50 protein-coding genes (2 of these 50 only partly in view) are annotated in these 57,671 nt (G+C 62.4%); 29 read left to right on the top strand and 21 right to left on the bottom strand.

Annotation, left to right across the window (positions count from 1 at the left end; all coding sequences use genetic code 11):
- Nucleotides 1–6,681, bottom strand: partial view of a transglutaminase domain-containing protein gene (locus tag IGW03_RS09595; protein WP_194722306.1) — the 5' portion only. It extends 117 nt beyond the left edge of the window; 6,681 of the gene's 6,798 nt are visible here — the first part of the coding sequence; the start codon lies at nt 6,679–6,681; its stop codon lies beyond the left edge, outside the window.
- Nucleotides 6,682–6,808: 127 nt separating this feature from the next.
- Between IGW03_RS09595 and IGW03_RS09590 the strand changes: the two genes are divergently transcribed.
- On the top strand, nt 6,809–7,552 hold the full coding sequence (locus IGW03_RS09590; RefSeq protein WP_194722305.1) for a hypothetical protein: 744 nt from the start codon (nt 6,809–6,811) through the stop codon (nt 7,550–7,552).
- 77 nt (nt 7,553–7,629) lie between these two features.
- On the opposite strand, the gene IGW03_RS09585 is transcribed toward IGW03_RS09590, so the two are convergent.
- The 7 genes from IGW03_RS09585 to IGW03_RS09555 all read right to left on the bottom strand — a co-directional run bounded on the left by IGW03_RS09585 (nt 7,630) and on the right by IGW03_RS09555 (nt 15,599).
- Nucleotides 7,630–8,457, bottom strand: a complete 828-nt coding sequence (locus IGW03_RS09585) for an amidohydrolase family protein (protein ID WP_194722304.1) — start codon at nt 8,455–8,457, stop codon at nt 7,630–7,632.
- Nucleotides 8,458–8,492: 35 nt separating this feature from the next.
- Entirely contained in the window at nt 8,493–9,503 is a 1,011-nt protein-coding gene (locus IGW03_RS09580; RefSeq protein ID WP_194722303.1) for a hydroxyacid dehydrogenase, read from the bottom strand.
- A 70-nt stretch (nt 9,504–9,573) separates the two neighbouring features.
- Complete coding sequence (locus IGW03_RS09575) at nt 9,574–10,620, bottom strand: LacI family DNA-binding transcriptional regulator (protein ID WP_228535275.1); 1,047 nt, start codon at nt 10,618–10,620, stop codon at nt 9,574–9,576.
- Between the two features lie 15 nt (nt 10,621–10,635).
- Nucleotides 10,636–12,525, bottom strand: coding sequence for a TRAP transporter large permease (locus tag IGW03_RS09570; RefSeq protein ID WP_194722301.1), 1,890 nt, complete (start codon nt 12,523–12,525; stop codon nt 10,636–10,638).
- 91 nt (nt 12,526–12,616) lie between these two features.
- On the bottom strand, nt 12,617–13,648 hold the full coding sequence (locus tag IGW03_RS09565; RefSeq protein ID WP_194722300.1) for a TRAP transporter substrate-binding protein: 1,032 nt from the start codon (nt 13,646–13,648) through the stop codon (nt 12,617–12,619).
- A 287-nt stretch (nt 13,649–13,935) separates the two neighbouring features.
- Nucleotides 13,936–14,898, bottom strand: a complete 963-nt coding sequence (locus IGW03_RS09560) for a CvpA family protein (RefSeq protein WP_194722299.1) — start codon at nt 14,896–14,898, stop codon at nt 13,936–13,938.
- Between the two features lie 38 nt (nt 14,899–14,936).
- Entirely contained in the window at nt 14,937–15,599 is a 663-nt protein-coding gene (locus IGW03_RS09555; protein WP_194722298.1) for a GntR family transcriptional regulator, read from the bottom strand.
- Between the two features lie 247 nt (nt 15,600–15,846).
- Here IGW03_RS09555 and IGW03_RS09550 point away from each other — a divergent pair, with 247 nt between their 5' ends.
- The 8 genes from IGW03_RS09550 (at nt 15,847) to IGW03_RS09515 (ending at nt 23,188) form a co-directional block, all read left to right on the top strand.
- Entirely contained in the window at nt 15,847–16,821 is a 975-nt protein-coding gene (locus IGW03_RS09550; protein WP_438943632.1) for a Bug family tripartite tricarboxylate transporter substrate binding protein, read from the top strand.
- Between the two features lie 27 nt (nt 16,822–16,848).
- Complete coding sequence (mdcA, locus tag IGW03_RS09545; protein ID WP_194722296.1) at nt 16,849–18,516, top strand: malonate decarboxylase subunit alpha; 1,668 nt, start codon at nt 16,849–16,851, stop codon at nt 18,514–18,516.
- A gap of 229 nt (nt 18,517–18,745) precedes the next feature.
- Entirely contained in the window at nt 18,746–19,060 is a 315-nt protein-coding gene (gene mdcC / locus IGW03_RS09540; RefSeq protein WP_194722295.1) for a malonate decarboxylase acyl carrier protein, read from the top strand.
- Nucleotides 19,057–19,956 (top strand): biotin-independent malonate decarboxylase subunit beta, encoded by a 900-nt coding sequence (locus tag IGW03_RS09535; RefSeq protein WP_194722294.1) that lies wholly within the window; start codon nt 19,057–19,059, stop codon nt 19,954–19,956. Before mdcC ends, IGW03_RS09535 begins: the two co-directional genes overlap by 4 nt.
- Nucleotides 19,953–20,669, top strand: a complete 717-nt coding sequence (gene mdcE, locus IGW03_RS09530; RefSeq protein ID WP_194722293.1) for a biotin-independent malonate decarboxylase subunit gamma — start codon at nt 19,953–19,955, stop codon at nt 20,667–20,669. Before IGW03_RS09535 ends, mdcE begins: the two co-directional genes overlap by 4 nt.
- On the top strand, nt 20,653–21,348 hold the full coding sequence (gene mdcG, locus IGW03_RS09525) for a malonate decarboxylase holo-[acyl-carrier-protein] synthase (protein ID WP_194722292.1): 696 nt from the start codon (nt 20,653–20,655) through the stop codon (nt 21,346–21,348). The genes mdcE and mdcG overlap by 17 nt, the downstream gene beginning before the upstream one ends.
- Nucleotides 21,345–22,256, top strand: a complete 912-nt coding sequence (gene mdcB, locus IGW03_RS09520) for a triphosphoribosyl-dephospho-CoA synthase MdcB (protein WP_228535273.1) — start codon at nt 21,345–21,347, stop codon at nt 22,254–22,256. The genes mdcG and mdcB overlap by 4 nt, the downstream gene beginning before the upstream one ends.
- Nucleotides 22,253–23,188, top strand: a complete 936-nt coding sequence (locus tag IGW03_RS09515) for an ACP S-malonyltransferase (RefSeq protein ID WP_194722291.1) — start codon at nt 22,253–22,255, stop codon at nt 23,186–23,188. Before mdcB ends, IGW03_RS09515 begins: the two co-directional genes overlap by 4 nt.
- A gap of 5 nt (nt 23,189–23,193) precedes the next feature.
- On the opposite strand, the gene IGW03_RS09510 is transcribed toward IGW03_RS09515, so the two are convergent.
- Nucleotides 23,194–24,078: an alpha/beta hydrolase gene (locus IGW03_RS09510; RefSeq protein WP_194722290.1), complete on the bottom strand. Its 885-nt coding sequence runs from the start codon at nt 24,076–24,078 to the stop codon at nt 23,194–23,196.
- A 270-nt stretch (nt 24,079–24,348) separates the two neighbouring features.
- On the opposite strand from IGW03_RS09510, the gene IGW03_RS09505 reads away from it, so the two are divergent.
- From IGW03_RS09505 to IGW03_RS09490, 4 genes are all read left to right on the top strand, one after another.
- Nucleotides 24,349–24,534 (top strand): hypothetical protein, encoded by a 186-nt coding sequence (locus IGW03_RS09505; protein WP_194722289.1) that lies wholly within the window; start codon nt 24,349–24,351, stop codon nt 24,532–24,534.
- Entirely contained in the window at nt 24,531–24,731 is a 201-nt protein-coding gene (locus tag IGW03_RS09500; RefSeq protein ID WP_194722354.1) for a hypothetical protein, read from the top strand. Before IGW03_RS09505 ends, IGW03_RS09500 begins: the two co-directional genes overlap by 4 nt.
- Before the next feature lie 258 nt (nt 24,732–24,989).
- Entirely contained in the window at nt 24,990–25,946 is a 957-nt protein-coding gene (locus tag IGW03_RS09495; protein WP_194722288.1) for a Bug family tripartite tricarboxylate transporter substrate binding protein, read from the top strand.
- Between the two features lie 138 nt (nt 25,947–26,084).
- Complete coding sequence (locus IGW03_RS09490) at nt 26,085–27,158, top strand: tartrate dehydrogenase (protein WP_194722287.1); 1,074 nt, start codon at nt 26,085–26,087, stop codon at nt 27,156–27,158.
- A 48-nt stretch (nt 27,159–27,206) separates the two neighbouring features.
- Here the strand turns inward: IGW03_RS09490 and soxR are convergent, their stop codons facing one another.
- A complete protein-coding gene (gene soxR / locus IGW03_RS09485) occupies nt 27,207–27,731 on the bottom strand; it encodes a redox-sensitive transcriptional activator SoxR (RefSeq protein ID WP_194722286.1) in 525 nt (174 codons plus the stop codon).
- A 103-nt stretch (nt 27,732–27,834) separates the two neighbouring features.
- On the opposite strand from soxR, the gene IGW03_RS09480 reads away from it, so the two are divergent.
- Nucleotides 27,835–28,263 (top strand): RidA family protein, encoded by a 429-nt coding sequence (locus IGW03_RS09480; RefSeq protein ID WP_228535271.1) that lies wholly within the window; start codon nt 27,835–27,837, stop codon nt 28,261–28,263.
- A gap of 305 nt (nt 28,264–28,568) precedes the next feature.
- Here the strand turns inward: IGW03_RS09480 and IGW03_RS09475 are convergent, their stop codons facing one another.
- Both IGW03_RS09475 and IGW03_RS09470 read right to left on the bottom strand, forming a co-directional pair.
- On the bottom strand, nt 28,569–29,246 hold the full coding sequence (locus IGW03_RS09475; RefSeq protein ID WP_194722285.1) for a hypothetical protein: 678 nt from the start codon (nt 29,244–29,246) through the stop codon (nt 28,569–28,571).
- 373 nt (nt 29,247–29,619) lie between these two features.
- A complete protein-coding gene (locus IGW03_RS09470; RefSeq protein WP_194722284.1) occupies nt 29,620–31,038 on the bottom strand; it encodes a hypothetical protein in 1,419 nt (472 codons plus the stop codon).
- Between the two features lie 513 nt (nt 31,039–31,551).
- On the opposite strand from IGW03_RS09470, the gene glgX reads away from it, so the two are divergent.
- Nucleotides 31,552–33,783: a glycogen debranching protein GlgX gene (gene glgX / locus IGW03_RS09465; RefSeq protein ID WP_194722283.1), complete on the top strand. Its 2,232-nt coding sequence runs from the start codon at nt 31,552–31,554 to the stop codon at nt 33,781–33,783.
- Nucleotides 33,784–34,129: 346 nt separating this feature from the next.
- On the opposite strand, the gene IGW03_RS09460 is transcribed toward glgX, so the two are convergent.
- From IGW03_RS09460 to IGW03_RS09445, 4 genes are all read right to left on the bottom strand, one after another.
- Entirely contained in the window at nt 34,130–34,492 is a 363-nt protein-coding gene (locus IGW03_RS09460; protein WP_194722282.1) for a hypothetical protein, read from the bottom strand.
- Nucleotides 34,493–34,530: 38 nt separating this feature from the next.
- Nucleotides 34,531–35,751, bottom strand: coding sequence for a tetratricopeptide repeat protein (locus IGW03_RS09455; protein ID WP_194722281.1), 1,221 nt, complete (start codon nt 35,749–35,751; stop codon nt 34,531–34,533).
- A gap of 124 nt (nt 35,752–35,875) precedes the next feature.
- Nucleotides 35,876–38,713: a sensor domain-containing protein gene (locus IGW03_RS09450; protein ID WP_194722280.1), complete on the bottom strand. Its 2,838-nt coding sequence runs from the start codon at nt 38,711–38,713 to the stop codon at nt 35,876–35,878.
- A 252-nt stretch (nt 38,714–38,965) separates the two neighbouring features.
- Nucleotides 38,966–39,904, bottom strand: a complete 939-nt coding sequence (locus IGW03_RS09445; protein WP_194722279.1) for a 2-hydroxyacid dehydrogenase — start codon at nt 39,902–39,904, stop codon at nt 38,966–38,968.
- A 217-nt stretch (nt 39,905–40,121) separates the two neighbouring features.
- On the opposite strand from IGW03_RS09445, the gene IGW03_RS09440 reads away from it, so the two are divergent.
- Nucleotides 40,122–40,628: an acyl-CoA thioesterase gene (locus tag IGW03_RS09440; RefSeq protein ID WP_194722278.1), complete on the top strand. Its 507-nt coding sequence runs from the start codon at nt 40,122–40,124 to the stop codon at nt 40,626–40,628.
- 2 nt (nt 40,629–40,630) lie between these two features.
- The gene (locus IGW03_RS09435) at nt 40,631–42,127 is read left to right on the top strand and encodes a hypothetical protein (protein ID WP_194722277.1); all 1,497 of its coding nucleotides are present in this window, start codon (nt 40,631–40,633) and stop codon (nt 42,125–42,127) included.
- A gap of 453 nt (nt 42,128–42,580) precedes the next feature.
- Here the strand turns inward: IGW03_RS09435 and IGW03_RS09430 are convergent, their stop codons facing one another.
- Nucleotides 42,581–42,988, bottom strand: coding sequence for a hypothetical protein (locus IGW03_RS09430; RefSeq protein WP_194722276.1), 408 nt, complete (start codon nt 42,986–42,988; stop codon nt 42,581–42,583).
- A gap of 178 nt (nt 42,989–43,166) precedes the next feature.
- Between IGW03_RS09430 and IGW03_RS09425 the strand changes: the two genes are divergently transcribed.
- From IGW03_RS09425 to IGW03_RS09370, 12 genes are all read left to right on the top strand, one after another.
- Nucleotides 43,167–43,811, top strand: a complete 645-nt coding sequence (locus tag IGW03_RS09425) for a hypothetical protein (protein WP_194722275.1) — start codon at nt 43,167–43,169, stop codon at nt 43,809–43,811.
- A gap of 212 nt (nt 43,812–44,023) precedes the next feature.
- Complete coding sequence (locus IGW03_RS09420) at nt 44,024–44,947, top strand: ATP-binding protein (RefSeq protein WP_194722274.1); 924 nt, start codon at nt 44,024–44,026, stop codon at nt 44,945–44,947.
- Nucleotides 44,944–45,450: a siphovirus Gp157 family protein gene (locus tag IGW03_RS09415; protein WP_194722273.1), complete on the top strand. Its 507-nt coding sequence runs from the start codon at nt 44,944–44,946 to the stop codon at nt 45,448–45,450. The genes IGW03_RS09420 and IGW03_RS09415 overlap by 4 nt, the downstream gene beginning before the upstream one ends.
- A gap of 33 nt (nt 45,451–45,483) precedes the next feature.
- The gene (ssb, locus tag IGW03_RS09410) at nt 45,484–45,963 is read left to right on the top strand and encodes a single-stranded DNA-binding protein (protein ID WP_228535269.1); all 480 of its coding nucleotides are present in this window, start codon (nt 45,484–45,486) and stop codon (nt 45,961–45,963) included.
- A gap of 393 nt (nt 45,964–46,356) precedes the next feature.
- On the top strand, nt 46,357–48,633 hold the full coding sequence (locus IGW03_RS09405; protein ID WP_194722272.1) for an AAA family ATPase: 2,277 nt from the start codon (nt 46,357–46,359) through the stop codon (nt 48,631–48,633).
- A 664-nt stretch (nt 48,634–49,297) separates the two neighbouring features.
- Nucleotides 49,298–50,071: a hypothetical protein gene (locus tag IGW03_RS09400; protein WP_194722271.1), complete on the top strand. Its 774-nt coding sequence runs from the start codon at nt 49,298–49,300 to the stop codon at nt 50,069–50,071.
- Between the two features lie 33 nt (nt 50,072–50,104).
- The gene (locus tag IGW03_RS37965; protein WP_228535267.1) at nt 50,105–50,701 is read left to right on the top strand and encodes a hypothetical protein; all 597 of its coding nucleotides are present in this window, start codon (nt 50,105–50,107) and stop codon (nt 50,699–50,701) included.
- Between the two features lie 18 nt (nt 50,702–50,719).
- Entirely contained in the window at nt 50,720–51,148 is a 429-nt protein-coding gene (locus IGW03_RS09390; RefSeq protein ID WP_194722270.1) for a hypothetical protein, read from the top strand.
- An 8-nt stretch (nt 51,149–51,156) separates the two neighbouring features.
- Nucleotides 51,157–51,513, top strand: coding sequence for a murein L,D-transpeptidase (locus tag IGW03_RS09385; protein WP_194722269.1), 357 nt, complete (start codon nt 51,157–51,159; stop codon nt 51,511–51,513).
- A 48-nt stretch (nt 51,514–51,561) separates the two neighbouring features.
- The gene (locus IGW03_RS09380; RefSeq protein ID WP_194722268.1) at nt 51,562–52,128 is read left to right on the top strand and encodes a tetratricopeptide repeat protein; all 567 of its coding nucleotides are present in this window, start codon (nt 51,562–51,564) and stop codon (nt 52,126–52,128) included.
- A 266-nt stretch (nt 52,129–52,394) separates the two neighbouring features.
- Nucleotides 52,395–54,383 carry an ATP-dependent zinc metalloprotease FtsH gene (gene ftsH / locus IGW03_RS09375; protein ID WP_194722267.1) on the top strand — a complete coding sequence of 663 codons (1,989 nt, stop codon included), beginning with the start codon at nt 52,395–52,397 and terminating at the stop codon, nt 54,381–54,383.
- Between the two features lie 145 nt (nt 54,384–54,528).
- Entirely contained in the window at nt 54,529–54,909 is a 381-nt protein-coding gene (locus IGW03_RS09370; protein WP_194722266.1) for a GFA family protein, read from the top strand.
- A 198-nt stretch (nt 54,910–55,107) separates the two neighbouring features.
- Here the strand turns inward: IGW03_RS09370 and IGW03_RS09365 are convergent, their stop codons facing one another.
- The 4 genes from IGW03_RS09365 to nirA all read right to left on the bottom strand — a co-directional run.
- Nucleotides 55,108–56,520, bottom strand: coding sequence for an aminotransferase-like domain-containing protein (locus tag IGW03_RS09365; protein WP_194722265.1), 1,413 nt, complete (start codon nt 56,518–56,520; stop codon nt 55,108–55,110).
- Between the two features lie 89 nt (nt 56,521–56,609).
- Nucleotides 56,610–56,822 carry a DUF2970 domain-containing protein gene (locus tag IGW03_RS09360; protein ID WP_194722264.1) on the bottom strand — a complete coding sequence of 71 codons (213 nt, stop codon included), beginning with the start codon at nt 56,820–56,822 and terminating at the stop codon, nt 56,610–56,612.
- 62 nt (nt 56,823–56,884) lie between these two features.
- Nucleotides 56,885–57,400, bottom strand: coding sequence for a DUF934 domain-containing protein (locus IGW03_RS09355; protein ID WP_194722263.1), 516 nt, complete (start codon nt 57,398–57,400; stop codon nt 56,885–56,887).
- Nucleotides 57,393–57,671, bottom strand: partial view of a nitrite reductase NirA gene (nirA, locus tag IGW03_RS09350; RefSeq protein ID WP_194722262.1) — the 3' portion only. The gene runs 1,407 nt beyond the window's last position; the window shows 279 of its 1,686 coding nt (coding positions 1,408–1,686); the start codon falls outside the window, past its right edge — the gene reads right to left on this strand; its stop codon occupies nt 57,393–57,395. Before nirA ends, IGW03_RS09355 begins: the two co-directional genes overlap by 8 nt.

Below are 57,671 nucleotides of genomic sequence, written 5' to 3'. Positions count from 1 at the left end.
GAAAACTCCACCATCGACTGAGTGAGCAGGAAATTCCTTAAGCAGAGCAATAAAGCGATCCACCTGTTCGCCGTTATCCATCCTGAGATGGCCGTCTTTAAACAACCCTATTAGCTCATTAACGACGGTGACAATCACGCGTCCATTGCCCTCTAATTTACTGAGCTGCATTCCTGTGGCAAGCGCATGCATATGCCTGAATGCCCATGTGCTGAAATCGTGGTCATTAATTTCACGCAATGCGAGTGTGGTGTTATTTATGTAGACCAATCGTTGCCTGCCCGTTAACCCGTCGATATGATGTTTGACCATCTTATTATCCAGCGCATCCATTGCAGCTTTTCTTTTAGTACCGTCTTTTGGGTCAAGATCATTATAGAGTTGATTCGTGGCGGACCGAGTCTGAGCTTTAATTTCCTCGCTTATGGTATCGATGTCAGCCTGCGTGATGAGGTAATCCGACCCATTCAACGTGAGTGTCAACTCCTTGATGCCGGTGGTTCCGGACTGCACCATTAGCGGATAAAGGTCCATGGCCAATGCATTCTTGACGGCGTTGTGGTTGTCACGGTCAATGCCCCTGAAATCGAGCACAGCGTTATAGTATGCGGACATCAGATTGCCAAAGAAGTCGCGTTTTTCATTGTTGGCGATGACGGCCCTTTCGTTACCCGGAAGCGTCATGTCCGTTGATACTTTCTGTGGCAAGAGCAGGAGGGACTGCAACTCGTCGGCGGAATCAATCCGCCTCGGGTTGCCTTTGACGTCATAAATGAAAACTTCGACGTTGCTACGAATAAGCGCTTGAAGCGGACGTAAGAGCTTGCATAAGAATTCGAGCGTTTCTGTTTCTCTTTCGCTGTTTTGTTGCGGAAGACCCTCTATATACACTCGGCGAAAGCGCATTACGGCACTCGTGGCCGCCCTGCGGTATATATTCCTTTCTCCTTGGAAAACGCGTTTGAGAACGAGGTCTCCCGAGTAGGGATTGAATTTCTCCGTATCGTCTTGCATGTCCCAATATTCCAACCCGAGCTTGCCTGGAGAAAAGTGATTATTCAACAGTTCCGGCGGTATGTTCAATTCGGTCCAGGAGTTTAGTTGAATCCAGGGCAATGAGGAAGTTGGATTTCGGCGGCCAGCGGCTATTTTAATGGCACGTTCGTCCGGAACAGCGCCAGGATGACCGGCACGATTGTTAACAGGGGCAGAGGGCGTCGGATCGATGCGATGCCAATGGTTTGCAGCATCGGCATATTCGACCCACTGGTGCTTTTGGGCCGGAATACGATCTGATTGTGTGTAATATCCGGAGCACTGACGCGTGGCGATCCCAAAGACTTGCTCAAGAATGGCGGCATAGGTTCCAGCAAATTCAAAACAGACACCTTTACCGGCACGGAGGAATCGATTGAATCGTGCAGTTAGATCGGGTGCGGCATTCAGAGCTTGCGTATCGTCGTCGGAGTAAAGGAAGAATCGCGGGTTTTTCAAGATGGTTTTCAAAGACTCGGCTATCTCATGCTTTGTCATATTTACTCTCGAAGCTTGTTTCCATAGCCGGCTAATGGCCTCGACTGCGGATTTTGCATTGTCGTTATCAACGTCAAGCTCATCATCGGAAGTCGATAAATTCAGATCAAGCCCATTGAAGAATTTCGCTTTGCTCTTGCCCTTGTCTTTGCGCTCTGATGTCGTTGCGTCCGGGTCCTGATAGCTTGCAAGCGCATAGGTCAGCGCTTTCACCGATGCCTGCGCGGAATCATCGGCATGCACATACCAGCCGCCATGTTCGTCACGATATACCGTGGTGGCAGGAGTACCGTCGATAAGTACGCTAGTAGGGCGAGTCTCGCTTGTGGCAAGCAGATAAATGATGCGTTTGCCGGAAGCCGTATGGTCCACGCGGACATTATTGAGCTCAATACGCGGCAACTTCGCTGTCAATGTCTGACTTGATCTGCTTTCCGCTTCGTTGAACTGTTGCCGCTCAAACGAGCAAGTTTTTTCATCGAGCGTTGCCTTCATCGTATTGAGGTAAATTTCGCCATGGTAGTTATGTATGGTTCCGATATATCCTTCCTTAGGCGGACTGCCGACGCCGGACGTTGGAAGAGGTACATTGGAATTAAAGCTCTGCGGCTGCACCGCTGGTGAATGCTGAGAGGTGTCGTTTTGTATGGGGAGCTGAACGCCGGTTTCCTTTGGTCCCGGCATTTCACGCACAGGGACTTGAAAACTATTCACGGCAAGCTCCAGCAATTCGTTGCATAGCTGGCTGATGGCGCGATCGGCATCAAACTCAAGGCGGTGCATCGTCGGATCGTAACGAACTGCCTGCTCCGAATTTGTCACAGAGGAAAACTCCGGCAGGGATAGCCATGAAGGATAGGTAAGCTTCAGCGCCAGTTGCAGCAGCTGAGTCTTGCGTGCAACCGGATCATCCATGTCCGCCGATGCTACATTGAGAGCAGCGCCTCCGGAGGCGTCGGCAAGCCGCAGGTAATAGGCATAGTTTTCGTTGATCACCGTGCCCGCGGTTTGAAAAGAGTTACGGCTCAACGACTCGATGCTGGCACGCAGTTCGCGGATCGTTGGCTGGTGCTGCTCCGAATAAGCCGCCAGTTCTTTGTTCAGTCCAATATGTCGCTCGACCAGAGCATTTACAGTCTCTTCGGTGAGTCGGGGAAGTGCCATATCCCTGCTGCCCGGCAGACGGAGGCGGGCGGCAAGCTTGGTAAGTCTGTTGCCGGACCGGCGTTGCGCGAGGCCCCGTGCGATTTCCCGCAGTTCCGCCGGTTCGTAAGATGGAATGACGAGCATTTGCATCCGGTTTTGCAATGCCGGCGACATGCTCTTGCGGCCGGCATAGTCGGCCGGGTTGACGGTGGCTATCAGACGGAAATTCGGATGGGCCGGCACGTCGCCGGTCAGCACCGGATTGAGGATTCGTTCAAGCTGCTTGCTGTCGTATAGCGTCATTTCCGAGACCACCAGCACCAACCCTTCCTCGCGTGCTTGCCTGATGTCGTCTTTCAGTTGTTCCGGATTGGTAGGACTGGCATTGACATGAAGGTAGCGGTAGTTGCCGGTTTCAAGCGCCGCCTTCACGATTTCATCCTTGCCGCGCGAAGCCGGGCCTTCGATCAGAAGCGCCTGCTGTCCCAGGGCGTTCGGTTTGTGATTGAATTGACGACGCTTGTTCTGGGTATCGAGCCACCAAAGTATCCTGCTGCCCAATTCCCGAGTGCTGTCGGTGAGAACCAGGCGATCGGATTTCAGTTCGGCGACAGGTAAGCGGGGCAGAACGGTGTGCGCCGGCACATTGAAATGCCGACGGAGCCAGATATCGATGATGGGGCGTTCGTCGAAAGGCAGCCCGCCGGCATAGACATCCAGCGCCAGGCGAACCATCCATGGCGCGAGCTCCGCGGGGGTGGAAGGGGCGGCCCCGCTTTTCAGGGAACAGATCACCTGAGTGACGAACTCTTCCAGGTTGCGAAGCGAAAAACCCTTGTTGGAATAGGCTTGCTGGAAGGCCGCATGAATTTCCACTCCATGCTGGATGATGTATTGCTTGAAGCCGGCCGGCTGCGCATGAAAAAGGGCTTCCAGTCTCCTGACCGTGGGCTTGGCAAACAGCCTGTGCAGAATCCTTTTCGGAAGGGAACGGGCAAGTGCCTTGCCGACAAGCGGCCTTGCATGTCTGTCGCGCAAATCCTCCGCCTGTGTCGGCTTGAAAATGATGGTGGCGAAGGCATCTGCGGCGATGTCATGCCGGGTTCGGCCGGGATAGTCATCTGCGTTTCCGGTAAAGACCACCTGATGCATTTCGCTGAGTTGGTAGCGCTGGCCGTCGATCAGCATGCTGCCTTCGGTCAGCAGGCCGCGGAAGATGTCATGGCTGCCTTCCTTGGCAAGATTGGCTTCGTCGATGATGAGAAGAGGTGGTTCGGTAGCGGTGGCCCATTGTTTCAGGATGGATTCATCGGCTGCCGTGCCGGTGGCGGCAACCAGTGTGTTCCGCCCATCGTTTGCGATCCTGCTTGCGAAATGCGTTTTTCCTGTGCCAGGCGGACCTTTGAAAAAACGGGCCCTGCCGCGGCGCTGATCGTTGTCTCGCCTGCCCGTCTCTTCGATCTTGTCCCGGACCTTTTGCCCTGGTTCCTGCTTGCGCATGCGGCTATGCGGGGTAAGCTTCCCGATGCCGTCGTCAACTCCGGCTGCCGGTGCATCATGCCCATGAAACGAGCCTGGCAGTTCGACCCCGTGTTGGGCAGCGGCCTGGTGTATCAATGCCAGCACCATGGGGGCCAGGCGCTCGGCGTCCTCCGCTCCACGATCTTCCGCCGTCTGCCCGATGATCTTCCGGATCACATCCGGGCTGAAGAGGTTAATGAACTGCCAGACATGTTCACGGACCTGTTTTGGATGGATGACCTGGCTCAGCAGGCTTCGCAGACGGTCGATGTCGAAAGTCTGCGGCGCCATCGGGCTCATCTCCTCGGGGAACGTCACCTTGAGCATTGCCTTGAGATAGGCATAGCGCTCATCGGCGTTCCGGTCGAACTGCCGGTAGTCGCCGAGCAGGATATCCTTGAATACGGCACGCTGGATTTTCCATCGCGGATTGTCACCTCCATCGCGCGTAGCCAAGCTGCTATCGGGAAAATGACGAAACAGCTTTTCTATCATCGAATAGCTGGCAGGGAATGGCGCATCAGTCTGCTTATTAAGGGCGGGCATGTGCTTGAGCAGTCCCAGCAAACTATCCAGCCGCATCTGCAGGCGATTCCCATCTTCCTGGGGAAATGCCGCAGTCAACTTGTCGAGTACCGCACTTTTCCAATGCTCCTGGTTATTAGTGTCAAAACCGTCATGGTAGACAGGGGAGAGCGGATGCGCGTCAAGTACCTCCCGCTTGCTTGTGACGATGATCAGCCTGCCGTTAAGCTTGCCGTTAAGCTTGCCGTCTTTTCCGAAATCCAGATACTCGCCATTGAAGTGCAGTCGGTGAGGAGGATGAATCAGCGGAGCGAGTTCTTCCACGAGTGCCGGGTTCTTGTCCAGGCCATGCAGAAAAACGGTTTCACCATTCACGAGGTCAATCAGCAACTGCTGCGTGTCATTGGAGAATTCCGGCAGCGCCGTGCCCGGCGTCTGCGTCATGTTCAAGCGCGAGATGAGCGTATCGCTGCGGGTATCCGGTGTGATGAATATCTTGCGGGCGTCGGCAGGATAGTCGATCAAAGTCGGGTCCGCGGTGAACAGAAAACCGACCGGCCCATGCGACTCGGATGCTGGTTCGATTGATGCATGGCTTGTGGCCTCAGCGCCTCTATTCACTGTCGTGACGAGATCCTTGTACAGGTATGGCACCGGCACGCCGGCTGCTGCGGCGACGAGAAAGCTCTGGGGATGCAGCATCAGCCGGTCCCAGAACGGCTCGGGCATCAGATGGCTCACGTACACGATTGGCCGTTTTCCAGACGGACCCTTACTTGCCTGCTCCAGTATGGACGGATGCCGTCGCAATTGTCCGCCTTCTGCGCCATAGCTGCCTTCCAGCGTTTCGATCAGGTTGCAGGAATTCACCACGAATACCGGTGCGTCTGGCCGGTGCAAATTGGGTAAGTCCTCTTGCGGAAGAGCTTGCTTGTTGGCAGCAAGCTTCTTGTGCTCCTCGGGCGAGATACCATGTTCCCGCCAGACAGTTCGCCCATTCTCGCGCAAGGCGGCTATCTGATCCATCAGGTCCGCATCGTCCGGCAAGACGCCGCGCAGGCAAAGCGGCGTCGATGCCTGCATATCGACGAGGGGTTCGCGCATGCGCCAGGTCTGGTCCAAGGCAAGCTCCGGACCGCCAAACAACCTGAATCGCCAATTGCTGTCGCCCTGCAGATCAATGACCTGGGTGCCAAGCGGGTAGGTTTCCTGAGCTTCGGTAAAAGCCGGATCACCGGCCTCCGGAAACTCATGTTGACTCATGTCCCGGAAGATCGCACGGGAGACGACGGCTCCGCTGAGCCTGCCCTTTTGCAAGGTGTTGCTGTCGCAGAGATAGATGGTCTTTACCTTGTTCGGCAGCCGCTCTCCCTTCCAGGTCTGCTCCTCTACCAGTGTATTGAAGCCCTCCAGCTCCTGTGGCGAGAAGCGCGCCACGTTCAGTACCAGCGTTCCTCCCCTCTGCAGCATCAGCCGAAACGGACCAGCGCACAGAACCGGCCTGCCGTTCTCGACATGCAACGTCGTGTCGAGATCATCCAGCGATTGCGGATTATCAAGGTAAAGCATGTCTTGCCCGTGCTGATGCAGGATGCTGCGCAGGCGCCGCCGTGCGTTGCGCTGTTGCGCGGGAGCGGTGATCATCAGGTCGGCATTGCGATTGCGCTCCGCAAGCAGCCATTGCAGTTCAGGCTCCACGTCGGCCGCTTGCAAAGATATGCGGTGCCGGGCAGTTGGGCGGCTGATATTGCCGGAGGGCTGAACCGGCCCGGCATACTGACTGGATTGCGCTCCGTGCCCGGTTAATGGTCCATGGGTTCTGTCGGGCGGACGAGCATGTTCCGTATGAATCGATGTAAGACGGGATGGATTGAAACGGGAAAAATTCACCACAATGCGCTCGCGATGGAAGTAATGGATTGTCGGGTTTGTTGCAAACCTGAAAACGGGACGCAATGAGTGCGTTGCTGCGTGAGAAAAGTTCCATCGGTTCCCGCTGCGTTGCAAACCCTTCCGATGAAAGCTGGAACGCTGCGGCAGAATAACGATCCGACAACAGTAAGAAGTCTTTGCCTTTCTGCCCATGAAATCACTCTGGAACCGCATCACGTGTCCGCGCGGTGTCTTGCATGCCGGCCGCTACGCGGCAATTGCCCAGCTGCCGGAAGGACTTGATACCCTGTGGCTGGAACGCATCGCCCGGCTGCATCCGGGATCCGGCATCAACGAAAAAGCCTTGCGGCATGTGGCCGAAGCCCTGCTCACGTATTTCGACTGCCTTGCCCGTACCGACAAGCCGTGCGCATTGCCGTCGCTGGCGGCACAGGTCTTGTGGGATGCCTGGGCGGATCTGGATAGCGCAGGACTCGACCGCCTGCGTGCCCATCATTTCCCCTCATCGGCCGACAGCAATCCGCCGCGCAGCCGCGCACAATGGGAAGAGGCCATTGCCAATTGCCTGCTGCAGGCGAGAGCCGTCGCCGGCATGTCCCCGATGACGCCCGCGCTGCCGGCCCTGTTCCTGCTGGACCAGCAGCTGGCCCTGCCCGGCGGCCACGGCTGGCTGATCAGCGGCGGCCGCATCGGCTACGTGAAACTCGATGGACGCGGCCTGATGTCGGCAGTGCCCAATTTTCCCGAAGTGCTGACGCCGGCGGGCATGCTGCTGGCGGGCCTCGTCTCGGCGGCTGCGTTCAACGACTTCTTTGCCGCCGCGCATGCAGGAAGCGGTTTCGGCGGCGGTGATGGCGGCGGTGGAGACGGTGGAGGGGGAGGCGCGGGAGACGGCTGCGGAGGAGACGGGGGCGGTGACGGAGGAGGGGACTAGAGTTTTTCTCTCCCCGAACCTGCTGCCGCATTCAACGTTGTTCCGCGGCTGCTGCCCGCAGCAGCATCAGGAGGAATTCAGGAGCGCGGGAAGCCGTACACTTCCTCGGGGTTCTCGACCAGAATGCGATGGCGCGCACGTTCGTCGGGCGCCCAGTCAAGGAGCAGATCCAGCAGGCCCGCATCCGACGGCAGCGGATCGCGGTTGGGATGCGGCCAGTTGCTCGCCCACAGGCAGCGCTCCGGATAAGCGGCGGCCAGGGTGCGTGCAAGCAGGCCGACGTCGCCGTAATGCGGCGCGCCGTCGCGCGAAGTCTCATACGGTGCGGAAAGCTTGACCCAGCATTTGCCGCCGTCGAGCAGGCGGCATAGCGCCTTGAAGGCGGGATCATCCGGCGTCACCGGCTCGAGGAATTTTCCGGTGTGGTCGATGACCAGCTTGCCCGGCACGCGCTGCAGCAGCGCGGCGTGATCGGGCAACTCCCGTCCGTCCAGCTGCAGGTTGACGTGCCAGTCGAAGGCTTGCAGGCGCGACGCCATCGGTTCCAGCGCTTCCCAGGGAAGAACGCCGCCCAGCATCATGAAGCGCACGCCGCGCATGCCCCTTGCATGCAGCTTTTCCACTTCGTCGTCTGGCAGGTCGGGCGCAATGACGGCAACGCCGCGCGCCGTATCGCCGAGGGCGGCAAGCGCATCCAGCGTGCAGCTGTTGTCGAAGCCGTAGCCGGTGGGCTGGACGACGATCGTGCGTTCCAGTCCCAAGTCCTGCTGCACCTTTCTGTAGGCATCCACCGGCGCATGCGGCGGCTTGAAGGTGGCCGTCGGTGCAAGAGGATAACGGTCTTCATAAACGTGCATGTGGCAATCGCATGCGCCGGGCGGCGGTTTCAGTCTGGCGGATTCCATGTCTTCTCCTGTTTTATTTTCTCGAACGGATGAGCTCAGCTCGCCACGGCATTGGTGCAGTCGAGGCGTCGAAGGCGTTTCGCATGCGCCGCATTGACCGCGCCTTCCGGCACGCGCCCCTGCAGGATCGCTTCGACCTGCCTGACCGTATCCATGGCCTGGTGCTCGATGGCCTGCGGGGTAAGACCGCCGGTGTGGGGGGTGGCGATTGCGCGCGGATGCCTCGCCAGCTCGGGCGAGGGCATCTGGTCCGGCGCCCGGCCGACATCCATCGCGCAGCCGGCGATGTGCCCCGAGTCCAGCGCGGCCAGCAATGCCGCCTCGTCGACCAGATTGCCGCGCGAGGCATTGATGAAATACGCGCCCGGCCGCATGCGGGCGAAGGCCTCGGCATTCATCAGGTTCTCGGTCTGCTCGTTGGCGACGGCGAGGCAGACCACGAAATCGGACTGCTCCAGCAGCGCCTCCTGGCCGAGCTGCGTGACGGCAGGATCGTCGACGGCGGCGAAAGGATCGCTGACCACCACACGCATGCCGAAGGCCGTGGCCAGCCGGCACAGGTAGCGGCTGATCTGGCCGTAACCGATTACGCCGAGGGTGGAGTGGCGCAGTTCACGTCCCATTGCAGCTGCAGGCACTTCACCCCGGTGGTAGCTTTCGCTGGAGGCGGTGACATGGCGCCCGAGATCGATCATCGTGCCGATGATCCATTCCGACACCGAAGGAATGAAACCTGCGCTGGCCTGCGTCACCAGGATGCCGTGCGCGCTTGCGGCGTTGACATCGATGTTGCGGATATCGATCGCGCAGCGGGAGAACGACACCAGCTTCGGCAGCTGCGCAAACAGTTCCGCGCTGCCGGGCGTGCCGCGGTAGGACACGATGCATACGCAGTCCTTCGCCGCCTCGATCAGTTCGGCCGGGGACAGTTCCCGGTCCAGCGGGTTGAAGCGCACTTCGGCGAGTGCCTGCAGCGCTTCGATCGCCCGCGGACCGTAATAGTTGTGCAACGCATCCTGCGGATGCGTAAGGAATACCGTGGGCATGTGTTTTTCTCTTTGCAAGGTAAATTGATACCAGATCCGATCCCGAGCCATTCCATGACGTGGGATCGGTTCAACGGAAGTCCCGTACGGATTGCCGTGCCACGAATTCGGGCTGAAACAGGAACTCGGACGGCGTCACCGCGGGATCGCCGAGCCGGGCAATGATGCGTTCGACCATGGTGGCCGCCATGTCCTTCACCGGCAGGCGCACCGTGCTCAGGCCAGGGTTCGCCAGCGACGACAGGAACATGTCGTCCATGCCGATGACCGACATGTCGTCGGGCACCTTGAGCCCGGCATCGTGAAAGCCGGCCATCAAGCCGAGCGCCAGCATGTCGTTGATGGCGATCAGGCCGCTCGGCGCGGCGGCATCCCTGGCGTGCGCCATGTGCGCGGCATGCTGGCGTCCCGCATCGGCCATGTCGGAATCGCCGAACACGCTGCCGGTCTTGATTTCGATGACCTGCGCATGCCTGCGCAGTCCGGCTTCGTCGACGGCCGACCAGAAACCTTCCAGCTTCTCGCTTCGGCTCAGGGTCTTGCCGGAAGCCGTCACGAAGCCGAGCCGTTCATGCCCGCACTCGATCAGATGCCGGGTGGCCAGATAACCGGAGCGGAAGTTGTCGACCGAGACATGATCGATCAGCGATGTCGCGCCGGGCGTCGCGCGGCGGTCGTAGCTCACCACCACCATGCCATGCCGCATTGCCGCCTCGATATGCTTCTCGTCGGCCAGCGAGGAAATCACGATGACGGCCCGCACGCCGTAAGCCAGCAGATCGTCGATGAAGCTGGCCTCCTTTTCCTTGTCGCGGTAGGTGTTGCCGAGCATGACGCGATAGCCGTAGCGCTCCTGCGCGATCGATTCGATTTCCCGCGCGATGAAGCCGTACATGGGGTTGGCAATCGACGGCACCAGCAGGCCGAGCATGGCCGTGGTGCCGGTCTTGAGCTGGCGCGCAACCCGGTTCGGGCGGAAATTGAGGGCGGCAATCGCCGCCTCCACCTTGGCCAGCGTGCTTTTTCCCATACGGTCCGACCGGCCGTTCAGCACGTTCGATACGGTGCTGACGGAAACGCCGGCGTGATTGGCCACATCCTGAATGGTGCTGCTCAACTGCATTCTCCTTTGTCAAGACAGGCCGAGATGCGTCGGCAACCACATCGAAAACTGCGGCACCAGAACCAGCAGGATGAGCACGAGAAACAGAACCGCCAGGTATTTCATCATGGGGCGCGCTACATGCTTGACCTCGGTGCCGGTGATCGAGCAGGTTGCAAACAGACCCAGGCCGATCGGCGGTGCGAACAGGCCCAGGCCCATCGCAATCACCATCACTGTTCCGAAGTGTAGCGGATGCACGCCCAGCTGCTGCGCGATCGGCGTCAGAAGCGGACCGAAAATGATCAGCGCGGGCGCGCCTTCGAGGACGGCACCGAACACGATCATGATCAATACCGAGGCCAGCACGAAGAAGATGCTGCCGTATTCGCGGCCGAAGGCCACCATGGCATCGGACACATAGACCGGGATCTGCAGCAGCGTCAGCGCGAACGACAGGCTGGAAGCGGCGGCCACGATGAACAGGATGCCGCCGGCCATCGATGCCGACTTGACGAAGAGCTGCACCACCGATTGCAGCGTCAGTTCCCTGAAGGCAAAGCCGCCGACCACCAGCGCGTAGATCACCGCGAATGCGGAGATTTCCGTCGAGGTGGCCACGCCGGAGGTGACGCCCTTGCCGATCATGGTCACCATGACCAATGCGACCAGCGCGCCGCCGATCAGGGGCAGCAGCGGCGTGCGGATATCGAAGGCCTCGTCGGGATTGATTTTCTTGCCGACATACACGGCCACCGCGGCCAGCGACAGCGCCAGCACCGCGGCCGGTATCAGGCCCGCCATGAACAGCCCGGCGATCGATACGTTGGCGACGAATCCCATGATGATCATGTTGATGCAGGGCGGGATCGTCTCGGCCATCACGGCGGTGCAGGCGAGAAGGCCGGCGGCTTCGTTCGGGTCCTGGCGGGTCTTGCGCACCGCCGGCATGATGATGCCGCCCACCGCCGCGATGTCGGCCAGCTTCGAACCCGACACGCCGGAGAAGAATGCGGTGGCGACGATCATGATCAGATTCAGGCCGCCGCGGACGCGGCCGAAGATGCGCAGCAGCAGTTCGATCAGGCGCGACGACATGCCGTTGGATTCCATCAGCAGGCCGGCAAGAACAAAGAAGGGAATCGCCAGCAGCACGAAATGGTCCATGCCGGCCAGCACCTGCTGCGAATAGATCAGCAGCGGGAGTGTCGGATCGGTGAGGAAGTACAGCAGCGACGACAGCGCCAGCACGAAGGCGATCGGCAAGCCGATGAGGAGGCCGACCAGGAAACCGGCGGTCAGCAGGAACCACGGCTGGACCGGGTGTTCCGGCATCAGCGTGTTCCAGCACCAGACCGCGCCGCACAGCGCCGCGCCTGCCGCAAACGTTCCCCAGACCGTGCGTGCCGGACCGTTGACCGCATTGGCGATGCCGAACAGCGTCATGAAGGCGCTGCCGATGACGACCGGATAAATGTAGATCCATTGCGGCAGCCCGATCGGCGTGGTCTGGCCCTGGGCGTCGAACAGCAGCTGGCAGGAAGAGACGAACAGCGTTCCCGACACCGCAACGATGATCCAGCTGCACAGCTGCATGAGCGCAGGCCGCCATGACGACGGCAGCATGCCGCGGAACACGTCGATGCCCACATGCTGGCTTCGCGCCAGCACGGTGGCCGCGCCGAAAAACACCTGGATCACCATCAGCGCACGGGCGATTTCCTCGGCCCAGTGCCAGGGGTCATGCAGAAAGTAGCGGTAGACGACCGACGCGAACACGATGGCGACATCGACAGCCAGGACGGCGCCGGAAAAATATTCCGTCCCGCGCATCAGGCGCGCCAGCCAGCGCCCGCCGGAATGATCGATGCGAAAGCCGAGCGCGGGCGCGGCATCGCCATGCAGGGCCGGCGCGTTCATGCCGGCAGCGCGGCGGCGCCGCGCTCTCCTTCAGGCAGATCCGGAAAGGCGCTGCCCGGCAAGCCGGCCGGGCTCATCATGAGATAGGTGTTCATGCGCGTGCCTCCGCGATGGACTTGAACATGGGCGCGGTGGCCGGATACTGCTTGGCGAAGGCGGGCCACAGCTTGGCTTCCATTTCCTTGCGCACCGATTCCCGTTCCGCCGGCGCCATCGGGTGGAATGCCATGCCGAGCCGCTTCAGCTCGGCAATCGCCTGTTCGCCTTTTGCGGCGGCCAGTTCGCGCTGCTGTACGGTCGCGTCCTGCGCCGCCTTCAGGAAAGCGGGGCGCAGATCGGCGGGAATCTTGTCGAGGCAGCGCTTGCCGGCCACCACTACCATTGGACTGAACAGGTGCTCGGTGGTCCAGGAATGCTTGACGACTTCGTTGAGCTTGGAGGCCAGTACGGTCGCGGCATCGTGTTCGAAACCGTCGACCACGCCGGTCTGCGCGGCCATGTAGAGCTCGCCGAACGGGATCGGCGTCGGGATGGCGCCCATGGCCTTGAAGGTTTCGATGAAGGCCTGGGTCGGCAGCACGCGCAGCTTGACGTTCTTCACGTCGTTCAGCGAAGCCACCGGCGCCTTGGTATAGACGCTGCGCGGACCGAAATGCGAAGCCCAGGCAATGACGGAACAGCCGGTGCGGCTTTGCAGCATCTTGTTGAGCTGGGTGCCGACGCCGCCGTCCAGCGCCTTGGCCACATGCTTGTAGCTGTCGAACATGTAGCCCAGGTCCAGCATGCCGAATTCCGGCACCAGGGTCGCCCAGATGGAGGAGCCGGTGACCATCATGTCGATCGAACCCACCTTCACCTGCTGCACCACGTCGGCTTCCTTGCCGAGCTGGTTGTTGGGGAAATAGGCCAGCTTGATGCGGTCGCCGACCGCCGCCTTCAGGTTGGCCTCCATGCGCTGATGCCAGATGAAATGGGCGGCATTGTCATCGGCCACCATCGAGGAGGAAAAGCGCAGCGTGACCGGAGTCTGCGCGCGCAGGAGCGGTGTGGCGATGCCCGAAGCCAGGGCGAGCGAGGCGGTTGAAGCGGACTGCAGAAAGCGACGGCGGGAAAGGGATTGCATGATGTCTCCTGACCAATCCAAGGTTGGAATTTGTTATGGGCAAAGCCGGGGCATGCTGCCTCCAGCAATGGAAAACCGTTACTAAAACGATTTACTAAAACGATACACCTGCAATTTATAGGCTGTCAACGCGAATTTTTCAGCGAAGTTGGAGGTGCCCTTCGGCATCACCGCGACTGCAGTTTGCTTGGAAAGCTGAGGGGCAATAACGGGAGCAGGAAATTGGACAGGCACAAGCGGAATGACTGAATCGGCTCAAACGCCAAGCAAAGGCGGACCCGAGGCGCTCAATTGCTGAACTGCTGCGTCACCATGATGCCGCGCCGGCCCCCGTCCATGATGCCGATGCCGACTTTCGCAAATTGCGGCCGCAGGATGTTGGCGCGGTGCCCCGGTGAATTCATCAGGCCCGTATGCGCGAGTTTCAGGGTGGGTGCGAGCGCCAGGTTTTCACCCGCAAGGCGGAAGCTTATCTTCGCTGCCCGCATGCGGTCGAAGGCGTCTTTTCCTTCGGGGGAGTGATGCGAGAAGTAGCCGCGCGCCAGCATGTCCGATGAATGCGCCCGTGCGACTTCGGTGAGGTCGGCATTCATCGTCAGCGGCTTCAATCCGGCGGCGCGCCTTTCCTTGTTCACCATTTCGAGCATCTGCGCTTCCAGCGACGGCAGCGGCCTGGACTCCTTGACCGTGAACGGCAGCTTCACCATCTCGGACGACTGCGGCCGAACGGTCAGCATGTTCAGCGTCTCGCCGAGCGCGTCGTCGAAGACCGGAAGCAGCCTGGCTTCCACCGCGTCGGCATAGCCGGCGAAACGGTTGGCAAGCTCGCTGTCGCGGGCTTCGCGCTGCATGCCTTCCGGCAGGGGCAGGGCCATCAGCAGGGCGGCGGCAACCGTCGCATGGATCAGGCCGTTGGCCAGCCCGGGCAGCACGCCCAGCGCCCGGTTGGCGGGATGCAGGTGGACCTGCCGGGGCAGCCGCGCGAGAAGCAGCGCGGCGAGCAGGCGCACCGCCAGCAGGCCGGCAAAGAAGATTGCGAGGAACGCGCCCGGACGGCTCCACGCCGGGGGCCAGCCTGTCATGCGAGCCAGCCATTGCGCGGCCGGCGCGTAGAAATGCAGGGCCAGCAGCAGCCCGGCGACCCAGGCGGCGAGGTCCACCGCCTCCAGCACGAAGCCGCGGCGCCACGCCACGGCCATGCTCAGAAGAATGAAGGCGCCCAGCAGCAGGTCTATCCAGTTGAGTGCCATGGGGCGCTTCGCTTAGCGGCGACTGCCCGGCGCCCGCATCACGCCGCCTTGTTCGACAGGTGGGCCAGCGAAGCAATCAGGTCGGCGAAGCGCTGCCCCTGGATCATGATGTGATCACGCAGCAGCGCGGCGGTGCGTTCGCCGTCGCCGGCGACGATGGCATCGACGATTTCCTGGTGCTCGGAAAAGGAAGTGGCGACCCGGTCGCGCACGCGCAGCTGCAGCCTGCGGTAGGGCCGCAGGCGGCGGTGCAGGTTGCGCGCCTGTTCGGCAAGAAAGGCATTGTGGCTGCCGGCGTAGATCTGCTCGTGGAAGGCTTCGTTGCGGTAATAGTATTCGTCGGAGTCGCCGGCTTCGTGCGCATCCCGGCAGGCTTCATGCGCCTTCTGAAGCTGCGCATGTTCCTCGGTGAACATGCGGCGCGCGGCCAGGCGGCCGCACATGGCTTCCAGTTCGGCCATCACTTCGAACATTTCCACCAGCTGCTGGGGCGCGATTTCGGCCACCACGGCGCCGCGCCGGGGGCGGATCACCACCAGGCCCATCGATCCAAGCTGGATCAGCGCTTCGCGAATGGGCGTGCGCGAGACGCCGAAGCGGGTGGCGAGTTCGGTTTCGTCCAGATGCTGGCCCGGACGCAGCTCGCCGACTGCGATCTTGTCTTCGATCGCGTCGCGCAGGGAATGGGAGCGGCTTGTCATGTGTTCTTTGCTGTGGTGTGTGTTTCGGCGGCAAACCTGTCTGTTTGGGCTGCCTCAGGGATAACAGTTCCATCGCTTGCCTCCGGGCAGTTTGATGTTGATCAACCGCCTTGTATTTTATTTTCAAATTCTTGTATACATGAGGCGTGCGATAAGTATACGATCAGGCACATAATAAACCGTAAAGCGGTAAATGCCTGCAGCCATTCGCTGCAAACCCAACCTTCCATTGGTGGAGACAACGATGATGCTCAAACGCGCTTTCCTACTCGCGGCCGGTCTGGCCGTTTCCTCGCTCACCGGGCTGTGCGCCGCGGCCGACGCCTGGCCGAGCCGGCCGATCACCGTCATCGTGCCGTTCCCGGCCGGCGGCGGCACCGATGCGTTCGCGCGCCCGCTCGCCGCGCAGCTGACGAAGCAGCTGGGCAAGACGGTCATCATCGACAACCGCGGCGGCGCCGGCGGCAACCTGGGCGCCGGCGTGGCGGCAAAAGCGGCGCCCGACGGCTATACCTTCTTCATGGGCGCGGCCCACCATGCGATCGCGCCGTCCATCTATCCCAAGCTCGACTATGACATCCAGAAAGATTTCATCCCGGTCGCGCTGGTTGCCACGCCGCCGCAAGTGATCGTCGTCAATCCGCAGCGGGTGCCGGTCAAGGACTTGGCTTCCTTCATCGACTATGCGAACAAGAATCCGGGCAAGGTCAATTTCGGCTCGGCAGGCAACGGCACCTCGCACCATCTCGCCGGCGAACTGTTCAAGATCCAGACCAAGACGGCGCTGACCCACATTCCCTACCGCGGCGCCGGCCCGGCATTGCAGGACTTGGTGGCGGGGCAGGTCGACATGATGTTCGACGGGTTGGGTTCGTCGGCTTCGCACATCAAGGCGGGCCGCATCAAGGCGCTGGCAGTGGCTGCGCCCAAGCGCGCGCCCGGTTTCCCGGACGTGCCGACCGCCGCCGAGGCCGGCGTGCCCGACTATGAAGTGTCGACCTGGTACGGCCTGTTCGCAGTCAAGGGCACGCCGCCCGAGGTCGTCGAGCGCATGACGGCCGAAGTGAAGAAGGCGCTCGCGACGCCCGAGCTGCAGGCCAACTGGCAGAACGCCGGCTCGGAAGTGCCGACCATGTCGCAGGCCGAGTTCGGCTCCATGCTCGCGGCCGACATCGCCCGCTGGAGGAAGGTGGTCAAGACCGCCAACGTCAAGCTCGACTGAGTTTTTCCGCCGACAGGAGAATGAGTAATGGGTGCGCGTGAACACGCATGGAACCGGCAGCAATGCAATCGGGCGGACCGCCTGGCGCGCGCGCATTCCGCGCTGGCCGGCGGGCTCTCCGGCAAGGTGTGCGCGGCGGATCGCATTGCCGATCTGCTGCATGCGGTGCTGGAGCCGGGCGACCGGGTCTGCCTGGAAGGCAACAACCAGAAGCAGGCTGATTTTCTCGGCAAGGCGCTCGCCGGCCTCGATCCGGCGCGCGTCAACCGGCTGCACATGCTGCAGTCGGTGATTGCCCTGCCCGAGCATCTCGATGTCTTCGAACGCGGCATCGCCTCGCGCCTGGATTTCTCCTTCTCCGGGCCGCAGGCAGCTCGTCTTGCGCGTTTGGCCGCGGCGGGCCAGCTCAACATCGGCGCCATCCACACCTACCTGGAATTGTTTTCGCGCTATTTCATCGACCTCACGCCGAGGGTGTCGCTGATCGTGGCCGAAGCGGCCGACCGTGCCGGCAACCTGTATACCGGGCCCAATACGGAAGACACGCCGGCCATTGCGGAAGCGACCGCCTTCAAGAGCGGCATCGTCATCGCCCAGGTCAACCGCATCGTCGATGCGCTGCCGCGCGTCGACATTCCGGCCGACTGGGTGGATTTCGTCGTGCAGTCGCCGACGCCGTATTACATCGAACCCCTGTTCACCCGCGATCCTGCGCAGATTTCCGAGATCCAGGTGCTGATGGCGATGATGGCCATCAAGGGCATCTACGCGGAATACCAGGTCGAACGCCTCAACCACGGCATCGGCTTCGATACCGCCGCCATCGAGCTGCTGCTGCCGACCTATGCGCAGTCGCTCGGCCTGAAGGGCAAGATCGCGCGCCACTGGGCGCTGAATCCGCACCCGGCGCTGATACCCGCCATCGAGGCCGGTTTCGTCGAATCGGTGCATTCCTTCGGCTCCGAACTCGGCATGGAAGACTATGTGCGGGCGCGGCCCGACGTCTTCTTCGTCGGACCGGACGGCTCCATGCGCAGCAACCGGGCGCTGTGCCAGGCGGCCGGGCACTATGCCTGCGACATGTTCATCGGCTCGACGCTGCAGATCGATTTGCAGGGCAATTCCTCCACCGCGACGCTCGGCCGCATCGCCGGCTTCGGCGGCGCGCCCAACATGGGTGCCGATGCACGCGGCCGGCGCCATGTCAGCCCGGCATGGCTGAAGGCGGGAAGCCAGGCGCGCCAAGGCAGCAATGCCATGCCGCGCGGACAGAAGCTGGTGGTGCAGATGGTGGAGACCTTCCGCGAACACATGGCGCCGGCCTTCGTCGACAAGCTCGATGCCTGGCAGCTGGCCGAGCAGGCCGGCATGGCGATTCCGCCGGTGATGATCTACGGCGACGACGTGACCCACATCCTTACCGAGGAAGGCATTGCGAACCTGCTGCTGTGCCGCAGCGAGGAGGAGCGCGAGCAGGCGATCCGCGGCGTGGCCGGGTATACGCCGGTGGGGCTGGGGCGCGACAGGCGCATGGTGGAGAATTTGCGCGACCGCGGCATCATCCGCCGGGCTGAAGACCTTGGCATCGACAAGCGGCTGGCGACAAGGGATCTGCTGGCGGCGAAGAACATGAAGGATCTGGTGCGTGCTTCGGGCGGCTTGTATGACCCGCCGAAGCGGTTCAGGAATTGGTGAGAGCAAGTTTTTGGGTTTGACAATTCAACCCTTTGACGAGTGCTGAGTAAGGAAGGCTCCTTCCCTTTCAAGGGCGCCCGGCGTAGGGGGAAGGTTGGGATGGGGATGGGTTTCATTAACTCGCGCTAAACCCATCCCCACCCTAACCCTCCCCTTGAAGGGGAGGAAACAATAGGTCTTGACGGACGCAAGTGGAATTCGCAACCCATCAACCACAACCATCAAACCCATGGAAACCCTCACATTCCGCTACGAAAACGGCAGCCGCAGAAACAGCGCCCAGCCGCAGCTGGTCGGCGTGGTCAGCTCCGGCAACCTGGAAGTGCTGATCGAGCCGGCCGAGCTCGGCGGCGCCTGCGAAATCGAAGTCCATACCGCCGCCGTCGGCTTCGGCGCCATCTGGCAGGCCGTGATGAACGACTTCCATGCGCGCTGGCCGCTGGCCGATGCGCGCATCTCCATCAACGACATGGGCGCCACGCCCGCCGTGGTCAGCCTGCGGCTCGATCAGGCCGCCGAATCGGCACTGGAAGGAAAGCCATGAGCAGCTATCTCGAAGCCAGCGCCCGCGAGCGCATCCGCATGCTGCTCGACGCCGGCAGCTTCACCGAATACCTGCCGCCCGCGGCGCGCTTCACCAGTCCGCACCTGGGGCAGCTCGATGCTCCGGTGGCCTTCGACGACGGCGTGGTCATCGGCTCCGGCAGCCTGCAGGGCCGGCGGGTGATGGCGGCTGCGCAGGAGGGCGGCTTCATGGGCGGCGCGGTGGGCGAGGTGCACGGCGCCAAGCTGGTCGGCCTGCTCAAGCGCGCCGCTGCCGAACGTGCGGATGCGGTCGTTCTCCTATTGGAAACCGGCGGCGTGCGCCTGCATGAAGCCAACGCCGGGCTGATCGCCGTGTCGGAAGTGATGCGCGCGCTGCTCGATGTGCGCGAGGCCGGCATCCCGGTGCTGGCGCTGATCGGCGGCGCCAACGGCTGCTTCGGCGGCATGGGCATCGTCGCGCGCTGTGCCAATGCCGTCATCATGTCGGAAGAAGGGCGGCTCGCCATGTCGGGACCGGAAGTGATCGAGACCGCGGGCGGCGTCGAGGAGTTCGACTCGCGCGACCGCGCCCTGGTATGGCGCACCACCGGCGGCAAGCACCGCTATCTGCTGGGCGACTGCGATGCCGTCGTGCCCGACGATATCGGTGCGTTCCGTTCGGCGGCGACCGAGGCCATCGACCGTCTGTCGCGGCAAGCGCCTGCACTGACCCTGGAGGAACTGGAGGCCGAACAGCGGATGCTGGAACAGCGGCTAGCCGTCTTCGGCGGCCGCAGCGAACCCATGCAGATCTGGTCCGACCTCGGCATCGTGCAGCCGGAGCAGGTGCCGATGCTGGACGCGCAAGCCTTCACCGATCTCGCCGATCGTCACCGCACAGGAGCGCAGACATGAACTGGCAGGAACTGGCCTCGCAACTTTTTCCGGGCGGGCATGACATCCAGGAGCAGGATCGCTTCCTGTCGGGCACCGCCCGCGTCGGCGAACAGACGGTCGCCGTGATCGGCACCACGGACCACACGCCGATCGGCATCGAGATCGCATTGGCCCAGGCGCAGGCGGTGCTGGCCGTCGTCCGCGAACATCCGCAGCGCCCCATCGTGATCCTGGTCGATACCCAAGGCCAGCGCCTGCGCCACCGTGATGAAATGCTGGGCATCAACAGCTACATGGCGCATCTCGGCAAGTGCATCGACCTCGCGCGCCGGCGCGGCCACCGGGTGATCGGGCTCGTCTATGACCAAGCCTTGTCGGGTGGCTTCATCACCAGCGGCCTGATGGCAGACGCATGCTATGCGCTGCCCCAGGCGACCATCCGCGTGATGGGGTTGCCGGCGATGGCGCGCATCACCAAGGTGCCGGAGGAAAGGCTGGTCGAGCTGGCCAGGGACAATCCTGTCTTCGCGCCGGGCGCCCACAACTACCTGGCCATGGGCGGCGTCGAAGCGATCTGGGACGGCGACCTCGCCGCGCAGATGGAGCAGGCGCTGGCGCAGGCGACGCCTCAGGACAGGCGCGCCGAGCTCGGTGCGCAGCGCGGCGGCAGGAAATGGTCGCAGCAAGTCGTGCAGGCCGTGCTCGCCGATACCCATGCTCGCGCGGCATAGCCTGGTCTGGCTGCATCCGCAAGGATGGCAGGAGGCAGAAGCCGCAGCTTCCGCAGCGGCGGCGGCGTCCACTGCCGCCGATTGCAGCGATGCGTTCAGGCAGTGGCGGCAGGCCGACTGGCCGCTGATCGCCCGCCGGCCCGATGCCGATGCCGGCAGCGATGACTGCTGCCTCGGCCTGGCGATGCCGCCTGACCCTGCAACCGGATTCAAGCGCCGCATCGGATTGCGCGTGCAGCGCAGCGGCGTGCGCCGGATCGCCGCGCCGCTGCCCGTCGCAAGCACGGTTGATCGTGCGCCGCAGCTTTGGCGCACGCCGCTGTCCCGATTGAGCGAACAGGCGGAAGAGGCCGGAATGGCGCTGCATGTCTTCGGCTCGCTCGCCCTGCAGACGCTGACCGGCCGGTCTTATCTGACGCCGGCTTCCGATATCGACCTGCTGTTCATTCCCGCCAGCGCACGCCAGCTTGAGGAAGGCATGGCCATGCTCGGTGCCGCGGCCGAACAATTGCCGCTCGACGGCGAGGTCGTCTTTCCCGGCGGGCAGGCGGTGGCATGGAAGGAATGGAGGAACGCGGCAGGAGCCGCGCGGGGCATGCGCGTGCTGGCCAAGGACATGCACGGGGTGCGGCTGGCCAGCACCGCGGAACTGCTCGGCAGTCTGGAGGCGGGACAATGAACGCCATGCTGCCGCAATCCGGCCTTGCGCTGAATGACGCGATCGTCACGGATTGCGATGCCGGAAAGGAAGGGCAGTTCTGCCTGCGGGTAGGGCGCGCCGCCGTGTCCAGCCTTTACGACGAACTGGTGCTGTATCCGAAACCCGGACTGGTATCGCTGGTCGACAACGGCAGCCATGATGACATGAGCGCCGACACCTTCTTCCGCAGCCTGTTCGCGCTGCGCAGCTATTTCATCCGGATTACCGAAGCGGGCATGCGCGGCGCGCCGTTCGGCGTGCTCAGGCAACTCGGCATCGAAGCGGAAGGCCGCATGCTGCAAGCCACCGGCGGCATCAATACCCATCGCGGCGCCATCTTTGCGCTCGGCCTGCTGTGCGCATCGGCCGGCGCTTGCCGAGCCAATCACGCACCCATGACCGCAGAGAATATGCGTTCCACGCTGATGTCGGAGTGGGGGAGCGGACTGGCGATGCATACGCAAAAACATACGCAGAACGCGGGCGCATCGCACGGACTGCAGGCAGCCCGGCAATACGCGGCAACCGGCGCGCGCGAGGAAGCGGCGCTCGGCCTGCCTTCGGTATTCAATGTCGCCTTGCCCGCGCTGAAGACTACACTGGCGGCAAGCGGCTGCTGGGAGCGCGCCCGCATCGATGCGCTGTTCGCCCTGATGGCCTGCATGAGCGATACCAATGTCTACCATCGCGGCGGCGCCGAAGGGGCGCGCCTTGTCAGGGAATGCGCCGCCGACTTTCTTGCACGCGGCGGCACCGCGGCGGCTGACTGGGGCGTGCACGCGGTCGAGTGCCATCGGCGTTTCGTCGCCGACCGCCTTTCGCCGGGCGGCGCGGCGGATCTGCTTGGCGCGGCCTGCCTGGTACACAGGCTGACCCGGGACTCATGAACAGACGCCTTGCCATTCTGTGTCCCGGCCAGGGCGGTCAGCATGCGCAGATGTTCGATGTGCTCGGCAACGGCGCGCATGCAATGGCGCTGCTCGAACAATGGGGAATGCGGGATGCGCTCGGCATGCCGCCGGAGACTGCGCTGCAGGATACCGCGCACCTGTATGCGAACCGCAGCGCGCAGCCGCTGCTCGTCGCGGCTGCGCTGACTTCATGGGATGCAGTGAAGAACGTCATGCCGCAGCCTGCGCTCGTCGCGGGTTACAGCATCGGCGAACTGTCCGCCTACGCCGTCGCCGAAAGTGTTTCGCCGCCAGATGCGCTTGCACTCGCCGCGGCGCGTGCGGCGGTAATGGATGGCTGTATTGCATCCGAGGCGCCGCAGGCGATGCTGGCAGTGTCCGGACTGGGCTTGCCGCTGCTTCGCGACATGCTGCCGGCCGATGCGCTTTTCATTGCCATTGAAACCGGCAAGGACAGTGCGATCGTGGGCGGCTTGCGCGAACATGCGGAGGCTTTCCGCGTGCACGCCGAGCAGCGGGGGGGCCGCGTCACGCCATTGCCCATGGGCGTCGCTTCGCATACGCCGTTCATGCAGCCGGCCGTTGCGCCGTTTCTCGCCGAAATGCGGGCGCGCGGCTTCTCCGATCCGCATCTGCCCGTGATCTGCGGCATCTCCGCCGAAAGCGTGCGCCGCAAGGAACGCGCGGTGGAAACGCTGGCGCGCCAGCTTGCCGATACCGTGCTCTGGGACCAGTGCATGGACAGCTGCGCGGAAGCCGGCATTACGATCGCGCTCGAACTCGGTCCGGGGCGCGCCCTGTCGCGCATGCTGGAACAGCGCCATCCGCAGATCGCCTGCCGGTCGGTCTGTGAATTCCGCTCCGTCGCAGGCGTTGCCGCCTGGATCGGCCGGCACTTCGGTGAATAGGTGTCCTACTCGCTGACCGGGTCCAGCAGCAAGGCCATTTCCGGTTGACGTTCGCGTTCCTGCAATCGCGACTGCAGGAATCCGGCGATGCGCTGCTGGGTCGTTTCGAGGTAGGGAATATTGAAATGATCCGAACCGGCAATCGTGTCGTCCGCCTGCACGGTCGCCAGCTTCGATACCAGCAGATCGGTATGGATCTGCGGCACGACGTTATCCTTTTCGGCGCGCAGGACCAGCACCGGCGCGTTCACCTTGGCGGCATACTTGACCGATTCGAAGCGGTGTTTGAGCACCAGCGCCACCGGTATGGTGCGGAAGCGCCGCTTGGCGATCGCGAGGATCGAATCGTAGGGGGTGATCAGCGCCACCGCCGCCACCGGATGATGCGCGGCGACCTGCAGCGCTACGCCGGAGCCGAGGCTGCGGCCGATGACCGCAATGCGCGCAGGATCGACCTGCCGGTGCGCGGCCAGCCAGTCGAACAGCATCTTGCCGTCCTCGATGAGATGCCGCTCCGCAGGAACGCCGTCGGAATCGCCGTAGCCGCGGTAGTTCATCACCAGGACAGCCATGCCGGGAAACATGCTGGTGGCATCGCGCACCACCCATGAGACTTCTTCCGAACGTCCGCCGAAGTAGATCACCGCGGGATGCCTGCCGGGCGCCTTGGGCGTCAGCAGCCAGCCGCACAGGCGTATGCCGTCGGCGCTGCGCAGGACCACCGAGCGCGTCCGATGGCCGCTGCTGCGCGGCCGCTCGACTTCCCTGAGGCGAACCGGATTGAAGATCAGCCTGTGCTGCCTGGCCGACAGCGTGGCGAACATGCCGAGCCAGACGGTGCCTGCCATGCCTGCGATGCCGGAGAGGATGCGCTTGGTTTGTACGTTCATGGTGTCGGTGCCGGCGCACAGTGAAGGCGTCGAGCGGCAAAAGGTTTCCACTGATTTCAGCTTAGATGCCCGGCGGCATTGCGTCTTGCGTTGACGCAGACGCAGTGAGCGACGTCGCCGCAATGCGACAGATCGCTGCAGATGCCGGCGCTTTCCGCGATCTGCTGGTGTTCAGCGGTGAACTTAATCGTAAAGCTCCTGCCTACTCTTGATGGTCTCATCGACGCTGCCTTTGCAGATTCATCGTTCACATGACACAGGAGGGCATCCATGAACATCCAGCAAGACAAGCAGCAGGAACGCCAACACCAGGGACATCAGGTGGCGCAGCCGGCCGAGGAGTCGCTGAAAAAGCATGGCGACCAACTGGAAAAACCCTTGCACGATGCGCTCGTGCCCGACAGCCGCAACGGGCAGGCCGACCGTACAAGCGACGGTTCAGGCGGGCAGCAGTGAGGTTTGCAAACCGGCATGAGCATCGGCGCCGGACACCTGCCCGCCCGAGGGCAACGCTGATGTGCGCCGCACTGTCGGCCGTCTTCCTGCTCGCAGGCTGCGGCGGCTACGCGCGCAACCCCTCCGGCAGTTCCAGTTCCGGCGTCGAGGTGTACGGCACCATTGACGCCGGCGTACAGCGCGAACGCTCTCGCTAACGGCCTGCGCATCATATTTCCGTGCTCCTTGCGGGAGCGGGAATGCGGTTCCCGCATGTATTTCCGGCATTCAATCCTCTCCCCGATTATTAACATTCCCGACAAACTGCTTTAACCCCTGCCCGTATCTCTGCCGCTGCAAAAGGCATACAGTTGCTATGGCTGGGCATGTCTGCGCCGGGATTGCGAATCAGCAGCCTGCGCCGGCGCCCGTCCTCAAATCGGCTGTATAAAAACACGACAAGACAGGAGACAGGCATGAAGCTGCATTCGATACTGGCAGGTGTCGCACTCGGGCTGGCCGCGTTCGGCGCGCACGCACAGGCGCAGAATTATCCCGACAAGCAGATCCAGTACATCATTCCCTTTCCCGCCGGCGGCGAATCGGATTATGTCGCGCGGCTGCAGGCGGAACTGTTCAAGAACAAGTACAAGCAGTCGTCGATGCTGGTCCTGAACAAGGCAGGCGCGGGCGGCGGCCTTGCCTGGTCGCAGCTCAACACCATGCCGGCGGACGGCTATACCATCGTCGGCGTCAACCTGCCGCATATCGTGCTGCAGCCGCTTGAAGGCTCGGTGCAGTACAAGACCGAGGACATCACGCCGGTCTATTTCTATCACTTCACCGCCGATGCCATCGTCGTGCCGGGCAGCAGTCCGTACAAGACCTACCAGGAACTGGTGCAAGCCGCCAAGGCGAAGCCGGGCACGCTCAACATCGCCGGTTCCGGCAGCCTGTCGGCCAACCACATGGCGCACGAGCGCTGGAACAAGCAGGCCGCCGTCAAGACGACCTACGTGCCGTTCAAGGGCACCGGCGACCTGATCTCGTCGATGATGGGCAGCCACGTCGATGCGGCCATGACCTACCTGCCGTTCGCAATCCAGCAGAAAGGCAAGATGCGCCTGCTCGCGGTGGCCTCGGAAAAGCGCCATCCGGCCTTTCCCGATGTGCCCACCTTCAGGGAAGTGGGACTGGACTGGGTCGACGGCGCCTACCGCGGCGTTGCCGTGCCCAAGGCTACGCCCAAGGACATCCAGAAAAAAGTGTCCAACATCATGGCCGAACTCAACAGCGACCCGGACATGCGCAGCAAGCTGTCGGCGGCCGGCTATGACCTGGTCGACATCTCGGTGGACCAGATGCCGGACTTCGTCGCCAAGCGCACCAAATCGTATCTGCAGGATGCAAAGGATGCGGGCCTGGTCAAGTAATCAGGCAATTTCGCAGTCCCTGCTATCGGGCAATGCCATCCCCGGGCAGCGACTTTCATCAGCAAGTATCATGTGAAAAAACCGCCGGAGCCATTCTCCGTCGGCTTTCTCATCGTTTTCAGTTCAAGGTAATCTTTTATGACAACTCATCGCATTGCGGTCATTGCCGGCGACGGCATCGGCAAGGAAACCGTCCCGGAAGGCTTGCGCGTGCTCGACGCGGCGGCAAGGAAATTCGGCATCGATTTCCAGTGGGACCATTTCGATTTCGCCTCCTGCGATTATTACCAGAAGCACGGCCAGATGATGCCGGACAACTGGAAGGATCAGATCGGCGGCCATGACGCCATTTTCTTCGGCGCGGTCGGCTGGCCCGACACCGTGCCCGACCATATCTCGCTGTGGGGCTCGCTGCTGAAATTCCGGCGAGAATTCGACCAGTACGTGAACCTGCGCCCGGTCAGGCTGATGCCCGGCATTCCCTCGCCGCTGGCCAACCGCAAGCCGGGCGACATCGACTTCTACGTGGTGCGCGAAAACACCGAGGGAGAGTATTCGTCGGTGGGCGGCAAGATGTACGAAGGCACCGAGCGCGAAGTGGTGTTCCAGGAAAGCGTGTTTTCCAGGAAGGGCGTCGACCGCATCCTGAAGTTCGCCTTCGATCTGGCGCAGAAGCGGCCGAAGAAGCACCTGACCTCGGCCACCAAGTCTAACGGCATTTCCATCACGATGCCCTACTGGGACGACCGCGTCGTCGAGATGGCGAAGCAGTATCCGGATATCCGCTGGGACAAGTACCACATCGACATCCTGACCGCGCACTTCGTGCAGAATCCGGACCGCTTCGACGTGGTGGTCGCATCCAACCTGTTCGGCGACATTCTTTCCGATCTCGGCCCTGCCTGCACGGGCACCATCGCCATTGCGCCGTCGGCCAACATCAACCCCGAGCGCGCCTTCCCTTCGCTGTTCGAACCGGTGCACGGCTCCGCGCCCGACATTGCCGGCAAGGGGCTGGCCAATCCGATCGGCCAGATCTGGTGCGGCGCGATGATGCTCGAGCATCTCGGCTATGCCGAGGCGGGTGCAGCGGTATTGCGCGCGATTGAAAAGGTGCTCGAGGCCGGTCCGGCCAATGCGCCGTTCACCCGTGACATCGGCGGCAAGGCCGGCACGCAGGATCTCGGACGCGCGATCGCGGAAGCGATCTGAACGCGGCCGCAGCCGCGGCTGGTGCTTGCCGGTTGCGGTGCGTCGAAGTCAGACGATGGCGCGGCGTGTCTTTCGGCGGCCGCCGCCATCCGCCGGCTTGCCTTCGGCACCGGGCTCCAGCAATTGCGGACCGGCGCCGCAATCGGCCATGCTGTCCGCAGGATTGACCAGCGGACAGAGCTTCATCGAGAGGCAGCCGCAGCCGATGCAGCCGGTCAATCGGTCGCGCAGCAGCACCATGCGCTGTATGCGGTCGTCGAGATCGTCTTTCCAGCGCTTTGCCAGTCTTTCCCAATCCCTTGCCGTCGGCGTCCTGGCTTCCGGCAGCGCCCTGAGCGCACCCTCGATCTCGGACAGCGGTATGCCCAGGCGCTGCGCCGCCTTGATGACGCTCACCCGGCGCAGCATGTCGCGGGAATAGCGCCGCTGGTTTCCCGAGGTGCGCGCGCTCCTGATCAAGCCCTTGGTTTCGTAGAAGTGCAGCGCCGACACCGTCACGCCGCTGCGCCTGGCCATCTCGCCCACGCTCAGGTCGTGCGTCGGCTTCCTGTCCGCATCGTCATCATTTTTCATGTTGCCTCTTGACCTCAAGTTAAGTTGAGGTTTTATGCTACCGCACATTGGCATTTCCCAAGGTGAGGAATGCCGGATACCCCGCAACCAGCTGGAGAATCATATGGAAAGATCCCTCATGCAGCCGTCCGCCTCGCTCATCCGGCTCGTCAATCCGCCGGGCCTGTACGATCCTGCTCCCAACGGTTATTCGCACATGGCCGTCGTCGCCGGACCGTCGCGGCTGGTTCTGCTTGCCGGGCAGGGCGGGCAAAATGAACATGGCGTACTGGCCCCGGACTTCAGGTCGCAAGTACGTCAGGCGTTCGAGAATGTGCTGATCGCGCTCAAGGCAGCCGACACGTCGGCCAGGAAGGTGGTGAGGCTGATGGCGCTCGTGGTCGATCACAATGAAGACAAGCTGGCCGTGTTCGGCGAGGAGCTCGCGCGCGCCTTCGGCACCGGCATGATGCCGGCATGCACGCTGGTTCCGGTGCCTCGGCTGGCGCTGGACGGCATGCTGTTCGAAGTGGAGGCGACTGCGGTAGGTTAACAGGTGCCTCGATTGCCGCAGCTGCCAGGCGGTGGCCATATGCCTGGTCACTGCTCTGCTCGATTCGCCGACAGCTGCGGGCCTTCCGCATGCACGGTTCAGGGAACATGCATGCCGGAATGGCGGCAGCGGCAAGGACCTTCAGGCCACCAATCCCGGCATCGGGGAAAAAGTTTGGTAAACCGGCCGGTGCCGCATCATCGAGCCGGGGCGCCTCGCCGTGAACCATTCATTGACCGTATCGTGGCTGGTTCGGCCTGCCCGACAAATGCAGAGGAGGCCACATTAATACGCATGGCTTCGGCTTATGCCTTTGTTTTCCAATTCTTTACTTCATCGGCGTCAATGTAATGGTCGCCGTTGGTATTGACGTTGTCGTATTCCTTCCCGAGCATCATCAGCGCCTGGATATAGCGGGGATCGGCATCGACAGGACTGCCGTCCTTCGAACGATGATTCTGGTAATCGATGACCGAATCGATCGTTCGTGGCGTGAAGTAATCAATTTTATGTTTTTGCATCTGATCCAGCAGGATCTGCTTGGCTTCGTCCTGTGTGATTTTCAACTTGCCTTCGGTGCCGGGCATATTCTGCGCCTTGGAACCGTGCAGCTGGATCCTGTTCTTGATGGCGTCATTGATGTCTTGAATACCGACCCATCCATCCTGGGTGTGCGTCGTACCGGCATCCAGCCGATTGAACAGTCCATCTTCACTCAGCTTGAGGAACATGGCCTTGTCCTGATCGTTCAACTGAATCACCTTCTTGTCATCAAGCGTGACGGTTCCTTTATTGACCGCTTCCCTGACCTGGGCATTGGACATGAATGGAAGGTTATTGTCATGCATGAATTTCCTGAACCCCGCCGCCGTCTGGTAGGTAGAGGGATCATAATTGCCGTCCTTGTCCTTCGTGAACTTCGGCGCTTCGTAGGATTCGGGATTGAAATTGTATTTTGTGCTGCCTGAAGCTGGAACTGCCATAACGTCCTCCTGATTTTATGTCTTGACTGGATGCAGTGCGGCCTGCCCCCCTTTTTCCTGAAGCCTGGACTCTGTCGTCAATTCAAGAACTGGTGACGATGTGTGGTTTGGCGAACCCAAGGGTTCCCCGTATGCCTCGAATGAAGGCAAGTCTTCGGATAAAAATGAAAGCCGGAAAAGCTCGCATGCCTGCAGAAAACAGGTCTTGACGACATTTGCCAGCAGCATCTTGTTGAAACCGGCGGAAAGTGCGGGAAGGTGATAATCGGTGCTGACAAGGTTTGCAGTCTTGGGGCCCGATCTATAAGGGCCTGGACGTCTTTCGAATGGGCCGTCTGCTGTTTCGCGGATCCTTGCCGTAACGCGTGGCTGTTCACTTCAGGAGGAAAGTCGCGAGCAGCAGAAAGTAGCCGAACGCATAGGGCGCGTTCCATGCGCACAGGCGGAAGGCCGAGACGCCCGAGATGGTCTGGGTCAGTCCCAGGGTGCCGCTGAATGGGCCCAGCATGAAGGTCAGCACCGAGCCGCCGATCAGGGCGAGTGCCAGCTGCGCGGAGGTGAGGCCGAGAAGTTCCGGGCGCAGCGAATCCGCCAGCAGGGCAATGGCGACCAGCGGATGCAGTCCGAGGAAGGACGCCGCCAGTGTCATTACCGGAATCAGCAGCGCCAGCGCTTGGGCGCCAACCGCCGCACTCAGTTGCATGAACAGCTGATTTACCCCGGCGTCTGCGCCAGATAGCCGGATCGCCGCTGCGAAGAAACCGGCGGCAAGGAATACGGCAAACTGGTCGGCCATGCGCGGGATGCGCGACAGCGCCGCGCGGCCGCCTTCGGTGACGAATCGCCTGCCTTGACCGATGGCCGCGCACCACAGGAAGGCACCGGGCACGGCGACCAGCGTAACAACCGTCACCAGGCCGACGCCAAGCCTGTATTCGATCAGCACAAAGGCTGCCACCAGCAGGGTGATCCCCACCAGCATGGCACCCAGCCCGCGCCATGGCGATGGAACGTGGGCCGGAACGGAGCAGGGAGGCGCTGCCTGGGGCGCCGGCTTGCGTGCTTCCAGCAGGTAGAAGATCAGCCAGTTGATCAGCAGGCAGCCCGCGCTCAGTGCGAACAGGCACGGGAAAAGTGCTGCCCAATCCAGCTGCAAGGTGTGCAGAACCACGCCGACCACGCCCGATACCGGGGTCCAGAACAAGGGCAGCACATAGCCGGAGATCGAGGCGCCGGTCATGAAACGCAACCGGTTGTCGAGCGGGTAGCGCTCCACCACCGGCTGCAGGCAGGCCATCATGATGGGCACGGCGGCAAGGCTCACTACCGAGCCGCAAAGGTAGGCCATCAGGGTCGTCAGGCAATTGAGGCCGACCAGTCCGCTCACGCGCCGCTGCAGCAGTGCCTGTATCGCATGGCTGTAACCGCCGAGGCGGATCGGTTCGGCCAGAACCGGCAAGGCGGCGAACAGGGCCAGCAGATAAGCCATGTCGCCGAAGGCGTGCAGCCACTCGTCCAGCCCCAGGCCTGCCTGCCAAAGCAGCAGACTGCCGCTGCCGACGAAGCCGAGCGAGATGACGCGCGCAAGTCTCGCCGCGTGCGGTATGGACAGGGTGATGGCGATAATGGACAGCAGCGACAGCGGCAGGCGAAAGACTGGATTGCCGGTCACGTTGAGCAGCAGCACGCAGGCGATCACGCCGAGGTAGGCTGCCGCATGCAGGACATGACCGCCTTGCGCGGCAGTGCGGGTGGCGGATTGTGATTGCGACGCCGGTGACGGGGAATTCATTGACAGGATAATGCGCAGCGTAGTCGGGAACAGCCCACAGTATAGGCGCGATCGGCAGGCGAAAAAAAAGCCCGCAGACCTGTCGGCTTGCGGGCTGAATCCAATTCAAGGAGAGTTGGAGGAGACGGAAAGCATGTTACCTGGGACATGAAGACGTGTCTGCTTTCGATTCATGATATTGGGATATAGACACGGCATATAACAGCGGAAAGACGACAGGAACCGGCTTGTCCTTATCCGTGCTGCCCGGCCCGCTCTTGTTGCATGGCAATCCATGACTCTTTGCAAGCACTGGAACGATTCAAAGTTTGCAACATCTATGCTGTAGTCTGATTCCCCCAACCCGCATAGTTTGATGAAGAACTTTCCCTTGAGTACCTTCGTTCTGGATGTTCATGCCGACTGGCACTGCACGTGCGCCATGACGGCTTTCGCTATGCCGGTTATCTCAATCCCTCGCAACTTCACAAAGGCCATAACTTTCCTCATGCATACCAATAACAAGGAGGAGCAATGACGCTCATCAACTCCGGCAGCATCCCCGACGTTATGAAACCATCCATCATCCGCGAAGGGCGGCCGTTTCCGCTCGGCGCCACCTGGGACGGCCTAGGGGTCAACTTCGCGATCTTTTCCGCCAATGCCACCAAGGTGGAGCTGTGCCTGTTCGATATCGACGGCCGTCAGGAAATCGAACGCATCGAGCTGCCCGAGTACACCGATGAAGTGTGGCACGGCTACCTGCCGAACGCCCGCCCCGGTACGGTCTACGGCTACCGGGTGCACGGCCCTTATGAGCCGGACGCCGGCCATCGCTTCAACCCGAACAAGCTGCTGATCGACCCCTATGCCAGGCAGCTGGTCGGCGAGCTGCGCTGGGGGCCGGAAGTGTTCGGCTATCAGCTCGACTCGCCGGACAAGGACCTGTCCTTCGATGAACGCGACAGCGCGCATCTGGTGCCGAAGTGCCGCGTCATCGACCCCGCTTTCACCTGGGGTCCGGAGCGCCGCCCGCAGATTCCTTGGGAAAACACCGTCTTCTACGAAATGCATGTGAAGGGATTCACCGCGCTCAACGAAAAGATTCCGCCCGAGGAGCGCGGCACCTTCGCCGGCCTTGCCAGCCCCGAGGTAGCCGCATACCTGAAGGCGCTCGGCGTCACCACTGTCGAACTCCTGCCGGTGCATGCCTTTCTGCATGACAGCTACCTGACCGAAAAGGGATTGAAGAATTACTGGGGCTACAACTCGATCGCATTCTTTGCGCCGCATGCGGCTTACCTGCAGACGCCGTTCGCCAATGAATTCAAGGAAATGGTGAATCAGTTCCATGCAGCCGGCATCGAACTGGTGCTCGACGTGGTCTACAACCACACCGCCGAAGGCAACGAGCTCGGTCCGACCCTGTCGCTCAAGGGCATCGACAATGCCAGCTACTACCGCCTGATGCCGGACAACAAGCGCTTCTACATCAACGACACCGGCACCGGCAATACCGTCAACCTGTCGCACCAGCGGGTGCTGCAGATGGTGACCGATTCGCTGCGCTACTGGGTGCAGGAAATGCGGGTGGACGGCTTCCGCTTCGATCTCGCCACCATCCTCGCGCGCGAACCCTACGGCTTCGACGAAGGCGGCGGCTTTCTCGACGCCTGCCGCCAGGACCCGGTGCTGTCCAGCGTAAAGCTCATCGCCGAGCCCTGGGACATCGGGCCCGGCGGCTACCAGGTCGGACAGTTTCCGCCGGGCTGGGCAGAGTGGAACGACAAGTTCCGCGATACCGTGCGTGCCTTCTGGAAGGGCGACGAAGGCAAGCTGTCGGATTTCGCCTCGCGCATTTCCGGCTCCGGCGACCTGTTCAACAAGCGCGGCCGCCGCTCATGGGCCAGCGTCAATTTCATCTGCGCGCACGACGGCTTCACGCTCAACGACCTGGTGTCGTACAACGACAAGCACAACGAAGCCAACGGCGAGGAAAACCGCGACGGCCACTCCAACAACCACTCCTGGAATCATGGCGAGGAAGGGCCGACCGATGATCCCGAAATCCATGCGCTGCGCGAGCGGCAGAAGCGTAATCTGATGGCGACGCTGATCCTGTCGCGCGGCACGCCGATGATTCTCGCCGGTGACGAGTTCGGCAATTCCCAGCGCGGCAACAACAACGCCTATGCGCAGGACAATGAAATTACCTGGATGGAATGGGCGAAGATCGGCCCGGAAGACCGCACCATGCTGGCCTTCACCCGCAAGCTGCTGGAAATCCGCAAGAGTTTTCCCATTCTCAACCGCGGCCGCTTCCTGACCGGCAATTACAACGAAGAGCTCAACGTCAAGGACGTTGCCTGGCTCACGCCCGACGGCAGCGAAATGTGCGAGCAGCACTGGCAGGATCCGAACGCCAAATGCTTCGGCATGCTGCTCGACGGCCGCGCGCAGGCAACCGGCATCAAGAAGCAGGGCTCGGACGCGACGCTGCTGATCGTGTTCAATGCCCATCATGACGTGGTGAACTTCACGCTGCCCGCCGTGCCGGAAGGGAAGGACTGGGTGAACCTGATCGATACCAATGAGCCGGACCGCACGGAGCATCCGGCCTTCGACTTCGGTCATGTGTATGCGGTGACCGGCCGCTCGCTGCTGGTCTTTGCGCTGATCGGCGAGGACAAGCAGCTGTGGCGGTTGAGGAATGCGGGGTCGATGCGGGATATCGATAACTGGGTGGGGGCGGCGCCGGAAGCTTGAGGCTTGGGTGCGTTGTGAGGCTTTGACGCAGCTTGCATGTGTAAAGAATGCGCCTCACCTTTCAAGAAGGTGGACCGTAGCAGGGGTCTCGCAACGCATGCGTTGCGCCTACGGAGTCGGAGCCGCTTGCAAGCGGCAACGTGGAAGGCAAAATGATAAAGAATGTTCCTCCCCTTTCAAGGGCGGCCGGCGAGGTGGGAGGTTAGGAGGGGGATGGGTTTCAATGTGGCGATGCTAGGTTTGAAACCCATCCCCACCCCAACCCTCCCCCTCGCCGGGCGCCCTTGAAGGGGAGGGAGTAGGGCGAGCGAGGAAATCGCAACACCCGTATCGCTCTCGCAAAATGCTACTCTTCTTTAGTTCCACTCCCTGAATCGGCCAGTTTCCCCAGCAAATCCGACAACTGCCCGCTCATCGTCGTCAGCACGCCCGTCAGATAAGCAAGCTGCGCCTCCAGCCGTTCGACTCGCTGCTCAAGGCTGGGGAGCGCATCCTGCGCTTCCTGCTCCGCCGGCAAATCGGCAGCATCACCTGCACCCTCGCCGGATGCCGTGATCCCCTGCCTGCGCTGCTCCAGAATCCTCTCGAGAATCTTCAGCGCCGTTTCATAATCGCCCTTGGTCTGATCCAGCAAGTAGCTGCAATGCGCGAGCGGCTCGCCGGTCATCTGGTGCAGGCGCAAAGCCATCTGCGCGATTCTTTCCTGCATGGTAGCCCCCATCGAAATTTGAACAGCTCGCCAGATGCTCAGGCGAGATAAACGTACAAGCCTTCCACCGGCCGCCCCTGGTCATGCCGTATCGGCGCGCATGCAATCTCGTCCACGCGGAAGCCGGATGCCTGCGCCAGCTTGCGGATGTACGGTTCCGAATGGGCATAGCGCAGGCTGGGCAGAAGCTGCAGATCCTGCCCGGCCTGCGTTCCCTCCGGCGCTTCCACGGTGAAAAGGAAGCGGCCGGAAGGCGCCAGCAGGCGGCGCACATGCTTGAACACCTCGGCCAGTTCGCCGACATAGATGAAGACATCCGCAGCCACCACCAGGTCTGCCGGCTCCTGGGAAACCGCCAGATAGGAGGCGATATCCGCATGCGTCAGCTCACGGTAGATGCCCAGCCGGCGCGCCTGTTCCAGCATGGCCTGGGAAATGTCGACGCCGTCGATGGTCTCCGCAATCGGACGCAGGAGCGGTGCGCACAGACCGGTGCCGCAGCCCAGGTCGAGCGCACGGCCGAATGTTTTGCCGGCATCGACGAGAGGGCGCAGCAGGCGCTCATAGCCCTGATAGCCCAGTTGCCCGACGACATGCTGCTGGAAGTCGCTTGCATAGTCATCGAACAATCCCTCGACATAGCGGCGCGGCGGCGCGGGCGGAATGGAGGGAGCCGCGTTGCCGCGCACCGAGGCGAGATAGTAGCCGTTGAGCTCCGCATCGCCGCCGAAGGCAAGCGCCTTTTCGAAACAGGCGGCGGCTTCGTCCAGCCGGTTCAGTTCGCGCAGCAGGCTGCCGCGCGCGCTCCAAGCCTGCGCAAATTCTGGCGCCGTTGCAAGGCATTGGTCGAAGGCATGCAGGGCGTCCTGCACGCGCGCCTGGCGCAGCAGGCACTGGGCCTTGTGCAGCTGCAATGCAGCCTGGCCCGGGCTCAGGCGGATGGCCTGCTCCAGCGCTTCGACCGCCTCCGGCCAGCGCCCGAGCGCTTCCTGCGCCAAGCCGAGGCTGGCCCAGGCATCCGCATAGGCCGGATCGGCGCCGGTGGCCAGTTCCAGCAGCGGAACGGCCTCCGCGAAGCGGTGCAGATGGCACAGCGTGATGCCGAGGTTGCCGGCCACAGAAGGACGTCCCGGCGCATGGGACAACGACGCTTCGAAGGCGGCGCGGGCCTGCTCCAGACGGCCTGCCTCGAAATGTTCTACGCCCTGAAAAAACAGCGTGCGCGCCTGTTCCAGTGCGGAATCCATTGGACTGCTCATGGGATTGTTCTCCTGCCGAACGGTCATGCCGCCGGTCTGGTGATGATGGATTGAGGACGATGCGGTTGCCGCAGCTGCCGCATCATTCCCGGCATTGTAGCCTGCCGCCGCCGGCTGCCCTGCCTTACTTGGCCGTGCCAGGCAGCCGCGACAGGTAGGCTTCGAAAGCCTCCAGCGTCAGCGGCCTTGCCAGGAAGTAGCCTTGCGCTTCGTCGCAGGACGCTTTGCGCAGGAATTGCAGCGTTTCCGCGGTCTCGACGCCTTCGGCCACTACCGCCATCTTCAGGGCATGCGCCATGTCGACGAAGGCCTTGATGAATTCGGGGCTGTTTTCTGCTTCGTCCTGATGCATCACGAACGAGCGGTCGAGCTTGAGCACGTCCAGCGGAAAGCGCCGCAGATAGGCCAGGCCGGAATAACCGGTGCCGAAATCGTCGACTGCAAGCTGTATGCCCAGGGCCTTGAGCTGCTTGAGCATGCCGGCCGAGTGCGCAATGTCGTCGATGAGCGCGCTTTCCGTCAGTTCCAGTTCCAGCAGCTGCGGCGGAATGCCGGTCTTGTCGAGAATGCCGCGCACCTGGTCGACGATGGTGCGGGACTTGAGCTGGCGCGCCGACAGGTTGACCGAGATGCGCAGCTGCCTGCCGAACTTGGCAAGCAGGCGCTGGGTCTGGGTGCAGGCTTCCTCCAGCACCCAGTGGCCTATGGTTTCGATCAGGCCGTTGTCCTCGGCGATCGGGATGAACTGCATCGGCGGCACGTCGCCCAGTTCCGGATGGCGCCAGCGCGCCAGCGCTTCCATGCCGACGATGGACATGGTCTTGAGATCGATACGCGGCTGGTAGTGCAGCGACAGTTCCCGCCGTTCCAGCGCATGGCGCAGCGACAGGTCGAGCGTCATCCGGGTCTTGGCCGCGATGCTCATCTCCGGCTCGAAGAAGCGGTAGCCGTTGCGCCCGGCTCCCTTGGCGCGGTACATCGCGGTGTCGGCGCACTGGAAGAGCAGTTCCTTGGTCTGCCCGTGCTCGGGGTACATGCTGATGCCGATCGATGCGCCGACGAACACTTCCTGTCCGGCGACCTGCACCGGCGCGCCGAGCGTCGACAGCAGCTTGCTGGCGATGGCGTCCGCCGACTCGCGGCCGGCGGAACAGGGGGCGGCCACCACGAACTCGTCGCCGCCGAGGCGGGCGATGAAGTCGTCCGGCCGCAGATGCTTCTGCAGCCGCTGCCCCACTTCGCACAGCAGCATGTCGCCCGGTTCGTGGCCGAAGGAATCGTTGACCTCCTTGAAGCGGTCGAGATCGATGAAGAAGATGGCCACGCTTTGATTGCGCGGCGTGCCTTCGATCATCTGCTGCACCCGGGTGTTGAGATAGGCGCGGTTCGGCAGGCCGGTCAGGGTGTCGTGCGTGGCCAGGTGTTCGAGACGGCGTTCGGCCTGCTTGCGTGCAGTGACGTCGCGGGCGGTCACGTACAGGGCAGCCCTGTCTTCAGCCCAGCGCGCAGACAGTGACAGATGCGCGATGCTGCCGTCCCTGCGCACCCAGCGCGTTTCGTAGTCCTGGACGGTATTCTTGCCGGTGCGCAGGCCGGCATCCACCGCGCGCGTCTCCTGCAGTTCGTCGGGATGCAGGAAGTCGGAGTAAGGCCGGCCCAGCCATTCCTCCGGCCGGTAGCCGAGAATCTCGGTGAGCGCGCCGTTGATGCGCAGGAAGCGCCCTTCCGCATCCAGCAGCGCGATGATGTCCAGCGAGTTTTCGACCAGCGCCTTGTTTTCGTTGGCGAGCTGCAGCAGGCGTTCGGCGACCTCGATTTCCTGCGTCACGTCGCGGCCGATGCCGCGGTAGCCGCGGAAGATGCCGTCTTCGAATACCGGCTCGCCCGATATGCTCACGCAGCACAGCTTGCCGTCGCCGGGCGAGATGCTCGAATAGCGCAGATCCCGGAACGGCTGCCTGCCCGCAAGCCTCTCGCGATACTCCCGCAGGCCCGGTTCGGACAGGTCGGCCGCGATGTCCGCGCGCGTTTTTTGCAGAAAGTAGCTGGCCGGCGTATCGAAAATTCTTTCCGCGCCCTCGGAAATGAAGGTGAAGCGGTCTGCCTCGTCCGTTTCCCAGTACCAGTCGGAGGAAAGGGTGGTCAGGCTGCGAAAGCGCTCCTCGCGCTTCTTCAGTTCCTCGGTGGCCTGGCGCTCGAAGGTCATGTCGCGGCAGACCGAGATCACGCCGGTGCATTCCTTCGTGAGCGGATCGATCAGCGTGCGCATCTTGGTCGCCATCCACACGTAATGGCCCAGCTTGTGCCGCTTGCGCAGTTCCACCATCCTGCCTTCGCCGCCGGCAAGCTGGCGCTTCACCTCTGCGATGATGAGCGCCTTGTCATCGGCATGGATATGCTCGTAGGCCGAGGTGCCGAGCAGTTCGGAGGGCTCGTAGCCGAGCAGGGGCGTTACCGACGATGAAATGTGCCGCACGATGCTGGCGCCGTCATGGTGGGTGATCACGTCCAGGCTGTTTTCCGTCAGCAGCCGGTGCGTGGCTTCGCTCTTGCTGATGTCTTCCAGCGCCGCATGATGGTCGCTGACATCGATCTCGGTGCCGTTATAGCCGATGAATTCGCCGCTGCCGTCGAAGCGCGGCGCGCCGGTGCCCTGCATCCAGCGGATCGAGCCGTCGCTGCGGAGGATGCGGTAGCGCAGCTGGTATTCCCGCCTGGCCGCGATGGCCTCATGCAAAACGGGAAGGACGCGCGGCATGTCGTCCGGATGCATGAATTCCAGCCAGGCCGAGATATCGATCTTCTCGTTTTCCGCAAACAGGGCCGCCGTGCTCGGATTGATGTAGGTGCAGACATTTTCCGCGTCCAGCATCCACATCACCATGGGCGCGGAATCGGCAACCAGGCGAATGGTGGATTTGGTGCCGGGCAGGCTTTGGCTGGGAGGAAAGTGCGGAGTCATTCGGCTGCTCGCGGTGGCGGCCCGTCTTCTCGGCGAAGCAGGGATGCATGATTGGGCATGATGTTCAATGCCCAAATAATGCCACAAGGAAACATTTTAGTGGAAGCGGAAAGAGGTCTGTCCGCTTCCTTATTCCCTGTCTGTATCGGCTTTTACGGTGCTCCGCGTCGCACCGGTGCAACTGCAGCCGAAAGAGTTGCCTTTCTGGCATGCCCCTGGCCCGCTAGCAAGGACCAGGCAGGCCGGGGCTGCTCAGATTGCGGACGCCTTGGGCGTACCGTGCTCGAAGAAATGCGCCAGGTTTTCCAGGACCAGCGCAGCCATCGCCTCCCGGGTTTCGTGCGTGGCGCTGGCCATGTGCGGCAGCAGGACCACGTTGTCGAGTCCGAACAGCGCCTGAGGCACATGCGGTTCGTTCTCGAACACATCGAGCCCGGCGCCGGCGATGCGGCGCTGTGCGAGCGCCTCCACCAGCGCCGCCTCGTCGACCACGGTGCCGCGCGAGATGTTGATCAGGAAGCCCGACGGTCCCAGCGCATCAAGGATGTTCGCCGACACCAGATGCCGGGCTTCCGGACCGCCCGCGCTGGCGATGACCAGGAAATCGGCCCAGCGGGCGAGTTCTTCCAGCGATGCCTCGTAGGCATAAGGCGCATCCGCCAGCTCCCTGCGGTTGTGATATCGCACTTCCATGTCGAAGCCCGACGCGCGCCGCGCGATCACGCGGCCGATGCGGCCGAGTCCGAGGATGCCCAGCCGCTTGCCGCTGACTTGCGTCGACAGGGGGAAGGTTTTGGTCGCCCATTCGCCCCGGCGCACGAAGCGGTCGGCTGCCGACAGCCCGCGCGCGACGTCGAGCAGCAAGGCGAACGCGGTGTCGGCCACGGCATCATTGAGCACGTCGGGCGTATAGCCGACGGCAATGCCGCGCCGTCTGGCCGCATCGAGATCGAGCTTGTCCAGTCCGACGCCGAAGCTGGAAATGACGCGCAGCGAAGGCAGGGCGTCGATGAGGGCCGCGTCGGCTCCGCTGGCCGCGCGCGTGACCAGCGCCGCGAACTCATGGCCGCGCCGCGCAAGGAAATCCTTCCGATCGGATTCGGTCCAGAGCGGATGCACGTCGTAGCGTTCGGCGAGCGCTGCTTCGAGCGAGGGTTGCATGCGGTCAAATTGAAGAAGTCGGTGTTTCATGCGGTGGTTCCTGGATAGCGATAGGTAGCGTCTTTGTTGGAGCTGGGGATTGTCCCATAATCCCGGCATGTCGATTGGCTAGGCGGACTGGCGGCCAGACCGTCGAAACGAATGCGCTGGAATCGCATGCCGCTATTCCAGCAGGACCGGATAGCCATTACACTGGATGCCATTCGGTGCTGCATGCAGCGCCAACCATGATGACAGGGAGAATCGAATGAATTCCAAAGCCACAGAAACCAGCCGTCCGCGCGAAATCACGCTGCGTTTTCTTGCCGAGCCGGGCGATGTGAACTTCGGCGGCAAGGTGCACGGCGGCGCCGTGATGAAATGGATCGACCAGGCCGGCTATGCCTGCGCGGTCGGCTGGAGCGGCTATTACTGCGTGACCGTTTATGTCGGCGGCATTCGTTTCTACAAGCCCATTTTCATCGGCCAGGTCGTCGACGTGAAGGCGAGCGTGGTGCATACCGGCAGTTCCAGCATGCACATCGCCATCGAAGTGTGCGCCACCGATCCGCGCACCGGCGCCCGCAAGCTGACCACGCGCTGCCTGATCGTCTTCGTTGCGGTCGATGGCGGCGGCGACACCGTGAGCGTTCCCTCCTGGGTGCCGCAGACGGATGAGGACAAGCGGCTGGAGCAGTATGCGATGCACATGGCGCAGCTGCGCAAGGAAGAAGACAACGAGCTGCTGTCCCTGCCGACGCCGGCGAACCGATAGGCATGCAGTCCGATCGATCCGAATCCCGGTCACAGAGTGAAACCGCCGGCACCTCCGGCAGCAATACAGGCAACAGCGCCGAAAGCCATGCCATGACAGGCGGCGATGCCGGCACGAAAGTCGGCATCGCGGCCGTCATGGCGCTTGCGGCCAGTTCGGTCGCAAGCGCGTTCGGCGGGCCGTCGTGGCTCTACCTGCCCATGCTCGGCGCCTTGCTGCTGCTGATTGCCGCCGGCTTCGGCCGCATCAACCGCAAGCTGCGCACCACGTCCTTCGTCCTGCTGTCGGTCGGCCTGCTGGCGATACCGTTTGCCAAGGATGCGGTCGCCGCGGTACAGCGCGGCGTCTTCGTTTCGGGCCTGCTGGTCTCGCTGACCGCGAGCGTTCTGCTGATCGCGCGCTGCGCGGTGCAGAGTCCGCGCATCCAGCTGATCGGGGCCGCCCTGCGCGAGCGCGAGGGTACGCCGCGCTACGCGGCCTTCACGCTCGCCAGCCAGTTCTTCTCCGGCATCCTTGGCCTGGCCGGCGCCAACCTGATGTACGTGATGGCCGCGCCGTCTACGGAAAAGCCGAGCGAGACGCGCACGGCAACAGTCATCTCCGTGGGCCGCGGCTTTTCCGCCGCAAGCTGCTGGAGCCCGGTATTTGGCAACATGGCCATCCTGCTGGCCCTTTATCCCACATTGCACTGGGCGGAGGTCTTTCCGATCGGCCTTGCGCTCGGCCAGCTGACCATGTTCGTCAGCGTGCTCATGCAGCATGTCGCCGGCAGGCGCGCAGCCAGCCATGCTCAGGCCAGCGCATCCGGCGCGGCACATGCAACCCCTGCAACCCCGCTGTCGACCCTGCTGTGGATCGCCGCGCCGGTTGTGCTCGTCCTGCTGAGCTTTCTCGTCGTGATCATGAGCCTGAGCAGGATGCTGCAGATCGTGATTTCCGCCGCCATCATCATGATGGGACCGCTCGTCTCGCTCGCCTTCAACGCAGGCATGGGCGAACCCGGCCGCAGGCTGTCGAACGGCGTGCAGGGCCTGCTGGCCAGCATGCGGCTGTTTCCCGCACTGGCCAGCGAAGCCAGTCTTTTCCTGTCTGCAGGCTGCGCCGGCAGCATCATGGCCGATGCCTTCCCGCAAGCCTGGGTTGCCTTCATCGGCAGCCACCTGAGCGGCCATCCGTTCTGGGCGGTGGCCTTTCTCGTCTTCGGCATCATGGCGGCAGCGCTGGCGGGCATTCATCCGGTGCTCTCCGCAGTCTTCCTCGCATCGACGCTGACACCATCGGTACTAGGCATCCCGCCGATCTCGCACATGGCCGCCATCCTGGCGGGCTGGGGCCTGTCCGCCAGTGTCACGCCGTTCTCGGTGCTGTCGCTCACGGCAAGCCGCTATGCCGGCGTCGGTCTCTACCAGATCAGCCTCGGCAGAAACTGGGCATATGCGGCGGGCAATGCCGTTGTCGTTTGCTGTTTGCTGACCATCTACATCGTCTTGCTGGCCTAGCAATTTTTCTCTCCGCCAGCCGGCAGCCTTGTTTTCACGTTAATTAAATTTATGCAATATTTAACTTTATTTAACGATTCAAGGCTGTCATTTAATTAATCTTTCCAATAATTAATAATGCATTAAATAAAGATTGCATATTTAAAATAATGGCGATCTTCTGTGTAAGCGACCTGCTGAAAAAATATGCAGGGAGACGCTTGAAAAAATGCGGACGAAACGCATATGAAATAAGCGGTACTGCGTTGTTCCTCTTGCCTTTCCTGCAAGGAAAACATGAGTAAATTCAAGGTGTTGCGCAGATGTGTGCAGTACGGCAGAGCCTCTCTGATTTCGCTGAAAAATCTGAAATTCTTGTTGTAGTCACTCCCCGATTTGATTAAAATACTGTATATGCATACAGTGCTGAAAAGACTGTATGGTCAGGGCCTGACAGAGTATGCAGGCAGGTTTTTACCGGCGTGACTGCCGGGTTTCTGGCTTAGAGGATGAAGTCTCAAGACGTTGGCGCAACATGGTGATCATGAATTCACGTGCCTCGGCTTGCTGCGTTCGAAACAGGGTCAAGGCCATTTCGATAAACAGCTTTTCGTTCTCGTCGACCGGTGGATTTAACCGGTCATGTTCCCGATCCATCCAGCCACGGGGCAGCTTGAGTCGCTCTTCGATGTTGCGGGCGACATTGCTGCCGATGTTTTTGCGGTTGCATTTGATATGGCTGAGGTATCGGTCCGATAAACCTAGATATTCAGCGAAGAGCTTGAGCATGCCGCGCTGCGGCAGGTGGGGGCGCTGGTCGACGAAATCGGTATAGAGCTTGTGAAAGTTCTTGTGCCGGATTTGTGCACTATCCATCGCCATTCGACTTCTTCCTTGTTGACAGCGTCATGAGCGGGCCGCTCGCAGTGTTCTCCACTCTGCAGCCGGCAGTGTAACTCGGGAACGCGATGTTGGGTGGTTTTGTGCGACCAAATCAGTTGTATATGCAGGCTGGCCGCGTCATTACATGTGCAAATTTCGAGAACGGTAAACAGGGTTTATGAGCAAGACGAAAATTCATTATCCGCAGTGGAAGAACCGCAGTGCCTCCAGCAACCCGCGCCGCGACATCAGCTACCGGGAACTGGTGGAAGCCATCACGCTCACCGCCGAGGTCTGCGGTCAGGCGCTGTCGCGCGCCGCTGCTGAGTTGCTGGCGGACGATCTGGCGGATTTCAGCGAGGACGACGTGATGACATCCCTGGCGCGCTGCAGGCTGGAACTGCAGGGGCCGCTGCGGGTCAAGGAGATCCTGCTGCGCCTCGAAGACGGCCGGCCGGGCGTGGACGAAGCCTGGGCGCTGCTGCCGCGCGACGAGCGCACCTCCGTGGTGTGGACCGAGGAAATGGCCCACGCCTGGGGCGCGGTGCTGCCCATGCTCGAAAGCGGTGACGTCGGCGGCGCGCAGACGGTGTTTCGCGAACTGTACGTGAAGTGCGTGCTCGAAGCGAGGCTGCGCCGCGAGCCGGCGCGCTGGACGCCGTCGCTGGGCAGCGATGTGGCTGCGCGCGAGCAGGTGCTGCGGGAAGCGGTCGAGATGGGCCGCATGACGGCGGCCCATGCCGAACAGCTGCTGCAGGGAAGCAGCAAGGATGCCGAAGAAGTGGCGCTGCTCGAGCAGGCCGATATCAAGAACCTGCATTGATGCAGGCATGGCGGCAAGGCGGCAACAGGGAGAAACCGAACAAGAAAATGCTACCTGAAAGATAGCAGTGAACGGATCTCAATGATTGGAATCGCTTGATGGATTGCCAAGCTGGAATGGATGATGGCGGCATGCAGTGGTATGAGCAGATCGGCCGTCAGGAGCAGTTCGAGCAGTTGAACGACCAGGAACCAGAAAGGACACGACTTACCATGGCTACATTTGAAATTCACCGCGCAACCAAGCGCCGCGCAAAACTCCGTCTGGGCATGTCGGGTCCGGCAGGCAGCGGCAAGACCTATTCCGCTCTCCAGATCGCCAGCGGCCTGGGCGGACGCATCGGCATGATCGACACCGAGCACGGCAGCGGCGACCTGTATGCCGACCTGCTGCCCGAAGGCTACGACGTGCTGTCGCTGTCGCCGCCGTACACGCCCGCGCGCTACATCGAAGCGATCCATGCGCTGGAAGACATCGGCGTGTCGACCATCATCATCGACAGCCTGACCCATGCCTGGAGCGGCGAGGGCGGTTCGCTCGACCGGCAGGGCAAGATCGCCGACAAGTCCGGCAACAGCTGGCAGGCATGGCGGCAGGTGACGCCCGAGCACAATGCGCTGGTCGAAGCGCTGCTGCAGAGCCGCTGCCACATCATCGCAACCATGCGCGCCAAGACCGAGTATGTGCAGGAGAAGGACGAGCGCACCGGCAAGCAGGTGGTGCGCAAGATCGGCCTGGCGCCGATCATGCGCGACGGCATCGAATACGAGTTCACCACCTTCTTCGAGCTCGACGTGCAGCACATGGCCTATGCCGGCAAGGACCGCACGCGCCTGTTCGACGCCGAGATCTTCCGTCCCGACGTCGAGACCGGCCGCAAGCTGCTGAGCTGGCTCAACAGCGGCGTCGACAGCGCGCAGCCGGCCAACGTGATGTCGCCCGACCAGAAGACCGCGATGATGGATGCGATCAACCGCGCCGGCAATCTCGACGACCTGTACCGCGCGTTCTCGGTGGCCTACCGCGTCGCCAATTCGCTGCCGGACGCCAACGCGCTGGCCGAGCTGACCGCGCTGAAGGACCAGCGCAAGGCCTTGCTGGAAGTGCATGACGAAGCCTACGGGATGGCTGCATGAACCCGATCTTCGAGGCTTTCGAAGTCGCCACGCAGTACCGCCGGCTGGCCGAGCTGCTGGCGGAGCGGCATGACGACGAACAGGTCATCGCGGACACGCTGGAAAGCATGTCCGAGCCGCTCGATGCGCGGCTGGAAAACCTGGCGAAAATGGTCAGGAACATCGAATCCGCCACGCGCGGCGTCGAGCAGACCATCACGCACCTGGAAGCCCGGCATGAGGCCCTGCAGCGCGCCGCCCAGCGCGGCCGCCAGCTCATTCTCGACCTGATGCGCACGGCCGGACGCGACAGGGTCAACACCGCGCTGTTCTCGATGGCGGTGAAGAAGAATCCGCTGACCGTGGTGATCGACGACGAAGCGCAGCTGCAGTCCGAGTACTTCACGCACCATGAAGCACCGGCGCCGACGCCGAACAAGCGTGCCATCGCCGCCGCCCTGAAGGCCGGCATACCGGTGGCAGGGGTGCATACCGAACAAGGCGTACGCCTTGATATCCAGTAATTCCAAGTCGCATCAACCCCAGAGGAGATTGCAATGGCAACACTGAACAAAGTCACACTGATCGGCCATCTCGGCCGCGACCCCGAGCGCCGCGTTACTGCGAACGGTGATGCCGTCACGCAGTTCACGCTGGCCACGACAGAGACCTGGAAGGACAAGTCCACCGGCGAGCGCAAGCAGACCACCGAATGGCATCGCGTGGTGCTGTACCGCAAGCTGGCCGAGATCGCCGGCGAATACCTGAAGAAGGGTTCGCTGGTCTATGTCGAAGGCCGCCTGCAGACCCGCAAATGGGTCGGCAAGGATGACGTCGAGCGCATTGCGGTGGAAATCATCGCCGACGACATGCGCATGCTGGGCGGACGTCCGCACGAGCATGACGGCGAATCCGAGCATGCCGATGAGCATCACGCCGATGCCGACCAGGGACAAGCTCAGCAGCGCGACACCGGCACCGCCTCCCGCGCCGGCGCATCGCGCTTCGACCTGATCGACGATGCGATTCCGTTCTAAGGATTCTGTTCGATCAGGCAGTACCGAGCGAAGCAGGCTCATTCATTCAACATGGTGAATGAGCTTTTAGAGACTGCCATGCCCTATCCCAGGGAGCGCGTTCCTATCAAAAGGGATGCATCCGATAGGAGCAGGACGTGCCGCAGTGCGGGCACTGCAAGCGTTCTGCGACACCGCGGGGCGCCCTTTTGATAGGAACCCTTCGGGCAGCCCCGAGAACCCATCGCCTGCGGCGTTGCGGCTCCTTGCCGTAGCCCCGCTACGACGCGTCGCCGCGCCTTGCATTCGATGGGTTCTCGGGGCTGCGCGCCCCCTAGGATGGGGCATGGCAGTCTCTCACGCCGGCAATTCCAGCGCACTGGGATTGCCGGCTTCTTTTTGGGCACGACAGGCATGACAGTGGAGACACAGCAGATCACCGGCACGCTCACCTCCTGCCAGGTGTACAACGAACGCTGGGGCCGGGGCATCGTCAAGCTGGAAGACGGCAGCTACCTTGTCGTCACCGGCGAATCCCTGGTCGGCCTGAGCGAGGGAAACCGCTACCGCATGGATGGGCGCATCGTCGTGCATCCGCGCTTCGGCAAGCAGTTCGAATGCGAGATCGCCGCCATCGACATTCCGATCGATGACGAAGCGCTGGTTCGCCATCTGCAAAAGAACTTCAAGGGCTGCGGCGCGGCGACGGCGAAGAAGATCATCGATCTCTACCGCGGCGACCTGACGAAACTGCGCGACCAGCTGGTCAGCAATCCGTACGCGCTCGACTTCTCCAGAGTGACGAAGCGCAAGGTGTCGGTGGCCGGCGCGGAAGACCTGAAAGGTCTGATCTATCGCGACCTGTCCACCCGCATCGGCATCATCGGCGTCAAGGACAGCATCCTGCGCAAGCTGGCCGAATGGCTGGCCGGCCGCGTCGAGGAAAAGCGCGAACCCATTGCCGCAGCCTGGGCGCTATATTCGAAAGATCCGTACGCTCCCATACAGGACATCGAAGGCTACGGCTTTGCCGCCGCAGACCTGATCGCATTGCGCGGCATCGGCTTCCCGCGCTTCCATGAATTCCGTCTCGCCGCGCTTGCCACGCATGCCTTGCGCGACGGCTGCGAGCGCAATGGTCATGTCTTTCTCAATCTGGAAAACCTGTCCGAGCGCATCGGCGCCATCGATCCCGACGTCAGCCCGGAAAGCGCGATGGCCGCCGCCAAGGCGCGCAAGGAGCCGATCGTCATCGACAGTGACCGCTACTATCCGCGCCACCTCTGGAATGCCGAGCGGGCACTGGCCAGGAATTTCGCCGTGCGCGCCCTTCAGATGGCGGCGCCGATCATCGATGCGCCGAAAGAAGAACTGGAAAGCGAGATTGCCGATGCCGAGGCCATGCTATCGACCGAAAAGCATGCCTTTCGTCTGGACGAGTCGCAGCGCAAGGCCATCATCGGCATGCTCACCTCGACGCACCTGGTGCATACCCTGACCGCCGGACCCGGCTGCGGCAAGACCGCACTGATGGAAATCCTGGTGCATGTGGCCAAGGACAGGAAGATCCTCTTCTGCGCACCCACAGGCAAGGCGGCCAAGGTGCTGTCGTCCCGGGTGCAGCGCTTCGGCGCCTCCGCTACCACGATCCACGCCATGCTCGGCGTGACGGCGGAAGGCTTCGAATACAACGAGCACAATCCGCTCGATGCCGAGATCGTCATCGCCGACGAAACCTCGATGGACGACCTGATGCTGACGCGAGCACTGATGGAGGCGGTCGGCCCCGACACGCATGTGATCTTCCTCGGCGACGTCGACCAGCTGCAGTCGGTCGGTCCCGGGCAGGTGCTCAAGGATCTGCTGCAGATGCCCTTCGACCACCATCGGCTCGTGCATACCTACCGCAATGACGGCGGCATCCTGGAGGTGGTGCGCAAGGCAGGCAGCGGCGAGGTCGACTGCGAGAACCGGGAGGACGTGAGTTTCTCGCGCCGCCTGCCGGAGCCGGACGATATCGGCATCACCCGCGTCACCAATGCCTACCTGAAAGCCATCGAACGCTGCGGCATCGAGCGCGTCGGACTGCTGATGCCGCGCCGCAAGGGCGACATTCATCTGCCCGGCTGGAATATCACCTACCTCAACGAACTGCTGCGGCAGCGGCTTAACACGGACGGTACGCGCGTCGTGGGGACGACGCTGCACGTGGGCGACCGCATCATCATCCGCAAGAACATCCTGATCGAACACGGTGTCGATGCCCATGGCAACAAGCTGGCCGAGCAGGTGGTCAACGGCGATACCGGCTTCATCCGCGACTTCAGCGTCGACGAGACCGGGCGCAACGTGATCGACGTGCATCTCGAACTCGACGACGGCCGCGCCATCCGCTTTCCCGGCAAGGAAGTCGAGTCGATCGGGCTGGCCTATGCGATGACGGTTCATGCGGCGCAGGGTTCGGAATATGAAGTGGTGATTTTCGTGTGCACCAACGGCTCGCCCAACTTCGTGCATCGCGGCATTCTTTATACCGCGTTTTCGCGGGCGCGCAGCAAGCTGTGGGTGCTGGGGGATGATCGCATCCTCCGTGCGGTTGCCGAGCGCGATATCCCGGCGCGCAATTCCCGGCTTGCCGAGCGCATGAGAACCAGCATGCGGCATCTGCAGAAGATGGGCGGGGTGCATTGAAAGCCTGATGTGTGGCAATGCTTGCAGTCCAGGGGCTACGGGTAGCAGAGATAAGAGCGGTTGAGCACACAAAGGACGCTCCTTCCCCCTTGGAAGGCGGCCGGCAAGGTGGAAGGCTGGGATGGGTTTGCCACCTTACATGTAACCCATCCCCCCACACCCGTCCTCTACCTTGCCGGCCGCCTTCCAAGGGGGGAGAAGACGATGCTGCGTGGATGGAGCGATGTCTTCGCGATGCACCGTAAATCTCCTCTTATCCAGCTACGCACTCACCACATCAGCCCCGCCCCCAACTCCCTTCACCCGCTTGAAGTTACTGCAGCCGGCACCATGCATTTGCTGCAGCCTGGCCTCCGCAATGGCGGCCCTGACGCCATCCGCTCTCTTCCTCTCTCCTTTGATAATTATTGAGATTTCTCAACGCCATGAATCCCGTTCACCGGTGGTAAGGTCCTGCCTCCGTCGCAAAACCTTGTCGCACAAGGTGATCACGAGGGATCCGCGAACCGGTGCCGCCTGCAGCGCAAAGCGATAACGCTCGAGCGGCCGTCGTCTGCCGCGCCTGCGTTCACTGGAGATACTGGAACCCCGGCTATTGCCGCGAACACCTAATGGCTGAACGGGCCGTGCTCGTTCCTCATAACACCACACCAAAGGAAACAACATGAAAACAACACATCTCATCGCAAGCATCACCGCAGGCATGGCTGTCCTGCTGACACACGCCGCGGCGCATGCCACGACTCCCGCGCCGTCGAATGCCGTCACATCGGGCAATGTCTCGGTCGGCACATCGATCAAGGGCAACTTCTCCGTCGGCCAGAACGGCACCGCGTCGTCCTACGCTCACAACAGCCAGACGGCAAGCGCCACCGTCAATGCCACCCGTGCCTACACGCCGAGCCAGAACGGCATCAACGCCATCGTCTCCGGCGAAACGAAAACCGAAAGCATGGGCAAGGCCTATAACACCAGCACCGGTTCCGGCACCGGCTCGGCCATGTCTTCCGGCTACGCCGATACGGCGGTGCGCGGCAAGCTGAATATCCCGGGCGTCACCCAGGGCTTCAACGGCGGCGGTTCCGGCACCCATACCGACAGCCTGATCAAGGCCGGCACCAACCAGGGCAGCTACGTCACCGGCCAGACCGTCTCCGGCTTCCAGGCCGAAGTCAAGTACGGCAAGAACTACAGCACGACGCCCGTTGCGACACCGGCGCCGACCACGACGACGCCTGCACCGGCGCCGGTTGTCGGCACCACGACCACCAACTCCGTCAATGTCGCAGGCAGCAACGAGGGCTATGCCAGCGGCGCCAACACGACAGCAGCGCTGAACCAGATGAACGCCGCCGGCATCGCCAACATCAATTCGACCGGCTACTTCTACGGCAAGACCAACCTGTCGGGTTCGACCGGTTATCCCAGCGCCCGCTAATCACCATCCCCCATAACACAGGCGAGACAAACCATGAAGTTCACACCCTATATTTTGCTGGCCGCACTCGCGGCCGCAGGCTCGGTGTCCGCACAGGGCACGGCGCTGCGCACAAGTCCCGTGCAGCCGCGCAGCGCCAGCTTGAGTGCGGGCCCTGCCAGCGCGACGACGCAATCCAATTCCACCTCCGCGGCGAATTCCACGAGCCGCGGCGGCGCCGCGCTCGGCGTCGGCAGCCAGGGGCAGTCGCTGTCGATCGACAGCCATGCCGTCTATCAGGCGCAGGCGCGCAATCCGGTGGCGACGGCGGTGTCGCCGCCGCTGACCAGCAGCAACGATACCTGCATGGGTTCGACATCCATCGGCGGCAGCGCCGTGTCGTTCGGATTCAGCGCAGGCACCACCTGGACGGATGAGAATTGCGTCATGCTGAAGAACGCGCGCGAAATCTGGAACATGGGCTTCAAGGGTGCAGCACTCGCTCGCCTGTGCATGGACAAGCGCAACCGGGAGGCATTCGAGCTGACCGGCATCAATTGTCCGGTCACCTCGCAGGAGGCGCGAGCAGGCAACAGTACGGTTGCCGACTCGCGCTCCGGCAACCGTAACGATGATCTGTATCGTTATTGACGAGCGCCGGGAGACAACATGAAAGCGATATTCCACGCCGTTCTGCTCGCCGCTGCCGCCGGAACCTGCGCCGCGTCGGCAGGCGAACTCAACTTCCAGGTCGAACGCCTTCCCTTCGGCTCGGGCACGCCGTTCAATGGTCCAGCAGTCGGTACGGAATCCGCGCTGCATGTGATGGACGGTCTCTACCACCTGCCCAATTACCTTCCCGGCTACCCCACCGCGGCCGTCATCTGGCCGCGCGAGTTGCCGGTGGAGTGCGGGCCCGCCAGCACGATCGATGAAGCGGTGTGCACCGGCTATCGCGTGCTGCCGGCGGTCGGACGGGGCGAGTACCTGTTCGTGCGGCCGGTGGCGAAGGTGGTGGCTCCGCCGCCGGAAGTCGCGCGGCCGGAGCCCGAGGTGCAACCGGCTCCGCCGGTCACGCGCAAGAAGCCGCTGGGCTGACGTCCGTCATGGTGATCGTCGATCTTCTCGCTGCAACCATCTGCTTTGCCGGCGCATGCCATCCCGCGCTGGTAGGGCAGGACACGCCGGCAGGGACCTACTCCCTGTCGCCTCGGCGCATCGAGGATGCCGGCTACGACGGCAGCGTGCTGGTGTATCGGGAAAACGAGAAATATCTCTGGGCCATCCATCGCGTCTATACCCTCAATCCGGGGGAGCGGCGCATGGAGCGGCTGCAGTCCGGCCGCGCCGACCAGCGGCGCAACATTACCAAGGGCTGCATCAATGTCGCGCCGGAAGTCTACCGGCAGCTGATGGACTGCTGCGCCAGGGATATTCTTGTCATTAACAAACATCGCTCATGAAGCAACATCATCAAGCGGGTTCAGGAACACCACAGGGAAGTGGAAGCCATGAGAACATTCAATACCTTCAACGAGCGCATCGCATCCCGCATCGCATTCCTCTGCCTGGCGGCGATGACGATGACGGCGGGAGGCGCTGCGGCTGCCGGCACGAATGAAGCCGAAGACGTCGCCGTGCTGCTGCAGTCGGGCCGTTACCAGGAAGCGCTCAACAGAATCGATGCGCTGCCGGAAGAAAGCCGCAACCAGCCGCAGATCCGGCTTTACCGCGGCACGGCGCTGATGGCACAGGACAGGCAAGCGGAAGCGCTGCGCGCCTTCGAAGCGCTGGCGGCGGACCATCCGGAGATGCCGGAACCGTTCAACAACATGGCCGTGATCCAGGCGGCGAACGGCCAATACGGCGAGGCTCGCCTGCTGCTGAGGCAGTCGCTGCGCGCCGACGCCGGCTATTCGGTCGCCCTGGAAAATATCGGGGACGTGTACGTCAAGCTGGCCAACCAGACCTATGCGCGCCTGCGCACGCTGGATCCGAATCGCAAGTCGGCGAAGGCGCGGCATGAGGCGGTGCAGAAAGTCGCCAGGCTGGTCGACCATCCGCCCAAGGCGAGGTAATACCAATCCCAAATCATTCCATGCCATGAGAGCGCGTCTTTTTCCACCTGGCCGCGTCGCGCTCGTCATCCATAGCCCCGCTATGAACTCCTCCCGCGCCTTGCCAGTCGAAAAAATCCATCGATCTCATTCGGCATGTCATGACTTGGGATTGGTATAAGTCCCGGCGCGGACAAGCCTGCAACGATCACGAAGCTTGAGATAACACAACTGCGGCGTGCCGCGGGCGAGAAACTATCGCCGACCTGTCCGGGACGAATTGTCATATGAAACGCGACGACAATTCTCCTCTCTTCAAGAAGCCTGTCCTGCCTGCCGGCCAGAAGCCGGGCGGGCCTGCCGCAGGCGTGCCGAACAAGATGCCGCCGCGCAAGGCCTGGCTGCTGTTCCTGATCATCCTCTTCACCAATTACTTCCTGATGCGCACCTTCTTTCCGGACGGCGACGCACCGGTGACGGTGCCTTATACCGTCTTCAAGCAGGAAGTGGCGCGCGGCAACGTCAAGTCGATCTACAGCCAGGGCGCGAGCATCGAAGGCCGCTTCAATGCGCCAGTCACCTGGCCGCCGGAAGGCAAGGCCAACGAGGAGCGTCCCGGACCCTTGCCGGAAACGCCGAGCCGCACCGCGCCCACCTTCACCACCACCTTGCCGGCCTTCGTCGATTCAGGGCTGGAACAATTCCTGATCGCCAACAAGGTCGAGATCAGCGCTGTGCCGATCAAGAACAGCAGCGCGCTGGCCACGCTGCTGTACGGCTTCGGCCCGGCGCTGCTGCTCATCGGCTTCTACGTCTGGCTTTACCGCCGCGCTGCCCAGCAGGGCGGCGGCATGGGCGGATCATTGTTCGGCATCGGCAAGAGCAAGGCGCGCCGCTACGACCAGGAACAGGATTCGCGCGTCACCTTCAATGACGTGGCCGGCATCGACGAGGCCGAACAGGAACTGGTCGAGGTCGTGGATTTCCTGAAGGATCCGGACAAGTACACCCGGCTCGGCGGCGCGGCGCCCAAGGGAGTGCTGCTGGTCGGCTCGCCGGGCACCGGCAAGACGCTGCTGGCAAGGGCGGTGGCCGGCGAGGCCGGCGTGCCTTTCTTCTCGATGAGCGCGGCCGAGTTCGTGGAAATGATCGTCGGCGTCGGCGCGGCCCGGGTGCGCGACCTGTTCAAGCAGGCGCGCGAACATGCGCCCGCCATCATCTTCATCGACGAACTCGACTCGATCGGCCGCGCGCGCGGCCAGACGGCCATCGGCGGCTCCAGCGAACAGGAGCAGACCCTGAACCAGATCCTGACCGAGATGGACGGCTTCTCCAGCCGCGAAGGCATCATCGTGCTGGCGGCCACCAACCAGCCCGACGTGCTCGACAAGGCCCTGCTGCGGCCGGGCCGCTTCGACCGCCGCGTGGTCGTCAACCTGCCCGACAAGACCGGCCGCGAAGCCATCCTCGGCGTGCATACCCGCAAGGTGCCGCTGGCAAAGGATGTGAATCTTTCGGAGCTGGCCGCCGCCACGCCGGGCCTGTCGGGCGCCGACCTGAAGAACCTGGTCAACGAGGCGGCCCTGCTTGCCGCCAGGCGCGAACAGACCGATGTGCGCCACAAGGACTTTCTCGACGCGCTGGAAAAGATCGTGCTCGGGCCCGAGCGGCCCATCCTGCTGAGCCAGGCCGACCGCGAGCGCATCGCCTACCACGAGAGCGGACATGCGATCCTCGGCCTGCTGGTGCCGGGCGCCGATCCGGTGCACCGCGTCACCATCGTGCCGCGCGGGCAGGCGCTCGGCGTCACCTACCAGCGGCCGCAGACCGACCGCTACAACTATCCCGAAGCCTATCTCCGCGCCAGGATCATCGGCATGCTCGGCGGGCGCGTGGCGGAGGAAGTGGTGTACGGCACCCGCACCACGGGCGCGGAGAACGACATCGAGCAGGCCACCAATCTCGCCCGCAACATGGTGACCCGCTGGGGCATGAGCGACAGGCTGGGCATGGTGCAGCTGGCGCCGCGCCAGAATGCCTTTCTCGGTAGTTCGGCGGGCTTCGGCGGCGACAAGCCCTTCAGCGAAGAAACCGCGCGGCTGATCGATCTTGAAGTCCATCGCATCATCGATGAAAGCCATCAGGAAGCCACGCGCCTGCTGCGCCAGCACCGGGGCGAACTCGACGCGCTGGTGCGCGCGCTGCTGGACAGGGAAACCCTGGATGAACAGGAAATCCTTGAAGTCACCGGCCTGCCGCCGGCGCCGGAGCTGTAGCAAGCTTCAGCATTCCACTCCTTGTCGGAAACGGCATCGAAACCGTCGTTTTTCACCATGGAGCAATCGCCTGCGGAAGCGGACACTGCACCCCGTAGCAGAGAATCCGGGTTTTGACCGGTTTTCCCCCATCCGGAGGTGAGACATGAAATCGATCCATCAAGGCTCCTGCCATTGCGGCAAGGTCCGTTTCGAACTGCAGGCCGATATCAATCAGGCGACGGAGTGCAACTGTTCCCTGTGCCTGCGCGTCGGCGCGCTATGGCACGGCACGCCCGATAGCAAGCTGCGCATTCTGAGCGGCGAGGAAGAGCTGGAGGTTTATCAGTTCCATACCATGACGGCGATGCATTACTTCTGCCGGCATTGCGGCGTTCATCCATTCTCGCGGCCGCGCATCGATCCGCGCATCTGGGTGGTGAACCTGCGCTGTGTTCATGAGATTGATTTGTCGTCCGTCAGAGTGAGCTTGTTTGACGGCAGGAACTGGGAGAGTGCGGCGAAGGCGCTGCTTGAGACAAGATAAACATGGGGTGGGTGGCGAGGACTGGGGATGATGGGCATGGCAAAAGACTTTCTGCGGATGTGCGATCTCCCTCACCCCCGACCCCCGCTCTGCACCCCGCGGTTCGGCGTGCAAGCCGAACCGACTGCGGCAGTGCAGACCGATGGTCTGCGAAATCTTGCCTTCGCCCCCCTCTGGAGAGGGGAAGCATTCTCAAGGTCAAGCAGCGGCGACCAGCCGGCCCAGCGTGGCCAGTGCGGCTTCCACCTTCGCATCCCAGGGATGTCCGTAATTGAGCCGCAGGCAGTTGGTGAATCCGCGATGCGCCGAGAACATCGGGCCTGGCGCCACGCTGATGCCGAGCGCCAGGGCGCGGCGATGAATTTCCAGTGTATTCGCCTGGCCGGGCAGTTCGACCCACAAAAAATATCCGCCGTTCGGCCGGGTGGCCTTCGTGCCTCGGGGGAAGTAGCGGACGACCGCTTGCATCATCGCGCTCTGCTGCACCGACAAGGCATGGCGCAGCTGCCGCAGATGCTTGTCATAGCCGCCCTTGGCCAGATAGTCCGCCAGTGCGGCCTGGCCCGGCGCCGAGGTTGACAGGGTCGTGGTCAGCTTCAGGTGCGCCACGTCCTTGGTGTAGCGCCCGGGCATGGCCCAGCCGATGCGATAGCCGGGCGCCAGGCACTTCGAAAATGAAGAGCAGTGCAACACCAGACCCTTGGCGTCGAAAGCGCGTGCCGACGGCGGCCTCTTGTTGCCGAAGTAAAGCTCGCCGTAGACATCATCCTCGATGAGCGGAACGCCATGGGCGGCGAGCAGTTCCACCAGGGCCTGCTTCCTTTCGTCGGACATCATGCTGCCGAGCGGATTCTGGAAATTCGTCATGATCCAGCAGGCCTTCGGCTTGTGGCGCTCGAGCGCCGTCGCCAGCGCGTCGAGATCGATGCCTTCGCGAGGATGGGTCGGGACCTCGATGGCGTTCAAGCCGATGCGCTCGAGCGCCTGCAGTGCGGCATAAAAGGTCGGCGACTCGATGACCACGCAATCCCCCGGCCGTGCGACCGCGCTCAGGCACAGGTTCAAGGCTTCCAGCGCGCCGTTCGTGATCACGATTTCGTCCGGGTGCACATGCATGCCGTCGGCCAGGTAGCGCAGGGCGATCTGGCGGCGCAGCGCCGCGTTGCCGGCGGTGAGGTCGTCCACCGTGCTCCACGGGTCCATGTCCTGCACGCTTGATGACAATGACTTCGCAAGCCTCGGCAGGGGGAAGAGCAGCGGGCTGGGAAAGGCCGAGCCGAAGGGAACGACATCCCGCGTCCTGGCCGATTCCAGCACTTCGAAGACCAGCTGGCTGACATCGACCGGCGTCGACTCGCCAAGCGCCTGGGACGACTGCTCCGGCTCCGGCGGCAGAACCTTGGCGCCGGAAATCACATAGTAGCCGGAGCGCTCCCGCGCACGGATCAGTCCTCTGGCCTCCAGCAGGTAGTAGGCTTCGAACACGGTCGAGGGACTGACCCCGCGGCTGGTGCTGGTCTGCCGGACCGACGGCAGCCGGTCTCCCAGCTTGATGACGCCGGTCCGGATCGACTGTGCAATTTCCTCGGCAAGGGATTCATAGCGTTTCATTCGATTTCCCGTGGGTGAGATCCGCTGGCATGCGGGCAAGCCGGCTAGCTTGCCGGACCATAGCAGTTCTCATCGCCGCATTCAAGGCATCAGTTGACGACCGCATTCACGATGGCAAGCAGGGTCCCGATGAAGATGGCCGTGCCGATCAGGCCGGCAATGATCACATAGAAGGGATTCAGGCCGCCCACATCCTCGTCGAAATCCTTTTTCCGGCGCAGGCCGATGAACGACCAGGCAACCGCGACCATCGTCGACAGGAACGATCTTTCCTTCTGCCGGGATTGCTTGTCCTTGTTCATGGGCTTGCCTTTCGAAAAACAGGTTTGTGATTGAGCGCTTTTGCCGTAAGACGCTGCCTGGCTTACTCTGTCCCGCCATGCCGCTTGCGAAACAGCGGCAAGGGGTTGTCCACCGCGCCCTGGTACTGCACCGTGTAATGGCTGAAGCTCTTGATGGTGTCGCGGATGTCCTTGTCGGCGCGCACCGCAAAGGCATCGAAGCCGCAGCGGCGCATGTAGTTCAGCTGGTCGCGCAGGACGTCGCCCACGGCGCGCAGCTCGCGGTTCCAGCCGTAGCGGGTGCGCAGCAGCGTGGCGATGCTGTACCCGCGGCCGTCGCGGAAGCTGGGAAAATCGACGGCAATGAGCTGCATGCGCAGCAGCGTGGCGATGGACGCTTCGAAGTCGTCATCGGGGGCGATCCAGACGGCCTGCACCTGGTCGAATACCGCGGCATTGCCAGGGTCGTTGAGCGCGGCGAAGGGAAAGATCTTGTGCGCAAAAGTCTGGTGCTCGCTGGGCGCGCTGTCGCGGATCAGCTGCCAGTCGTCGGCCACGATCTGCGGCATCTGGTTGATGATCTTGATGATGTCAGGCATAAGCGTTCTCCCTGGCATTGGAAGTGTCGCGGTAGACATTCGCCTTGAACGGATCCGTGCCGATACGTGCGACGGTTTCAATAAAGGTTTCGTTTTCGAGCCTCGTCTTCACGAAGGTTTCGATCAAGCGCTCGATCACCCCCGGCATCTCTTCCGCTCGGAAGGAAGGTCCGATGACCTTGCCGAGAGCGGACTGGTTGCCCTGTGCGCCGCCGATGGTGACCTGGTACCACTCCTGGCCGTCCTTGTCCACGCCCAGCACGCCGATGTT

Source organism: Noviherbaspirillum malthae, assembly GCF_015352985.1.
Classification (GTDB): Bacteria; Pseudomonadota; Gammaproteobacteria; order Burkholderiales; family Burkholderiaceae_D; genus Noviherbaspirillum; species Noviherbaspirillum malthae.
This window is presented reverse-complemented; position numbering and strand designations above follow the sequence as displayed.

Excerpts from the sequence above, each read along its gene's own strand:
- IGW03_RS09590 (WP_194722305.1), top strand. The coding sequence starts at position 6,809 with ATGAAATCACTCTGGAACCGCATCACGTGTCCGCGCGGTGTCTTGCAT.
- IGW03_RS09585 (WP_194722304.1), bottom strand. The coding sequence starts at position 8,457 with ATGGAATCCGCCAGACTGAAACCGCCGCCCGGCGCATGCGATTGCCAC.
- IGW03_RS09580 (WP_194722303.1), bottom strand. The coding sequence starts at position 9,503 with ATGCCCACGGTATTCCTTACGCATCCGCAGGATGCGTTGCACAACTAT.
- IGW03_RS09570 (WP_194722301.1), bottom strand. The coding sequence starts at position 12,525 with ATGAACGCGCCGGCCCTGCATGGCGATGCCGCGCCCGCGCTCGGCTTT.
- IGW03_RS09565 (WP_194722300.1), bottom strand. The coding sequence starts at position 13,648 with ATGCAATCCCTTTCCCGCCGTCGCTTTCTGCAGTCCGCTTCAACCGCC.
- IGW03_RS09560 (WP_194722299.1), bottom strand. The coding sequence starts at position 14,898 with ATGGCACTCAACTGGATAGACCTGCTGCTGGGCGCCTTCATTCTTCTG.
- IGW03_RS09555 (WP_194722298.1), bottom strand. The coding sequence starts at position 15,599 with ATGACAAGCCGCTCCCATTCCCTGCGCGACGCGATCGAAGACAAGATC.
- IGW03_RS09550 (WP_438943632.1), top strand. The coding sequence starts at position 15,847 with ATGCTCAAACGCGCTTTCCTACTCGCGGCCGGTCTGGCCGTTTCCTCG.
- mdcA (WP_194722296.1), top strand. The coding sequence starts at position 16,849 with ATGGGTGCGCGTGAACACGCATGGAACCGGCAGCAATGCAATCGGGCG.
- mdcC (WP_194722295.1), top strand. The coding sequence starts at position 18,746 with ATGGAAACCCTCACATTCCGCTACGAAAACGGCAGCCGCAGAAACAGC.
- IGW03_RS09535 (WP_194722294.1), top strand. The coding sequence starts at position 19,057 with ATGAGCAGCTATCTCGAAGCCAGCGCCCGCGAGCGCATCCGCATGCTG.
- mdcE (WP_194722293.1), top strand. The coding sequence starts at position 19,953 with ATGAACTGGCAGGAACTGGCCTCGCAACTTTTTCCGGGCGGGCATGAC.
- mdcG (WP_194722292.1), top strand. The coding sequence starts at position 20,653 with ATGCTCGCGCGGCATAGCCTGGTCTGGCTGCATCCGCAAGGATGGCAG.
- mdcB (WP_228535273.1), top strand. The coding sequence starts at position 21,345 with ATGAACGCCATGCTGCCGCAATCCGGCCTTGCGCTGAATGACGCGATC.
- IGW03_RS09515 (WP_194722291.1), top strand. The coding sequence starts at position 22,253 with ATGAACAGACGCCTTGCCATTCTGTGTCCCGGCCAGGGCGGTCAGCAT.
- IGW03_RS09510 (WP_194722290.1), bottom strand. The coding sequence starts at position 24,078 with ATGAACGTACAAACCAAGCGCATCCTCTCCGGCATCGCAGGCATGGCA.
- IGW03_RS09505 (WP_194722289.1), top strand. The coding sequence starts at position 24,349 with ATGAACATCCAGCAAGACAAGCAGCAGGAACGCCAACACCAGGGACAT.
- IGW03_RS09495 (WP_194722288.1), top strand. The coding sequence starts at position 24,990 with ATGAAGCTGCATTCGATACTGGCAGGTGTCGCACTCGGGCTGGCCGCG.
- IGW03_RS09490 (WP_194722287.1), top strand. The coding sequence starts at position 26,085 with ATGACAACTCATCGCATTGCGGTCATTGCCGGCGACGGCATCGGCAAG.
- soxR (WP_194722286.1), bottom strand. The coding sequence starts at position 27,731 with ATGAAAAATGATGACGATGCGGACAGGAAGCCGACGCACGACCTGAGC.
- IGW03_RS09480 (WP_228535271.1), top strand. The coding sequence starts at position 27,835 with ATGGAAAGATCCCTCATGCAGCCGTCCGCCTCGCTCATCCGGCTCGTC.
- IGW03_RS09475 (WP_194722285.1), bottom strand. The coding sequence starts at position 29,246 with ATGGCAGTTCCAGCTTCAGGCAGCACAAAATACAATTTCAATCCCGAA.
- IGW03_RS09470 (WP_194722284.1), bottom strand. The coding sequence starts at position 31,038 with ATGAATTCCCCGTCACCGGCGTCGCAATCACAATCCGCCACCCGCACT.
- glgX (WP_194722283.1), top strand. The coding sequence starts at position 31,552 with ATGACGCTCATCAACTCCGGCAGCATCCCCGACGTTATGAAACCATCC.
- IGW03_RS09460 (WP_194722282.1), bottom strand. The coding sequence starts at position 34,492 with ATGCAGGAAAGAATCGCGCAGATGGCTTTGCGCCTGCACCAGATGACC.
- IGW03_RS09455 (WP_194722281.1), bottom strand. The coding sequence starts at position 35,751 with ATGAGCAGTCCAATGGATTCCGCACTGGAACAGGCGCGCACGCTGTTT.
- IGW03_RS09450 (WP_194722280.1), bottom strand. The coding sequence starts at position 38,713 with ATGACTCCGCACTTTCCTCCCAGCCAAAGCCTGCCCGGCACCAAATCC.
- IGW03_RS09445 (WP_194722279.1), bottom strand. The coding sequence starts at position 39,904 with ATGAAACACCGACTTCTTCAATTTGACCGCATGCAACCCTCGCTCGAA.
- IGW03_RS09440 (WP_194722278.1), top strand. The coding sequence starts at position 40,122 with ATGAATTCCAAAGCCACAGAAACCAGCCGTCCGCGCGAAATCACGCTG.
- IGW03_RS09435 (WP_194722277.1), top strand. The coding sequence starts at position 40,631 with ATGCAGTCCGATCGATCCGAATCCCGGTCACAGAGTGAAACCGCCGGC.
- IGW03_RS09430 (WP_194722276.1), bottom strand. The coding sequence starts at position 42,988 with ATGGCGATGGATAGTGCACAAATCCGGCACAAGAACTTTCACAAGCTC.
- IGW03_RS09425 (WP_194722275.1), top strand. The coding sequence starts at position 43,167 with ATGAGCAAGACGAAAATTCATTATCCGCAGTGGAAGAACCGCAGTGCC.
- IGW03_RS09420 (WP_194722274.1), top strand. The coding sequence starts at position 44,024 with ATGGCTACATTTGAAATTCACCGCGCAACCAAGCGCCGCGCAAAACTC.
- IGW03_RS09415 (WP_194722273.1), top strand. The coding sequence starts at position 44,944 with ATGAACCCGATCTTCGAGGCTTTCGAAGTCGCCACGCAGTACCGCCGG.
- ssb (WP_228535269.1), top strand. The coding sequence starts at position 45,484 with ATGGCAACACTGAACAAAGTCACACTGATCGGCCATCTCGGCCGCGAC.
- IGW03_RS09405 (WP_194722272.1), top strand. The coding sequence starts at position 46,357 with ATGACAGTGGAGACACAGCAGATCACCGGCACGCTCACCTCCTGCCAG.
- IGW03_RS09400 (WP_194722271.1), top strand. The coding sequence starts at position 49,298 with ATGAAAACAACACATCTCATCGCAAGCATCACCGCAGGCATGGCTGTC.
- IGW03_RS37965 (WP_228535267.1), top strand. The coding sequence starts at position 50,105 with ATGAAGTTCACACCCTATATTTTGCTGGCCGCACTCGCGGCCGCAGGC.
- IGW03_RS09390 (WP_194722270.1), top strand. The coding sequence starts at position 50,720 with ATGAAAGCGATATTCCACGCCGTTCTGCTCGCCGCTGCCGCCGGAACC.
- IGW03_RS09385 (WP_194722269.1), top strand. The coding sequence starts at position 51,157 with ATGGTGATCGTCGATCTTCTCGCTGCAACCATCTGCTTTGCCGGCGCA.
- IGW03_RS09380 (WP_194722268.1), top strand. The coding sequence starts at position 51,562 with ATGAGAACATTCAATACCTTCAACGAGCGCATCGCATCCCGCATCGCA.
- ftsH (WP_194722267.1), top strand. The coding sequence starts at position 52,395 with ATGAAACGCGACGACAATTCTCCTCTCTTCAAGAAGCCTGTCCTGCCT.
- IGW03_RS09370 (WP_194722266.1), top strand. The coding sequence starts at position 54,529 with ATGAAATCGATCCATCAAGGCTCCTGCCATTGCGGCAAGGTCCGTTTC.
- IGW03_RS09365 (WP_194722265.1), bottom strand. The coding sequence starts at position 56,520 with ATGAAACGCTATGAATCCCTTGCCGAGGAAATTGCACAGTCGATCCGG.
- IGW03_RS09360 (WP_194722264.1), bottom strand. The coding sequence starts at position 56,822 with ATGAACAAGGACAAGCAATCCCGGCAGAAGGAAAGATCGTTCCTGTCG.
- IGW03_RS09355 (WP_194722263.1), bottom strand. The coding sequence starts at position 57,400 with ATGCCTGACATCATCAAGATCATCAACCAGATGCCGCAGATCGTGGCC.